Source organism: Jannaschia marina (assembly GCF_013404595.1).
Taxonomy (GTDB): Bacteria; Pseudomonadota; Alphaproteobacteria; order Rhodobacterales; family Rhodobacteraceae; genus Jannaschia; species Jannaschia marina.
Genome location: NZ_JABVAX010000018.1, coordinates 1 through 56357, shown reverse-complemented (window position 1 = coordinate 56357; position 56357 = coordinate 1). Strand labels below are relative to the sequence as shown.

Below are 56357 nucleotides of genomic sequence, written 5' to 3'. Positions count from 1 at the left end.
ATTGAGCCCCATCGTAACGCCGCCAAGCAGGCCCCGGATCAGGTGCTTGCCCGGTGCCTTCGGGCGCAGGTCGGCCATCGGGCCGGTCAACACGGCCCAGAGGAGAAGCGGCGGGATCGACAGGAGCGCGCGCAGGAAGACGACCTGCGCCGTGTCCGCCGTCTTTGCCGCGGCATGGACGCAGAACCCGAGGAGCGTGGCGAAGAGCGCGGCGGCGAGGCGCAGGGCAATCGCGCTCGGAAGCCGATCCGGGCGCGAAGGTGTCGGTACAATCATTTCGTGGACTTTGCGCCGCCTCCCCGCTTACGACAAGCGGTGCAACCGCGCTGTTTTCGGAAACCCGCCCATGCACCCCAACCCGTCCTTCCGTCAGGCGCCCGAGGCCCGGAGCCTCGATTTCGCCCGTTCGCGCGGCTTCGGCACGCTTTTGGTCAACGGTCCGGAGGGGCCGCTTCTGGCGCATGTGCCGTTCCTGCTGTCGGGGAACGGGCGGACGGCCGATCTGCATCTCGTCCGGTCGAACCCCATCCTGCGGGCGGAGACGGACGCCGCCGTGATCGCCGTGACCGGCCCCGATAGTTACATCTCGCCCGACTGGTACGGCGTGCCCGATCAGGTGCCGACGTGGAACTACGTCGCCGTCCACCTGCGTGGGCGGCTGATCCGGCTCGATGCGGGAGCGATGCGGGACATGGTGGATCGCCAGTCGGCTGCGGCCGAAGCGCCGCTCGCGCCGAAGCCGATCTGGCAGACGGGAAAGATGACACCCGAGGTGCGGGAGAGGATGATGCGGCAGATTGTGCCCTGCCGGCTCGAGATCACCCGCGCCGACGCGACCTGGAAGGTCAGCCAGAACAAGCCCGACGAGGTGCGCCTGAGGGCCGCCGACGGTGTCGAGGCGGCGGGGCTGGCACCCGATGCGGCGGACCTTGCCCACCTCATGCGCAACCCGCCCGGTTGAAACCGCGCCGCGCCGAGCCAACCTCTGCGACCATGAAACGACTGGCTTTGCTCCTTTGTCTTGCGTTCGCCTCGGCGGCCGCTGCCCAAACCGAAGACTTGCCCCCGAACCCCGAGGTCGGCGGCGGCTTCATGGCGGTGGAGGACGACATCCTGACGAACCTGCGCACGTCGGCGGAGCACACGACCTTCGTGAAGCTCGCCGAGGCAGCGGGCCTGGAGGCGACGCTGGCGACGGACGGGCCGTTCACGCTCTTCGCGCCCGACGACAAGGCCTTCGCGGACCTGCCGGGCGAGACCGTGGCGCGGCTCCTCTCACCGGAAGCGCGGGCCGAGCTGACGCGGATCTTGACCTGCCATGTCGTGCCGGATGCGCTTTCGGCCGAGGCGCTGGCCGACCAGATCGCGGCGGGGCAGGGGCGCGCGGTGCTCGATACGCTGGGCGGATGCACCCTGATCGCGAGCGGCGCGGCGGAGGGCCTGACCCTGCGCAGCGCGGCCGGAGGCGAGGCGGCGGTGCAAATCGCGGACATCCGCAGCACGAACGGGCTGTTTCACGTGATCGACAAGGCGTTTCTCTCGGCGGCGGTGTCGCCGCGGGCGGGTGTTCTCGGCGGCAATCCGACGATCGGCGGCGCGGTCATGCGACCCTCGGCCTCGATCATGGAAAACCTGATCCGCTCGCCCGAGCATACAATCCTCGTGCAGGCGATCCAGACGGCGGGTCTCGTCGACATCCTCCAGAGCGGCAGCGAGGTCACGCTCTTCGCGCCGCCCGACAGCGCCTTCGAGGCCCTGCCGGAGGAGACGCGCGCCGCACTTCTCGACGGATCGGACACCGAGGCGCTCGGTGCCTTCCTGCGCGGGCATATGGTCGAGGGCAGGCTGACGCAGGACGATCTGCTCTCGGGACTGCAGGGCAGCGACTTCAACGATCTGCGCACGCTGTCGGGCGATGCGCTCGCGGTGCAGCGGTCGCCGTCGGGGGATGGCTATGTGTTCGACGAGCGTGGCATCGCCCACCTCATGACGACGCCCGACGTGGTGCAGCGCAACGGCGTGCTGCATGTGATCGAGGGGCTGCTGCGCGCCCGCTGAGGCCGCTGGTGTCGGCCTCGCCGGTCTGGTTACCTGCGTTCGGACAACCGGAGACATCCCATGCAGCTGCTCAGTTCCCCTGCCTCGCCCTTCGTGCGCAAATGTCGCGTCGTCCTGATCGAGACAGGTCAGGACGATGTGGAGGTCCGCGACGTGACCGCAAGCCCCATGGGCGGCGATGCGGCGCTGAACGCGGCGAACCCCTCCGGCAAGATCCCCGTCCTCCTGCGCGAGGACGGGCCGGCGCTCTACGACAGCCGGGTCATCACCCGCTTCCTCGACGACCGTGCGGGCACGCGCCTCTATCCCGCGGACCGGCTCTGGGACGTCCTGTCGCTCGAAGCCAACGCGGACGCGATCATGGAGGCGGCCGTCGCCATCACCTACGAGAAGCGCCTGCGCCCCGAGGCGCTGTGGTGGTCCGACTGGTTCGAGGCGCAATGGACCAAGATCGCGCGGTCTCTCGATGCGCTCGAAGCGCGGTCGATGCCGCTTCTGGAGGGGCCGCTCAACGCCGGGCAGATCGCGGTCGGCTGCGCGCTCGGCTATCTCGATCTGCGGCACGACGACCGCGGCTGGCGCGACGGCCGCGACACGCTTGCCGCCTGGGAGGCGCGCTTCGCCGAACGCCCCGCGATGGTCGCGACGCGTCCGTGAGCGAGGGGCTGCGAATCGACCGCGTGACCGACCTCGCCGAGGCGCTGGCGATTCGCGCGGCGGTCTTCATCGACGGTCAGGGCGTGCCCCGCGCGGAGGAGGTCGACGGCCGAGATCCCGACTGCCTGCACTGGCTGGCGACCGACGCGATCGGCCCCGTCGCCACCCTCCGGGTGCTGTCGAAGTCGCGGACGATCGCCAAGATCCAGCGTGTCGCCGTGCTGGCCCGGGCGCGCGGTACGGGGCTCGGCGCACGCCTGATGCTGCGCGTGATGGAGGAATTGCCGGACCTCGGGTTCACCCATGCGACGCTCGGCGCGCAGCTCTCGGCGCTGGGCTTCTACGAACGGCTGGGCTTCGTGGCCCGAGGCCCTATCTATCTTGACGCAGGCATCGAGCACCGGGACATGGACCGGGCGCTTTGAAAAAACCCACCCCCTGCGCGCGTTTGTCCGCTGGCGTCCGGCAGTGAGAATAGGCTAAAGAGCGCGCGAACTGTGACCGGGGGCGACTTCCGGTCTCTTTGCGCTTTTCGAAGAGGGCCCCCGCGCAGGGTCGGTAGCACTACGGGAGATGGCTTCGTGTCACACGCAGACGATCACGCGGGCACCCGCCGCGACTTCCTTTACTACGCCACCGGGGCAGCTGGTCTCGTGGTCACGGGGGCTGCCGTCTGGCCGCTCGTCAACCAGATGAACCCCTCCGCCGACGTGCAGGCGCTCGCCTCGATCGACGTGGACGTCTCGGGCGTCGAGCCCGGCACGCAGCTGACGGTCAAATGGCTGGGCAAACCGGTCTTCATCCGCCGCCGCACGCCGGAGGAGATCGAAGAGGCCCGTGGCGTCGAGCTTTCGGAGCTACCCGACCCGGGTGCCGAGAACGCGAACCTCGAGGACGGTGCCGACGCGTCGGATGCGAACCGCGCGCTGGCCCCCTTCGAGGGCGAGGAAGGGGCCGAGGGCGAATGGCTCGTCATGATCGGCGTCTGCACCCACCTCGGCTGCGTGCCGCTGGGTGACGCCGGCGACTTCGGCGGCTGGTTCTGCCCCTGCCACGGCTCCCACTACGACACCGCCGGCCGCATCCGCCGCGGTCCCGCGCCGACGAACCTGCCGGTTCCGGTCGCGCAATTCACCGATCCCACTACCATCAAACTCGGCTAAGGAGGCTCCAATATGGCTGGTATTCCCCACGACCATTACGAACCGACCACGGGGGCCGAGAAATGGGTCCACCGTCGGATTCCGATCCTGGGTCTGCTCTATGACACCCTGATGATCCCGACGCCCAAGAACCTCAACTGGATGTGGATCTGGGGCATCGTCCTGACCTTCACTCTGGTTCTGCAGATCGTGACGGGCATCGTCCTCGTCATGCACTACACCCCGCATGTCGACATGGCCTTCGGCTCCGTCGAGCACATCATGCGCAACGTCAACGGCGGATGGGCCCTGCGCTACATTCACCAGAACGGCGCGTCGCTCTTCTTCATCGCGGTCTACGCCCACATCTTCCGCAACCTGTACTACGGCTCCTACAAGGCGCCGCGGGAGATCACCTGGGTCATCGGCATCGTCATCTATCTCCTGATGATGGGCACCGCCTTCATGGGCTACGTGCTGCCCTGGGGTCAGATGTCGTTCTGGGGCGCGACGGTGATTACCGGCCTCTTCGGTGCCGTGCCGTTCGTGGGTGAAGCGATCCAGGCCTGGCTCCTCGGCGGGCCGGCGGTCGACAACGCGACGCTGAACCGCTTCTTCTCGCTGCACTATCTGATGCCGTTCCTCATTCTCGGTCTCACGATCGTGCACATCTGGTCCTTCCACTCGACCGGCAACAACAACCCCACCGGGGTCGAGGTGCGCCGTACGTCGAAGGAAGAGGCCGAGCGCGACACGCTGCCGTTCTGGCCCTACTTCGTCATCAAGGATCTCTACGCGCTCGCCGTGATCCTGCTTGTGTTCTTCGCGGTCGTCGGCTTCATGCCGAACTACCTCGGCCACCCGGACAACTACATCGAGGCAGATGCCCTCGCCACGCCGGCGCATATCGTGCCCGAATGGTACTTCCTTCCGTTCTACGCGATCCTGCGCGCCTTCACCGCCGACGTCTGGGTCGTGATCGCGGCCAACTGGATCACAGGCGGCATCGTCGACGCGAAGTTCTTCGGCGTCGTGGCGATGTTCGGGGCGATCGTGGCCATGGCGCTCGCGCCCTGGCTCGACACCTCGTCGGTCCGCTCGGGTCGCTATCGCCCCATGTTCAAGTGGTGGTTCTGGCTCCTCGTTGCAGACTTCTTCTTCCTGATGTGGCTCGGAGCCATGCCGGCGGAGGAGCCCTGGGCCTCGCTGTCGCTGATCGCCTCGACCTATTGGTTCGCCTATTTCCTCGTGATCCTGCCTCTTCTGGGCGTGATCGAGAAACCGCTGCCGCGGCCGGCGACCATCGAGGAGGCCTTCGCCAAGGAAGCCGGTGGCGACACCGGCGGCACGGGCTCCGCGCCCCAGACCTCGCCTGCCGAATAAAGGAGCGGACCACATGCTTCCCAAACTGACGACCGCCCTCGCGGCACTCGTGATCGGAACCTCGGCGGCCTTCGCCGCCGGAGACTCCGACACCCACATCATCGACTACGACTTCCCCTTCGAGGGGCCTTTCGGCACGTACGACCAGAACCAGCTGCAGCGCGGCCTGAAGGTCTACACCGAGATCTGCGCGTCCTGCCACGGACTCAAGTTCGTGCCGATCCGCACGCTCGCCGACGAGGGCGGGCCCGCGTTCTCGGAAGATCAGGTCAAGGCCTACGCCGAGACGATCGAGGTCTACAAACTCAACGAGGACATCGGCGAGTACGAGTACATGCAGGCCGAGACCACCGACCACTTCCCCGAGAACAACTCGGTCGGTGCGCCGGACCTGTCGCTCATGGCGAAAGCCCGCGCGGGCTTCCACGGCCCCGCGAACCTCGGCATCAACCAACTCGTGAAGGGCATGGGAGGGCCGGAGTACATCGCCTCCCTGCTGATGAGCTACACGGGCGAAGAGAAGGAAGAGGCCGGGACGATCCTCTACGAGAACACCGCCTTTCCCGGCGGCTGGATCTCCATGGCCCCGCAGATCGAGGATGGTTACGTCGAATTCGACGACGGTTCGCCCAACGACGCCGAGTCGATCTCGAAGGATGTCGCCGCCTTCCTGATGTGGACGGCCGAGCCGAAGCTCGCGGCGCGCAAGCAAATGGGCCTGACGGCCGTCATCATGCTCGCCGTGCTCTCGGTGCTTCTCTACCTCACCAACAAGCGCATCTGGGCTCCGGTGAAGGGCAACAAAGAGGACTGATCCGCCGGACCGGCGATCGGCAAGATTAGGACCGGCCCCTCGGGGTCGGTCTTTTTTCTTGGCCAATCGGGTGCGGTTCGTCAGACTCGCACGGGACCAGGGGGATCAGAATGACGGACTTCAAGACAACCAATCCGACCGGGCGCGGCATTGCCCTCATCTTCTCGAACGTCGGTTGGGGGATTGCCGTCGTCGGTCTTCTGCTGGCAATCGGGGGCCTCGTCTTCGGCGGTGGCGGGGACGCGCCGCTGACCGGGCGGCTCGCGGCGGCGGGTGTCGGCGTCGCGGTAATGCTCTTCGGCCTCTTCTCAGTTCTGATGGCGGCGCAGACGCGTGCGGCGCTCGACACCGCGGACATGACACGCGAGATGCTGGCCCTCACGCGGCAGCAGAGCCGCCCCGCACGCAGCGCCGCGCCAGAGGTCGCGCCGACTGTGGCTGCGCCTCGACCGGAGACGACGGCCCCTCCGGCCCGTCCGGTGGAGACGGCCGCCACCTCCGACATCGTCGACGACGTTCCGCCCATGCCGGCCGGTCTGCGCCTGCGCGCGGTGCCCGACACGTCGCCTCCGAAGGTCGACACACCCGCCGTTTCGAAACCCAAGCCGAAGTCGAAGGTGCGGTCGGAGCCGTCGGTCGGCGCGTCGCCGAAGGCCCCCGCGGTCAAACCTCACCCGATCTTCAGCGCGAAGCCGCCGGGCTGAACCGACGAAAAAGGGGCCCGCAGCGGGCCCCTTCCTGATTTCTGTGTCTGGCGACTTTCGTCAGTCCTCGAGCGTCCGCTCGACCTCGGTGCGCGTGAAGATCTCGATGACGTCGCCCTTGCGGATGTCGTCGTAGCGCTCGAAGGCCATGCCGCATTCCTGACCGGACTGGACCTCGGTCACTTCGTCCTTGAACCGCTTGAGCGTCTTCAACGTGCCTTCGTGGATCACCACGTCGTCCCGCAGCAGGCGGACGCCCGCGCTCCGCCGCGCGACGCCCTCGGTGACGAGACAGCCGGCGACGTTGCCGACACCCGTGACCTTGAAGACCTCGCGGATCTCGGCGTAGCCGATGAAGGTCTCCTTGATCTCGGCCGACAGAAGGCCCGAGGCGGCATCCTTGATGTCGTCCACCATGTCGTAGATCACGCTGTAGTAGCGTATCTCGACGCCCTTCTGGTTGGCGGCGGCACGGGCCGGCGCGTTGGCCCGCACGTTGAAGCCGATGACCGGAGCCTTGGACGCCTCGGCGAGCGTGATGTCGCTCTCGGTGATCGCCCCGACGCCCGAGTGGAGCACGCGGACGCGCACCTCCTCGTTCCCGATCTTCTCCATCGCCTGGACGATCGCTTCGGCGGAGCCCTGCACATCGGCCTTCACCAGAAGCGGCAGTTCGGAGACGTTGGCGTCTTCCTTCACCTTTGCCATCATCTGATCGAGGGTCGTGGCGGCTCCGGCAGCGGCGCGCTTGTCCTTGGCCGATTGCTGGCGGTACTCGGAGATCTCGCGCGCCTGTGCCTCGGTCTCGACGACGTTCAGCACGTCGCCGGCACCCGGCGTCCCGTTCAGGCCCAGCACCTCGACGGGCACGGACGGGCCGGCCTCGTTGACGCGCTTACCCTGGTCGTTGACCAGCGCGCGCACCTTACCCCACTGCTCGCCCACGACGAAGATATCGCCGCGCTTGAGCGTGCCGTTCTGCACGAGGACGGTCGCGACGGGGCCGCGGCCCACGTCGAGTTGCGCCTCGATCACCGCGGCCTCGGCCGAGCGGTTCGGGTTGGCCTTGAGTTCCAGGATCTCGGCCTGCAGCGCGATCGCTTCCAGAAGCTTGTCGAGGCCTGCACCCGTCTTGGCCGAAACCTCGACGTCCTGAACCTCGCCCGACATCTCCTCGACGATGACCTCGTGCTGGAGCAGGTCGGTGCGCACCTTCTGTGCGTCGGCACCGGGCGTGTCGATCTTGTTGATCGCCACGATCATCGGCACGTCGGCGGCCTTGGCGTGATTGATCGCCTCGATCGTCTGCGGCATGACCTGATCGTCCGCCGCCACGACGAGCACGACGATATCGGTCACCTGCGCGCCACGGGCGCGCATGGAGGTGAAGGCCGCGTGACCCGGCGTGTCGAGGAAGCTGAGCTTCGTGCCGTTCGTCTCGACCTGATAGGCCCCGATGTGCTGGGTGATGCCCCCGGCCTCGCCCGAGACGACCTTGGTCTTGCGGATCGCGTCGAGCAGCGAGGTCTTGCCGTGGTCGACGTGGCCCATGATCGTGATGACCGGCGCGCGCTCGACCAGATCTTCGGGCTTGTCGTCGACCGTCGTGATGACGTCCTCGACATCGGCCTCGGAGACCCGCTGCACCCGGTGGCCGAATTCCTCGATGATGAGTTCGGCGGTGTCGGCGTCGATCACCTGGTTCTGCGTCACCATCATGCCGTTCTGCATGAGCGACTTCACCACAGCGGCCACGCGCTCGGTCATCCGGTTGGCCAATTCCGAGACGACGATCGTCTCGGGCAGCTGCACCGTGCGGATGACCTTCTCCTGCGGCTGGCTCGAGCCGCCGCCCTTGCGCTGGCGCTCCTGCTTGCGGCGCATGGAGGCGAGCGAGCGTTGCCGCCCACCCTCGCCGCCGCGCAGGGCCTGGTTCACCGTCAGCTTGCCGCCACGGCGTTCGCCGCCGCCCCGGGGCTTGCCCGAGTCGTCGTCGCGCTTGCGCGGGGCATCGTTGCGGCCGCCGGGGCGCGCGTCGGGGCCGAGGTTGCGCTGCCTCTGGGGCTGCTCGGGCGCGGGCGCGGGCTCGGCCGGACGGTTGCGGGCCTCGCGGGCCTCCTCCTGCCGGCGCTTGTCCTCCTCCGCCTTCTGGCGCAGCAGCTCCTCGCGCTCCTTCTCCTCGCGTTCCTTCGCCTCGATCTGCTCGCGGCGACGCTGGCGTTCTTCCTCGCGCTCCTTCTCCTCGCGGGCGCGGCGCTCCGCGTCCTCGGCCTCGCGGGCCTTCGCGGCCTGCAGCGCCTTGAGGCGGCGGTCCATCTCCGCGTCGGTCGTGCCGGATTTCTTGCCGCCCTGCGCGTTCACCGCAGCGGCTGATTGCGCCCCCGGCTTCGGAACCGAGACCCGCTTGCGCTTGGTCTCCACCACGACGTTGTTCGTGCGTCCGCGGGCAAAGCTCTGCTTCACGGTTCCGGCACGCGCGCCGCCCGAAAGTCCAAGGGGTTTCTTGCCGTCCTGATCGCTCATGCGTTCCCAGTATCCTTCCCGGCGACCGGAGTGTCGCCGTCATTTTGTCTGATGCCTTGAAGCCTTGCGGCTTCCTCTACAATACGATGGGCCAAGGTTCCAGATGCGACCGCAGCGTGGATCACGCGGTCCCGTCCGAAGGCCTGACCCAGTTCGTCCGCCGTCAGGAAGCCGACCCACTTGCCGCCCTGCGGCGTCGAGAGTTTGCCCTTCCCGCGCTCCGATCCGTCGACGGCCTGCAGGAGCACCTGCGCCTCCTCGCGGTCGAGCATGATCTTCACCTTCTCGTAGCCGGCGATGGCCCGCCCCGCCTTCCGGGCGATGGCGATCCCGTCGATCAACCGCTTGAGAAGCGTTGCCTCGACCAGGTCCAGAAGCCCTTCGGGCACCTGCACCTGTTTCCTGACTCCTTTGGAGAAGATGCGCTTTTCGACAGCCTTTTCAAGCGTCGCCCGGTCGGCCGACACGTAGATCCCCCGCCCCGGCAGCTTGCCGGCGACGTCGGGGACGACCGTATCGTCCGGGCCAACCACGAAGCGGATCAGCCCCGCCTTGGGGCCGCTCTCTCCGGTGACGATGCAACGGCGCTCAGGGCCGTCGCTATGTTTGTCTCTGCCGCCGCGCGTCAGGGGTGAACTCCGGGGCGATCACGCCCCGGCCTCCTCTGCGTCGGTCTCTTCCTCGTCCTCGGCGGTGCCGACGACATCTTCCGGAGAGACCCAGCCCAGCATCACGCGAGCGGTCATGATCATGTCCTGCGCTTCCTCGAGCGAGACGTCGAAGGGCTCGAGCAGGCCATCGTCCTTCGTGCGCTCGCCGTTCACCACGGTCCAACCGCCGGCCAACTCCCAATCGGCGCAGGTCGCGAAGTCTTCCAGCGTCTTCACACCATCGGCGGTCAGCGCCTGCAGCATCTGCGGTGTCAGACCCTCGAAACCGGCCAGGTCGTCGGCAAGGCCCGCCTCGCGCGCGGCCTCCATCGCCTTGGCGTTCTGCGCCTCGAGGTAGTCGCGGGCGCGGGCCTGAAGCTCGGCCGCCGTCTCCTCGTCGACGCCGTCGATGACCAGAAGCTCGTCCACTTCGACGTAGGCGACCTCCTCGAGGTTGGTGAAGCCTTCGGACACCAGGAGCTGGGCGAAGAACTCGTCGAGGTCGAGCGTCTCCATGAAGAGCTTCGTGCGCTCCTCGAACTCGGCCTGGCGACGCTTCGACTCCTCTTCCTCGGTCAGGATGTCGATATCGAGCCCGGTCAGCTGCGAAGCGAGGCGCACGTTCTGACCGCGGCGACCGATGGCGAGCGAGAGCTGCTCCTCGGGTACGACGACCTCGATGCGCTCCGCGTCCTCGTCGAGGACGACCTTGGTCACCTCGGCGGGCTGCAGCGCGTTCACGAGGAAGGTCGGCGCATCCTCCGTCCAGGGGATGATGTCGATCTTCTCGCCCTGCAGCTCGTTGACGACGGCCTGCACGCGGCTGCCGCGCATACCGACGCAGGCGCCGACGGGGTCGATCGCGCTGTCGTAGGAAATGACGGCGATCTTGGCGCGGCTGCCGGGGTCGCGGGCGCAGCCCTTGATCTCGATGACGCCGTCGTAGATTTCCGGCACTTCCATGCGGAAGAGCTCGACCATGAACTCCGGCGCGGTGCGCGACAGGAAGATCTGCGGGCCCCGCTCCTCGCGGCGCACGTCCTTGATGTAGACGCGGATGCGGTCGCCCGGGCGATAGCTCTCGCGGCCTATCTTGTCGTTGCGCCGCAGGCTGGCCTCGCCCGCGCCAATGTCGACGATAACGTTGCCGTATTCCTCGCGCTTGACGGTGCCGTTGATGATCGTGCCGGCCCTGTCCTTGAACTCCTCGTACTGGCGCTCGCGCTCGGCTTCGCGGACCTTCTGGATGATGACCTGCTTCGCCGATTGCGCGGCGATGCGGCCCATGTCGACCGGCGGCACTTCCTCGGTGAAGGTGTCGCCCACCTTCGGGTCGTCGAGATACTGCTTCGCGGTCTCGACCGTCATCTCGGCCTTCTCGTTCTCGAGAAGCTCTTCCTCGACCACGGTGCGGACGCGGGTGAACGTGGCACGACCCGACTTGCGATCGATCGAGACGCGGATGTCCATCTCGGAGCCGTAGCGCGACTTCGCGGCACGGGCGAGGCTCTCTTCCATGGCCTCGACCACGAGGGCCGGGTCGATCATCTTCTCGCGCGCGACCGCATCGGCGATCTGCAGCAACTCGAGCTGGTTGGCGGATGTGATGGCCATCTATTCTTCCTCACCGTCCATGAGCGTTTCAACTTCGTCGAACTGGGTCTCGTCGATCTGACCCGTATCCTTGCGATTCTTCAGCACCTCCCGGATCAGCTCATCCGTCAGGATCAGCTTCGCATCCGAGAGCCATTCGAACTTCAGGCCGATGGTCGGCGTCTCGCCGCCCTGCTCGATCTCGATGAGGATCTCGTCCCCCTCGGTCCCGCGCAGCCAGCCCTTGAACCGGCGCTGCCCGTCGATCAGCTCTTCGGTCTCGACCCGGGCCTCGTAGTCGGCCCAGACGTCGAAATCCTTGAGACGGGTCAGGGGCCGGTCGATGCCGGGGCTCGACACTTCGAGCGTGTATTCATCGGCGATCGGGTCTTCCACGTCGAGCGTGGCCGACAGCGCCGTCGAAATCTCGGCCAGCTCATCGACCTCGATCCCGCCGTCGGGGCGATCGGCCATGACCTGCAGCGTCGCCGTCTTGCCGGACATCAGCCGAAGGCGCACGAGTTCGAACCCCATGTCCTCGATGACGGGGGTGACGATCTCGGCGAGGCGCTTGTCGAGCGCGGTCTTCGCGATCAGGTCGGACATTGATTCCCTTGCGTTCGCATTCAGGCACAAAAAAACGGGCCCGCGGCCCGTTGCTGTCTCCGGTGGGGCCCGGAGGCCGCCGCTGTTGAAAGGCGATATAGGGACAGCGGTGGAAACATGCAAGCGCCGCGACAGTTGTCTCGGCAGATCAGCCAGGAGACCCCCATGCCGACCCTCGACATCGCGCTTGCCGACATTCCCGAAGCGACACCCTTCCAGCCCGAGGGATGGGATGTCCTCCTTCTGCGATTCGGTGAGGAGGTGAGCGCGCTCGCCCCAACCTGCCCCCACTTCGGTCTGCCGCTCGCCAAGGGCGTGGTGCGGGACGGGACGCTCATCTGTCCGTTCCACCACGCCTGCTTCGACGCCCGCACCGGCGCACAGTCACAGCCTCCGGGCCATGGCGATCTGCGCCGCTTCGAGGCTGTGGTGCGCGACGGGCGCGTGCAAGTCGAAGTCACGGATGGCCCCGATCACGTCGCGACTGCCCATGCTCGCCAGGGTATCGACGCGCGCCGTTTCGTCATCGCCGGCTCCGGGGCCGCGGCCGATGCCTGTGCCCATGCATTGCGGGAGGGGGGATTCGAGGGGGCGATCGAGATGATCTCCCCCTCCGGCCCGCCCCTCGACCGGACGATGCTGTCGAAGGCCGTCCTGGCCGGAGAAAAGAGCCCCGACGATCTGGTCCTGAGCGATGCGGAGGCGCTCGCCGATCTCGATGTGACCGTCATCGACGGCACCGTCGCGGGCGTCGAGCCGGGGCACGTCACCCTGACGGAGGGCGGCCGGCACGCATGGGACGGGCTCCTGCTCGCGCCAGGCGGAGTTCCGATCCGGCCGGATTGGCCGGGTGCCGGGCTCGCGGGTGTCCACGTTCTGCGCAGCGGGGCCGAGGCCGCGGCGCTTTCGGCGGCGGCGGAGACGGCGCGGCGGGTCGTCTTCGTGGGCGGCGGGTTCATCGGGATGGAGGGGGCGCTCTCGCTCGCCAAGCGCGGACTCGACGTGACCGTCGTCTTGCGCGAGGAGGTGCCGCTTGCCCATGTCTTCGGCAAGGACATAGGCGGCGCGATCCGCACAGAACACGAGGAGGCGGGCGTTCGCTTCGTCGCCGGGGCGGAGGTGAAGGGTATCGCAGGTGACGCCCACGCGGAGGGTGTCGCCCTTGCCGACGGAAGCACGGTGCCGGCCGATCTCGTCGTTCTGGCGCTCGGGGTGCGACCTGCAACGGCGTCGATCACGGGTCTGCCGCTGGCGGAGGACGGCAGTGTCGCCACCGGGGCTGACCTGTCGGTGCCTGGGCATCCCGGTCTCTACGTGGCGGGCGATTGCGCGACGGCTCCGACGCCCTTCGGCACCGCTCGGATCGAGCATTGGCGCGTTGCATTGCAACACGGCCGTGCCGTCGCTCGCGCCTTCCTCGGCGCGGACGGCTCATCCGACATTCCCTTCTTCTGGACGGCACTCGGTCGCCAGTACCGCTATCTTGGCCATGCCGAGGACTGGGACGAGATCCGCCTCGACGGCGATCCGTCCGGAGCCTTCCTCGCGCATGTCGTGAAGGACGGCGAGATCCGCGCGGCGATCACGGCCGGCAGGGACGCGGACCTGGCCGAGCTGCACCTGCGGATGAAGGCGGCCGGAGGACCGATCCCGGCCTAGCGACCGTCGGAACATCCCGAAGACCCGGGCGCGACGGCGCGACCCGGGTTTCCGACGGGCCTCAGCCGCAACTCAGCTTGGTGATGATACCGTCGTCGTCGAGCTCAATGTTCAGCCGTTCCGGCACGTGATCCATCGTCACCGGCTGGCGCGGCCGGATGACGCGATGGTTCAACTCGGCAGGCAGGGTGACGGCGGCGATCGGCTGGCCGATGAGGCTCATGTAGCCGGCGCGGTCGCAGGTGTCTTCACCGGGGTCCGGCATGGCGGGGGTCTCCGTCGGGTCGTCGTTGTCGGCCTTGCAGGCTGCGAGCGCGGCAAGGAGGGCGAGGATCGTAATGTATTTGGTCATATCTCACTGTCCGGCGCACCTGTGGCGATTGCAATGGGGCTGATGAAGGCCCGCGACGCTCCGCCACAGAGGTTGAGACAAGAAAATCTTGCCCAGAACCGTCCCGCCCGGCCCTTGCCCCGTGCAGATGTCTGCTCCACCCTGCCGCGAAAACAGGAGGACGCCCATGCGCACCAGAGCCGCCGTCGCCATCGAGGCCGGAAAGCCACTCGAGATCATGGAGGTGAACCTCGACGGCCCGAAAGCGGGCGAAGTCCTGGTCGAGATGAAGGCAACCGGCATCTGCCACACCGACGAGTTCACGCTCTCCGGGGCCGATCCGGAGGGCCTCTTCCCGGCGATCCTGGGGCATGAGGGCGCGGGCGTCGTCGTGGAGGTGGGCGAGGGCGTCACCACGCTCAAGCCAGGTGATCACGTCATCCCGCTCTACACGCCCGAGTGCCGGGAGTGCGACTATTGCCTCAATCCCAAGACCAACCTCTGCCAGTCGATCCGCTCGACCCAGGGGCAGGGCGTCATGCCCGACGGCACGTCGCGGTTCACCACCCTCGATGGCGATCCGATCCTGCATTACATGGGCTGCTCGACCTTCGCGAACCATTCGGTCGTGCCCGAGATCGCGCTTGCCAAGGTCCGCGAGGACGCGCCCTTCGACAAGATCTGCTACATCGGCTGCGGCGTGACGACGGGTATCGGGGCCGTTATCAACACGGCCAAGGTCGAAATCGGCTCCACTGCGATCGTGTTCGGCCTGGGCGGCATCGGGCTCAACGTGATCCAGGGCCTGCGCCTCGCCGGGGCCGACCGGATCGTCGGCGTCGACCTGAACCCCGCCAAGGTGGAGATGGCAACGCGCTTCGGCATGACCGATTTCGTCAACCCGAAGGAGGTGGACGGCCCGCTCGCGTCCTATCTCGTCGACCTGACGGGCGGGGGTGGCGACTATACCTTCGACGCGACCGGCAATGTCGAGGTGATGCGCACCGCGCTCGAGTCGGCGCACAAGGGCTGGGGCGAGAGCGTCATCATCGGCGTCGCCCCCGCGGGTGCCGAGATCGCGACGCGGCCGTTCCAGCTGGTGACGGGGCGCGTCTGGCGCGGCACGGCCTTCGGCGGCGCGCGCGGGCGGACGGACGTTCCGAAGATCGTCGACTGGTACATGGACGGAAAGATCGAGATCGACCCGATGATCACCCACACCATGGGCCTCGACGACATCAACAAGGGCTTCGACCTGATGCACGCCGGAGAGTCGATCCGGTCGGTCGTCGTCTACTGATGCGTCTCGCTCTGGCTCTCTGCGTTACGGTCGTTCCGGCTACGGCGCAGAAGGAGCTTACGATGGCCGCTCCGACGGCGAGGCTCTGACGTGATGTTGCGCGACAGACGAACGCCTCGGTCATCCGTACGATCCGTGAGCCTGATACCGACCCTGCTTGGGCTACCCATGACCCTTGCCGCGCAAGAGGCTATGCCTTGCGTCGATGCGGCCGGCTGTCTCGGCGCGGTGCAGGCGGCGGAGACCTTCGTGTCGAGCACGCGGGACACAGAGAACGGCGGGACGAGCCACCTCGAGATGACCTGGACGGTGCTCGACACGGCCGCCTTGCGCGACGGGCTCGATCCGCAAATCGTGGTGGTTCTGCGGTCGCAACACTTCCTCGACGGCGTGCGGTCGGCGTCCGAGCTGACCGAGCTCGGTCGGTTCCTGTGGTTTGAAGGGTTCGAGCGTATAGAACCAGGGCGCTACGCCGTTACCGGTGCCGTCTTCGACGACAGTCTAGGCTGCCCTGCGCGTATCAGTGTCGATGTCGATGCGCGGGCGCATACCGTCGCCCTGCGGGCGGGCGAGCCGGCCCCGTCACCGTTCCTGACGGAGACACTGGGAGAGAGCTGCCTCGACGCAACCGAGTGATAGAAGACGTCGCCGCACGCAGCTCGATAGACGGCGCGCCGCCCCTTCGCTAGGCGTGGAGGAAAGAGGAGGCCACATGCCCGAACGCGACCGTCCCCTGCTGGCCGTCCTGATCGACGCGGACAACATCCCAGCGAAGTTCGCCGTCCCGATCCTCAAGGAAATCACCGGGCTCGGTGAGCCCGCCCTGCGCCGGGTCTATGGTGACTGGTCCTCGGGGGCGCTGCGCAACTGGTCGGACAAGGTGCTCGAGCTCGGCCTCGTCGCGCATCAGGAAACGGCCAACACCAAGGGCAAGAACGCAAGCGATATCGGCCTCGTGATCGACGCGATGGACATCCTGCATGCCGGGCGCTTCGACGGCTTCGTCCTCGTCTCCTCCGACAGCGATTTCACCCGCCTGGCAAGCCGCATCCGCGAGGCCGGCCTCGACGTGATCGGCATCGGCGAGGGCAAGGCCCCAGAGAGCCTGCGCAACGTCTGCAACCGGTTCATCCTGATCGAGAACATCGTGGACGAACCGGCGGAGGCCAAGCAGAGCGGCGGCTCCTCCAAGAAGAAGCCGCAGGACGCGCTCCCGCTCATCCTGCGCGCGATGGAGCAGATGGAGCAGGACGACGACTGGGTCGCGCTCGGCGCGCTGGGCTCGACGATCATGGCTGCCGTGCCCGACTTCGACACCCGCACCTACGGCAAGCGCAAGCTGAGCGAGCTGATCGCCGACATCAAGCGGCTCGAGACGCGCAAGGAAGGCAATCAGCTTATGGTCCGCCGGCGCGACTGAATCCGAACAGGGAAAACGGGACGATGGGATCGCTGCTTGGGCGTATCGTAGGATTGCTGACCGGGGCGGCCGCACTGTCCGGTCCCGCGCTGGGCGAGCCATCGGCGCGCGAGACGGTGTTGCGTTTCGCCGAGCGCTTCCTCGGGGCAGAGGCCGTCGCCCGGCTTTCTGCACCGTCGCCCGCTGCCTACGAATCTTTTGCCCTTCTGGAGGTGGACGCCGATACGACGCCGTATCCCGACGGCCTTTGGGGGAAGCTTCTGCTCGACGAGATGCTGAACCATTCGGACAAGGCCGTCTGGCTCGATTGGCGGTACAATGTCCTCACGCTGATCGATGACGACGATTGGAACGATCAGCTGGGTGCCGTCTTCGCGCAGTACGGCGTGCCCCGTCCGACCCCGGAAGAACGTGCGGAGATCCTCGCACTCGCCGCCGAGCGCCACGGCGCGCGCCCCGAGGTTATGATGTTTCCCGCGCTTCAGCCGCTCGCCGAAGTTCGAGGCCATCGCTTGATGCTGTTCGACAACGACTCCGACGGTCTGGGTCTCTTCATGCTGCCGGTCGGGGAGGCGTCGGAGTGGCACCTGACCCATCTCGGGGATGTCCTGATCATCGATGCCGCGATCGGAACGGTCGCCGATCCGCGACGCAGTGGCAGGATGTCCGTGCTGGCAAACTGACGCGGTTCAGGAGGTCCCGTCCTCTCCGAACTTCTGCCGGATCGCCCGCAGGACGGGGATGGCCGTGCGTGTCCGCTGCGCCCCGATGTCGGCGACGGCCTGCGACATGATCGGTCGGATCGCGGCCAGCGCCGCCTCCCGGGCGGCGACTCCCGCAGGGCTGATCGAGACGCGCTTGCGCCGGGCGTCGTCCCAGTCGGGGCGGACATGGACGTGCCCCGCCCACTCGAGCTTCGCCAGCGTATTCGTCATCGCGCCACGGGTGACGTGGAAGGTGCGGGCGAGTTCGGTCGGGCTGCGCTCCACCGGGGTCTGAGCGAGGTAGTTGAGCACCGTGAAATGCGACAGTTCCATTCCCTTCGGCAAGGCACGGGACAGGCGGGCACGGACGAGCTGATCGGCGGTCAGCACCTCGCTGAAGAGCGCGACGGCCAGCTTGTCGATCTCCTCGCTCATGGTCCTTCCCAGGGTTGCTCCGATGTGATGGCGGGAACGCGCGCGCGCGCAGCTTCGACCGCGGCCGGGTCGATCTCGGTGACATAGGCCCCCGTGGCGTCCCCAGCGTCAAGCAGGACCTCGCCCCAGGGTGCGACGACCATGGAATGACCGTATGTTGTGCGCGACTTGCCGGTCGATGCGGCATGTTTGCCCGATTGCGCGGGGGCGACGACGAAACAGCCGGTCTCGATCGCCCGGGCGCGCAGGAGCGGCTCCCAATGCGCCGCCCCCGTGACCGGCGAGAAAGCCGAGGGCACCGTCAGAAAGGCCGCCCCGGCCCGCGCCAGCCGCCGATAGAGCAGCGGAAAGCGCAGGTCGTAGCAGATCGTCATGCCAAGTCCGCCCCAGGGCGTTTGCGCCAGCGTCGCGCGTGTTCCGGGGCGATAGCCGGCGGACTCCCGGTAGGTCTCGGTTTCCGAAACGGCGACATCGAACATGTGGATCTTGTCATAGCGCGCAGCGATCCGTCCCTCCGGGTCGATTAGGAACGACCGGTTGGCGAAGCGCCCCGCCGGGTCGGCCGTGCGCAGCGCAAGTGACCCGATCAACACCCAGATGCCCTGCGCCTTGGCCTCGGCCCGGAGCGCGGCAAGCGTCGCATCGCGCGGCTCGGGCCGCAGGACGCCGCGCTGGTGCGCGCGGTCGGTCGACAGGCAGTTCGTGACCTCGGGCGTCGCGACGAAGTCAGCCCCCTGCGCCACCGCCTCGCGCAGGAGCGCGAGCGTCTCGGGCAGGTTCGCCTCCGGATCGTCGGAGACGCAGGTCTGCAGGAGCCCGAGCCGCATCAGCTCCGCAGCAGCGCGTCGAGCTTGCCCGAGGCATCGAGCGCGAAAAGATCGTCGCAGCCGCCGACGTGGGTCGAACCGACGAAGATCTGGGGCGTCGTGTGCCGTCCCTTCGCGCGCTGCATCATCTCGGCCCGGCGGTCCGGGCCGCGGCTCACGTCAATCTCGGTTACCTGCGCGCCTTTCTTCGCCAGAAGGCGCAGCGCCGCCGTGCAGAACCCGCAGCGCGGCTGGGTATAGATCTCGACGGCTTGCATCGGCCGGTCTCCTGTCTCGGTGTCGGCCCTGCATATACGCCCTCAACGGTCCTTCGCAACGCGGGCCAGCAGCAGAACACTGATCCGTGAGGGCTGCGCGGGGGCGAGGGCCTCGGCGCAGGCGGTCAGGGTCGCACCCGAGGTCATCACGTCGTCGACGAGCGCGACATGGCGGCCGCGGATCGCTTCGGGCCGGGCAACGGAGATCGAACCGGCGACGTTGAGGTGACGGCCGCTTGCGGAACGGCTGTCCTGGGGCGGGGTGTGGCGCGTCCGTGTCAGGGCGAGCGGATCCCAGGGGCACCCGCTCAGCCGCGCCAGTTCCTGCGCCAGGAGGGCGGATTGGTTGTACCGACGCTTCAGAAGCCGCCAGCGGTGGATCGGCACCGGAAGCAGCAGCGTCTCCGGCGTCAAAACGTCGCGTGCGCGCCGGTGCATCCAGGCCGCGGCCCCGCGTGCGAGTTCCGTCCGGTCGCCATGCTTGAGCGAGAGCACGAACCTGCGGGCCAGGCCGCCGTAGCGCAGCGCGGCCCGTCCCTCCGCCCAGGGCCGACCCTCCCGCAGGCAATCGTCGCAATGCATTGGTCCCTTGCCCTCGCCCGGCAGGTCCGTGCCGCAGAGGTCGCAGGTCGCGCCCGAAAGGAAGGGCGTTTCGCGCCAGCAGTCGGGGCAGAGGCCGCCCACCTCCTGGACGCGGGCGTCGCACATCAGGCAGGTCGGCGGGTAGAGCGCGTCTCGCAGGAGCGTGACCGTGCGTCCCCCCGCCCTTTGCAACGTCGCCTGCATGACCTAACTCCCCTGCATGTCGCATCCGACGCTGACCGACCCCCGGGCCCTGGCCCTGCACCGCGCACGCGCGGACGGCTCGGCATGGTTCCTGCACGAGATCGCGCGGGACGAGGTCGAGGAGAGACTCAAAGACGTTAACAGAACCTTTACGACCCCTGCGGTCGTCACGGCGCATCCCGAGGTCTGGGGCGACCTGTTGCGCGGGGCGCAGGTGGTCGAGGCGGCGGACACGCTCGACCTCGCGCCGGGCGCACACGATCTCGTGCTCCACGTGATGAACCTGCATTGGGCGGACGACCCGGTCGGACAACTGATCCAGTGCCGCCGGGCCCTGCGCGAGGATGGGCTCCTGCTCGTCGTGACCCTTGGCGGCGAGACGCTGACGGAATTGCGCGCCGCCCTCGCCGAAGCCGAGACGGAAGTGACGGGTGGCCTGAGCCCCCGTGTCGCCCCGATGGGCGAGATCCGCGATCTCGGGGCGCTTCTCGGCCGTGCGGGGCTGGCTCTGCCGGTTGCGGACCGCCTGCCGTTGAAGGTGCGCTATCGCGACATTCTCCACCTGGCCGCCGATCTGCGGGCCATGGGCGAGACCAACGCCCTCGCCGCGCGTCGCCGCGGCACGCCGCCGCGGGCCCTCTTCGCGCGCGCCGGCGCGATCTACCGCGCGGCCTTTCCCGACGGGGACGGGCTGCGCGCGACCTATGAGCTGGTGTTCCTGACGGGCTGGGCCCCGTCCGACACCCAACAGAAACCGCTGCGCCCCGGATCGGCGCAGGCGCGTCTGGCCGATGCGCTCGGTGTGCCCGAATTGGGCGCGGAAAAGGGATAGACATGAACGATATGGGCTTTCACCCGCTGCCCCACGCGCCGACGGACCACCCGAAGGTCCGCATGGCCAAGGTCGGCATCCTGCTCGCGAACCTCGGCACGCCCGATGGCTACGACTACTGGTCGATGCGCCGCTACCTGTCGGAGTTCCTCTCGGATCGTCGCGTGATCGACTATTCCCCCTTCCTCTGGCAGCCGCTCCTGCAGGGCGTCATCCTGACATCGCGGCCCTTCCGATCGGGCGCGGCCTACAAGTCGATCTGGAACCACGAGGCGGGCGAAAGCCCGCTCGCCACGATCACCAAGGCGCAGACGAAGGCCGTCGCGGAGCGGATGCAGAAGACCTATGGTCCGCAGGTCATGGTCGACTACTGCATGCGCTACGGAAACCCGTCGACCATCGACAAGGTCCGCGAGATGCAGGAGGCCGGCTGCGACCGGATCGTCTTCTTCCCGCTCTACCCGCATTACGCCGGCGCGACCTCGGCCACGGCGATCGACCAGTTCTACCGCGGCTTGATGAAGCTGACGTGGCAGCCGAACGCGCGCACGGTGCCGCCCTATTACGACGACGCCCGCTATATCGAGGCGCTCGCGGGGTCGATCCGCCGGGCATACGACGTGCTCGACGTGGAGCCGGACATTCTCGTCTGCTCCTATCATGGCGTGCCCAAGCGCTACCTGATGCAGGGCGACCCGTACCATTGCCAGTGCCAGAAGACGACGCGGCTCCTGGGCGAGAAGCTGGGTTGGAGCCAGGACAAGCTCGTGACGACCTTCCAGTCGAAGTTCGGACCGGAGGAATGGCTGAAGCCCTACACCGTCGAGGAGGTTGCGCGTCTGGCCGAGGAGGACGGCAAGAAGAACATCGCCGTCTGTGCTCCGGCGTTCTCGGCCGATTGCATCGAAACGCTCGAGGAGATCAACGAGGAGATCAAGGAGAGCTTCGAGGAGGCGGGCGGCGAGCGCTTTACCTACATCCCGTGCCTCAACGACGAGGCCGCCCATATCGACGCTCTCTGCGGCATCCTCGACGATAACCTGAAGGGTTGGGTCTGAGAGTTCCGACCCGCCGGGCCAGTCCAGGCAGGTGGGTCGGTGATGACGGGTCTCAGGTGCCGATGAGACGACCCTTGAACGTCTGGTCGCCGACCCGCACGCGGCAGAGCCCGTCGGTCAGCATTTCCACCAGGATCCCCTGGATCGACAGGTGATTGCCGATCGCGATCGTCTTCAACATGCCGTGTCCTCCCCAGGCTGCATGATTGCGCCATTTGTAGGGCAAAAAATGGGCATGAGAAGTTATAAATTCGTTAAATTAGGCGTTTGAGGCAAAATTGTGTCGCATCTACAGCCAATCGCGCAGGATTGGGATCAACGGGATGTCCGCCGCGGGCATCGGATAGTCCCGCAGCGCGTTCGGCCGGACCCATTTCAGGACCTGTCCTTCGCGGGCCGCAGGCTGCCCTTTCCATTTGCGACAGACGAAGAGTGGCATCAGCAGGTGAAACGTGTCGTAGCTGTGCGAGGCGAAGGTCAGCGGGGCGAGGCAGGAAGCCCAGGTGTCGATGCCGAGTTCTTCCTGCAGCTCCCGGATGAGCGCGGCCTCGGGCGTCTCGCCGGGCTCGACCTTGCCGCCCGGAAACTCCCACAGGCCGGCCATGGACTTGTCCGGCGGCCGCTGCGCGAGCAGGACGCGCCCGTCGGGATCCACCAGAGCGACGGCCGAGACGAGGACGGATTTCACGAGCGGTAGTCCGCGTTGATCTCGACGTAGCGGTAGGTCAGGTCGCAGGTCCACATCCGGTCGCTCGCGCTCCCGAGGCCGAGGTCGACCGACAGCCGGATCCGGTCGCGCGTCATGTAGGCCGCGCCCGCGTCTTCGGTGTAGTCGGGCGCGCGCTGCCCCTTCTCGGCCACGGTGATGTCACCGAACCGGATAGTCAGCCGGTCGCGGTCGGCGCGTGCGCCGGATTTGCCCACCGCCATGACGACGCGACCCCAGTTCGGATCTTCCCCGGCGATGGCCGTCTTGACGAGCGGGCTGTTGGCGATGGCCGAGGCCACGCGGCGCGCATCGAGCGCGTTGGCGGCTCCCGTCACCTCGACCTCGACGAGTTTCGTCGCCCCTTCGCCGTCCATGACGAGTTGCAGCGCGAGGTCGTGCAGAACCTCATGGAGCGCCGTGCGGAAGGCCTTGCCCGCGGCGGAGCGGGATGAGGCGATCTCCTCGTTCCCGGCCCGGCCGGTCGCCGCGACGATCAGCGTGTCAGAGGTGGAGGTGTCGCTGTCGACGGTGACGGCATTGAACGTCGATTTGGTCAGGTCCGAAACCATGGTCTGCAATGCGCGGTCGGTGATGCTGGCATCCGTGAACACATAGGCGAGCATCGTCGCCATGTCGGGCGCGATCATGCCCGACCCCTTGGCGATACCGGCGATGGTGACCGCCTTGCCGTCGAGCTCGACCGTGCGCGTCGCGCCCTTGGGGAAGGTATCGGTCGTCATGATGGCGCGGGCCGCGTCTTCCATGCCACCCGCGTCGAGCCGTGCGGCAAGCGCGTCGATGATCGCGGTGACGCGGTCGTGGGGCAGGGGCTCGCCGATGACCCCGGTGGAGGAGGTCAGCACCCGGCTTGCCGGAAGTCCGAGCGCGTGGCTGGCCGCCGCGCAGATCGCGCCGACCGAATCCTCGCCCGCGGCCCCGGTGAACGCGTTTGCATTGCCCGAGTTCACGAGGATCGCCCAGCCGCCCGAAGCCGCGCGGGCCTTGAGCTTGGCCTGCCCGTCACGCACGGCGGCCGAGCGCGTCCCGGATGTCGTGAAGACGCCCGCGATGGCGGACCCGGAGGCAATTTCGGCCAGCATGACGTCGGTGCGCCCGCCGGGCTTCGGCCCGCCCTTCACGCCGGCGTGGCCACTGGCGAAGCGCACGCCGTCGATGGCGGGCAGCGTCGGAAATTCGGGGGCAAGCGGCGACACGAGCGGGCCCTTGGGCCCCGACAGCTGCGCCTCCAGCTCCGCGATGCGGGCGAGGAGCGCCTTCTTCTTCGGGCCTTTCTTTTTGCCCTTCTTCTTGTCGCCGCCTGCCATCACGTCACTCCGACAGGAGCGCGTCGTCGCGGATGACCGACGGGTCGATCTCCACCTCGGCGCGGCTGATGTCGGCCTCGTCCGTCAGGCGCTCCAGCTCCGCCTGGGTCGCCGCGTTGCGCACCTGCGCCTCCAGTTCGGCGCGGACCTGCTCGAGGCCCGGCACCTCCTGGTCGCGGCTCTCGTTGAGCTGGATCACGTGCCAGCCGAACTGCGTCTGTACCGGCGCTGAGATCGCGCCGACCTCCATTGCGACGACTGCCTCCTCGAAGGCGGGGACCATCATGCCCTTGCCGAACCAGCCGAGCTGACCGCCGTTCGGGCCGGAGGGCCCGGTCGACTTCTCGCGCGCGACCTCGGCGAAATCGGCACCGGCCTCCAGTTCCGCGACGATGGCCTGGGCCTCTTCCTCGGTCTCCACGAGGATGTGGCTGGCGTTGTATTCCGTCTCGGCTTCGGCGTTGCCGTATTCGGCCTCGTAGGCGGCTTGCACCGCGTCCTCGTCCAGCGGCTGCTGCGCCAGACGGTCGAGTTCCTGCCCCGCCACATAGGCGCGGGTCTCGTTCTCGACGCCGAGTTCGGTGGCCTTCGACGGGGCGGCCGCGTCGGTCAGGACCTGCTGCTGGATGATCTGGTCGAGCATCCCCTGATAGAGCACGTCGTCGGGCAGCTGCTGATACTGCTGCGGCAGGCGGCTGCGCAGGGCGATGACGTGGCCGAGGGTGATCTCGGTGCCGTTGACGGTGGCGAGCACCGTGTCGATATCGACCTCCCCATGGCCGTCGGCCAGGGCCGGCCCGGCGAGCGCGAGGGCCGCGACCCCGATCAGGAAGTGTTTCATTGCGATCCTTTCCGGCCAAGCAGGCCGTTCTCTTCGTGGCGTCCCGGGGGCGTTCGTTGACACCCGTGGGGGCGGGTCTTAAGTGCGATGAGGACTTATTTTCAACGCGCCCGCTCGTGATTTTCCCCTCGTGTCTATGGGGCCATCGAACGGTCGGCAAGGGCGCGAGATGCAGGACGGATCATGCTTGGATTGGGCTCTATCGCGAAGAAGGTCTTGGGCACGCCGAACGACCGCAAGGTCAAGGCGACACTGAAGATCGTCGAGCGGATCAACGCGCTGGAACCGGAGTTCGAGGCCCTCTCGGACGACGAGATCAAGGACCGGACCGAGGCGCTCGCCACCCGCGCGCAGAAGGGCGAGAGCCTCGACGATCTCCTGCCCGAAGCCTTCGCGAACTGCCGCGAGGCCGCGAAGCGCGCCCTTGGCCTTCGGGCCTTCGACACGCAGCTTCTTGGCGGCATCTTCCTGCATCAGGGTAACATTTCGGAGATGAAGACGGGCGAGGGCAAGACCCTCGTGGCGACCTTCCCGGCCTATCTGAACGCGCTCTCGGGCAAGGGCGTGCATGTCGTCACGGTCAACGACTACCTCGCCCGCCGCGACGCGGAGTGGATGGGCAAGGTCTACGGCGCGCTCGGCCTGACGACCGGCGTCGTCGTTCCGCAGCAACCCGAGGACGAGAAGCGCGCCGCCTACAGCGCCGATGTCACTTACGCCACCAACAACGAGCTGGGCTTCGACTACCTGCGCGACAACATGCGCGCCTCGAAGGAGGAGATGGCGCAGCGCGGGCACAACTTCGCCATCGTGGACGAGGTCGACTCGATCCTGATCGACGAGGCGCGCACGCCGCTCATCATCTCGGGGCCCTCGGAGGACCGCAGCGACCTCTATACCCGCGTCGATGGCCTCATCCCCGAGATCCAGGACGAGCATTTCACCAAGGACGAGAAGCAACGCTCGGTGAACTTCACCGACGAGGGCAACGAGTGGCTGGAAGAGCGCCTGCACGCCGCCGGCATCCTGCCCGAGGAGCAATCGCTCTATGACCCGGAATCGACCACGATCGTCCACCACGTCAATCAGGGCCTGCGCGCGCACAAGCTCTTCCTCAAGGATCAGCACTACATCGTCCGCAATGACGAGGTCGTCCTGATCGACGAGTTCACCGGCCGCATGATGCCGGGCCGCCGGCTCTCGGACGGGCTGCACCAGGCGATCGAGGCCAAGGAGGGCGTGGCGATCCAGCCCGAGAACGTAACGCTCGCCTCTGTCACCTTCCAGAACTACTTCCGCCTCTACTCCAAGCTGTCGGGCATGACCGGGACGGCGGCGACCGAGGCCGAGGAATTCATGTCGATCTACGGCCTCGGCGTGGTCGAGGTGCCGACGAACCGGCCGATCGCGCGTGCCGACGAACACGATCAGGTGTACCGGACGGCGAAGGAAAAGTACGACGCCATCGTCGCCGAGATCCGGGAGGCCCACGAGAAGGGCCAGCCCGTCCTCGTCGGCACGACGTCGATCGAGAAGTCGGAGATGCTGTCGCAACTGCTGACGGCGGCGGACATCAAGCACAACGTCCTGAACGCGCGCCAGCACGAGCAGGAAGCACAGATCGTCGCCGACGCGGGCAAGCTCGGCGCGGTGACCATCGCGACGAACATGGCCGGCCGCGGGACCGACATCAAACTGGGCGGCAACGCCGAGTTCAAGATCATGGAAGCCATCGCCGCCGACCCGGAGGCCGACCCAGACGCGATCCGGGAGCGGATCGAGGCGGAGCAGGTGGATGCCGAAAAGGCGGTCAAGGATGCCGGCGGCCTCTTCGTGCTCGCCACGGAGCGGCATGAGAGCCGGCGGATCGACAATCAGCTCCGCGGCCGCTCGGGCCGTCAGGGCGACCCGGGACGGTCGGTCTTCTTCCTGTCGCTCGACGACGACCTGATGCGCATCTTCGGCTCCGAGCGGCTCGAGAAGGTCCTCAACACGCTCGGCATGAAGGACGGCGAGGCGATCGTGCACCCCTGGGTGAACAAGTCGCTCGAACGCGCGCAGGCCAAGGTCGAGGGGCGCAACTTCGACATCCGCAAGCAGCTCCTGAAGTTCGACGACGTGATGAACGACCAGCGCAAGGCCGTCTTCGAACAGCGGCTCGAGATCATGGAGGCCGAGGACATCGGCGAGATCGCGCAGGATATGCGCCACCAGGTCATCGACGACCTTGTCGACAGCTATCTGCCGCCGCGCTCCTACGCCGACCAATGGGACGCGGAGGGGCTCTATGCCGCGGCGATCGACACGCTCAACCTCGACGTGCCCGTGATGGAATGGGCCGAGGAGGATGGCGTCGACCAGGAGGTCATGCGCGAGCGCCTCTACGAGGCCTCCGATGCGCTCATGGCCGAGAAGCTCGACGCCTTCGGCGAGGAGCAGATGCGCCAGATCGAGAAGCAGTTCCTCCTGCAGACCATCGACGGCAAGTGGCGCGAACACCTTTTGACGCTGGAGCATCTGCGGTCCGTCGTGGGCTTCCGCGGCTACGCGCAGCGCGATCCCCTGAACGAATACAAGACCGAGGGTTTCCAGCTTTTCGAGACGATGCTCGACAGCCTGCGCGTCGAGGTGACGAAGAAGCTGGCCAAGGTCCGTCCGCTCTCGGAGGAAGAGCGCAAGCAGATGATGGAACAGCTCGTCGCGCAGCAACGCGCCGCGGCCGCCAAATCCGCGCCCGCGAAGGCCGCGGCACCGCAACCGGCCGCCGCGGAGCCCACCGCGCAGCCGGCGGCGGCGCAGGCCGACGGCGAGGTTCTGGAAGCGGCTCCGGGCTTCGACGTGGCCGACCCCTCGACCTGGGGTAACCCGGGCCGCAACGACCTCTGCCCCTGCGGATCGGGCAAGAAGTTCAAGCATTGCCACGGGGCCTACTGATACCGCGCGCCCGGTTTCGGACCGGGCGACAGGTAACCTGAACGCATCGAGTCGTCGCCGAATGGTGCGACGCATTCCCCAGAATTGCCCGAATTGGGCGGCATATCCGCGGAAGTGACAGGTTTCCGAGGAGCCCTCCGATGACGCAGGAAGAATTCGACGCGCTCGACGACAGCCGCCCCGGTGACGCGCTCGTGCAAACCGCCGTCGCACCGGCCGCGCAACTGCGGGCCGCGATCGCCGCCCAAAGCCCCCTGCGGCTCGGGATGGTCGGCCTCTGCGTACTGGCGCTCGTCGGGTTCGCCGGGACGCGGATACTGGCGAGCGACCCGATCACCGTCTCCGACATCAGCGCCCTTCCGGCCACGGTGCCCGCGCCGGCGGCTCTGCCCGAACTGCCGCAGGCACCCGCCGAGGTCGCCGCGCTGACCGCTTCGCCGATCCAGTCCGTCGAGGCGCTGGAGACGACACAGGCCGCGCTGCCGGTCGCCGCGCCCGTCGATTGCGCCGTCACGGTCGAGGCGATGCCGCTGGCCGGAGCCATCGTCGCCCTCGACATTTCCGCCCCCTGCGACGCCGGGGCCCCTGCGACCGTCCGTCACCACGGTCTCGACGTCGCGATCGCGCTGGACGATGCCGGCGCGGCGCAGGTCGAGATGCCGGCGCTCGCCGCCGCGGCCAGCTTCATCGTGCGCGTCGAGGGGCGCGACGGGATCGGCCGGCAGGTCGAGGTGTCGGACCTCGACCGCTTCAACCGCGTCGTACTCGCATGGACTGGCGATCTGGGGCTCGAGTTGCACGCCTTCGAGGAGGCAGCAGACTACGGGAGCGACGGTCACATCGGCCCCGATGCCCCGGCGACCATCGCGCGCGCGCTGTCGGGGCGCGGCGGCTACCTTGCCACGATGGGGGGTGCCGCGCCGTCGGAGGACGCGCCTGTCGCCCTCGTCTATACCGCTCCCGCCGAGACCGATGTTTCCGTCGCCATCGACGTTCCCGTGACGGCAGCAACCTGCGGCGCGACGGTCGAGGCGCAGGCGCGCGTGATCGAGCGGGGCGTCGCTGCCGACACGCAGCAAGTCGCGCTCTCGATGCCGGATTGCGGAAGCGAGGACGGCTACGTCCTTCTCGGTGAGGTCGCCCGGTTCAGCGCGCCGGTGGAGCTTGCCGCGAAGTGAGGGCCGCTCCGGTCCCAAACGAAAAGGGCGACCCGCGGGCCGCCCTTTGGCATGTCCGGGAGCCTGCGCTCACATCAGCTCGCGTACGTCCGTCAGTTTGCCGGTGACGGCCGCGGCGGCGGCCATCGCGGGCGACATCAGATGCGTGCGTCCGCCGCGTCCCTGCCGACCCTCGAAGTTGCGGTTCGACGTCGCCGCGCAGCGCTCGCCAGGCTTGAGTTGATCGGGGTTCATGGCGAGACACATGGAACAACCGGCCAGCCGCCACTCGAAACCCGCGTCGCGGAAGATGTCGGCCAGACCCTCCTCCTCGGCTTGCGCCCGCACGAGGCCCGACCCGGGCACGACCATGGCGCGCATACCGTCCTTGATCTTCTTGCCCTTCAGGATCGCGGCGGCGGCGCGCAGATCCTCGATCCGTCCGTTGGTGCAGGAGCCGATGAAGACCGTGTCGATCGCCACGTCAGAGAGCGGCGTGCCGGGCGTCAGGCCCATGTAGTCGAGCGAGCGCGCCGCGGCATCGACCTTGCCGCCCTCGAAGTCGGTCGGCGCAGGCACGGCTGCGGTGATCGGGAGGACATCCTCGGGCGAGGTGCCCCAGGTGACGACCGGGGCGATATCCTCGCCCGCAATGGTGACGACCATGTCCCAATGGGCATCGTCGTCGGAATAGAGCGTCTTCCACCAATCGAGCGCGGCCTCCCACTGCGCGCCCTTCGGCGCGTGGGGACGGCCTTCGCAGTATTCAAACGTCTTCTCGTCCGGCGCGATCAGGCCCGCGCGCGCGCCGCCCTCGATCGCCATGTTGCAGACCGTCATGCGGCCTTCCATGCTCAGGTCGCGGATGGCTTCGCCGCAGTACTCTATCACGTAGCCGGTGCCGCCGGCCGTGCCCGTCTTGCCGATGACCGAAAGCGTGATGTCCTTGGCCGTGACGCCGGGGCGCAGCTTGCCCGTGATCTCGACCTTCATGTTCTTCGACTTCTTCTGGATCAGCGTCTGCGTGGCCAGCACATGCTCCACCTCCGACGTGCCGATCCCGTGGGCGAGCGCGCCGAAGGCCCCGTGGGTCGCCGTGTGGCTGTCGCCGCAGACGACGGTCATGCCGGGCAGGGTCCAGCCCTGCTCGGGGCCGACGATGTGCACGATCCCCTGCCGCACGTCCGAGACGGGGTAGTAGTGGATCCCGAAGTCCCTGGCGTTCTTGTCGAGCGCGGCGACTTGGATCGCGCTGTCCTCGGTCATGTTCTTCGGATCCTCGCGCCCGGCGGTCGTGGGCACGTTGTGATCGGGCACCGCGATCGTCTGATCGGGGCGGCGCACCTTGCGGTTCGTCATCCGGAGGCCCTCGAAGGCCTGCGGGGAGGTCACCTCGTGGACGAGGTGGCGGTCGATATAGAGGAGACAGGTGCCGTCCTCGGCCTCGTGGGCCACATGGGCATCCCAGATCTTGTCGTAGAGCGTCTTGCCGGCCATCGCTTTGGCTTCCTTGGCTGGAGTGTCTTGAATCGTCGGTCGTCGGTCGGTGGAGGCCGGGCGTCAGCCGCGGGCCGTCACACCATGGGCACGCCCGAAGAACCGCCAGGGCAGGAAGGCATGGTCCGAAAGGTCGTGCACGCGTTTCATGGGGCTAGGGCATAGAGTGCCGGCGACCCCGTGGCAACGGCAGGAATGCCGCGACCCCGAGCAGACCGGCGAGCAGCACGAGGTAGGAGCCGGCGTCGACCGCACAATAGGGTGCCACCGATGCCGGCTCGGAACAGAGCGCGCCCGTCGGAGCCAGAGCCCCGTTCCCCAAGGCGATGGCAAGCCCCGTAAGCGGCGCACCCACGGCCACGACGCCTCCGCGCAGGATCCAGACGCGCAACGCGCCGTCGGGCGGTCGCCTGACGAGACGCATCGCGACGGCGGCCGCCCCGGCCACGGCACTGTAGAGGATTGCAAGATAAAGAGGCATTTCCACCAATATGCTCCACCAGAGGTAGTGACAGGTTCCCAGCGTGTCGAAGAAGAGCTGGTCGCAGAACTCGCTGCCGTGCCCTGCCCGGCTGTCCACATAGAAGACGTAGAGACCAAGAGCCGCGGCAAGCAGCGTCGCGATAGAGCCGGTGCGGGTCAATCCGGATACCTCTTGCCCTCGACGTAGAGTTGATTGTGGATCGATTCGACGCGCGCGCCGTAGTCGGTCACCGCCGTCTCGCCGGTGCTGTTGTAGAGCGTCGCGACCCGCCGGAGTGTTTCCGGCGTCGTTCGGTCCCTGAGGCGGCGCAGGAAGAACGCCCCGGCCGTGACGCTCTCCCGCATGTCTTCCATGTCGCTGCGACTGAAGAGGCGAGACCAGTATTCGACGTTGATGTTCATCGGGCGCAGCGTTGCGTTCATGCCGAATGGTTCGAACAGAACATCATAATGCCCATGGGTAATTTCCATCCAGCAGATCGCCCGGACCCAGCCGAGCGGAACGCCGAACCGCTCTGCCGCATCGACCATGGCTTCCCCGAGACCGTTCCAGTCGGTCGTGAGATTGGCGAGCACTTCACTTTCGATGAAAGGCCGCGAGGCATCGGCGGACTCGTTCTCCGCGATACGGAACTCGTAGGGAATGTCGTAGATGATCGACATCTTGCGGCTGATCTCGGCCGTGACCGTCGTCGTCATGTTGGCGCGAACGGTCACGTCGCCCTCGAACACCTCATCGAGGGGCACACTCCGGAAGTCGTGGTGATGCGGGCCGACACGGGGCACGATCCGCACCCGGCACGCGCCCGACGAGAGCGATCCGCTCGTCCAGGGACCGGCGGCCGTTTCGCCGCGGGCGAAGATCGTCCGCCCGCTGACGTGCAGGATCAACGCATCGAAGTCGATTGCCTGGCGATCGTCCGCCCGGGACACGACGTCGACCCTGATCTCCGCACAATCGCAGGTCTGGACGATCTGTCCGATTTCCAGATCGGAGAAGGAGTCGATCTCGAAGATGCCCGGCATTCGCTATCCGTTGTGTGATCGGTCGAAGCGGTCCGGTAGACCATTACATTGCAACGGAATACGGACAAGCATCATACTGCGCGGATGGAAGACGACATCCTTCAGGACATTCCACTCCGGGACGAGCTGATCCGACTGTGGAATCTGGCAATCAACTTCGGCTCCGACCTGCTGGAACCCGGGTGGAAGCTCTGGCAGCTTCTCATCATCCTGGCGCTGGTGGCCGCCGCCTGGCTTTTGCGGCGCTGGGGCGTGGAGCGGATGACCGCGTGGATGCGTTCGCAGACGGGCCGGCCGAAGTGGCAGCTACGCTGGCTCGTGATCGTGCGCAACCGGCTTGGGCTCATCGCTTTCGCCATCCTGTCGTGGACGGTCTATCTGGCGATGCTGGAGCTCTTCCGATGGCCGTCCTACAGCTACCTCGTCGGGCTCGCGGCCACGATCGGCACGGCCTGGATGGTCGTCAGCTTCATCGCCCGCCTCGTGCGCAATCCCTTCCTGCGCAAGATCGTGAACTGGGGGCTCTGGGCCTATGTGACGGTCTTCTACCTCGGCGTCCTCGACGAGACGAAGACGCTCCTAGACAACCTCGCCATCGAGGTCGGGGACTTCCGGCTCTCGGCGCTTGGCGCGATCACGGCGCTCATCGTCATCGGCATTCTCTTCACCGTCGCGCGTTTCCTGTCCCAGACGACCTCCGCCCGCATCTCCCGAAACGAGGACATCAGCCCCTCGATGCGGGTGCTCGTCGTCAAGCTCCTGCAGATCGTCCTCTACGCGGGGGCCTTCTTCCTCGGACTGAAGGCCGTGGGCTTCGACCTTACGGGCCTCGCAGTCCTCTCGGGCGCGATCGGCGTCGGCCTCGGTTTCGGTCTGCAGAAGGTCGTCTCGAACCTCGTCTCGGGCGTCATCATCCTGCTCGACAAGTCGATCAAGCCGGGCGACGTCATCACCATCGGCGACACCTTCGGCTGGATCAACGCGCTGACCGCCCGCTACGTCTCGATCACGACGCGCGACGGCAAGGAATACCTCGTTCCGAACGAGGACCTGATTACCGGCCTCGTGGTCAACTGGTCCCATTCGAACCAGCTCGTGCGGCTCGACATCTATTTCGGCACCGCCTACGGCGACGACCCGCATCTGGTGCGCAAGGTCGCGATCGAGGCCGCGGCCGGCACCACGCGCGTCCTCGCGAGCAAACCGCCCGTCTGCCACATCGTCGGCTTCGGTGATTCCTCGGTCGACTACATCCTGCGCTTCTGGATCGCCGATCCGACCGACGGGCTGACGAACATTCGCGGCAACGTCTATCTCGCGCTCTGGGACGCGTTTCAGGAGAACGGCATTTCCATCCCCTTCCCGCAGCGGGAGGTGAAGCATCTGAACGGCCAACCGCCGATGTCGCTCGAAGGACCGGACGACGCCGCGCGGCTTGGGAATGACTGACGCGGCATCGACCCTTGCCAATCTGGCCGAGGGCCGGCTCGACGCGCGCGACCTGATGGCGCGGACGCTCGACCGTATCGAAGCATCGGACCTCAACGCCGTGGTATCGCTGCGAAACCGGGACGACCTGATTACCGAAGCGGCCAACCCGCGCCCCGGCCCGCTTTCCGGGTTGCCGATGGCGGTGAAGGACCTGGTCGAGACCGCAGGCCTGCGGACGACCTATGGCCACCCGGCCTTCGCCGACCATGTGCCCGCAACAGACGGTCCGACCGCCGCCGCCCTGCGCGCGGCGGGCGCGATCCTGATCGGCAAGACCAACACGCCGGAGTTCGGCCTCGGCTCCCATACGTTCAACACGGTCCACGGCACGACGCGCAATCCCTGGGACCGGGCCCGCAGCGCGGGCGGCTCCTCGGGCGGGGCGGGGGCGGCGCTGGCGGCGCGGATCCTGCATCTCGCGGACGGGTCGGACATGATGGGGAGCCTGCGCAACCCAGCCGCCTGGAACAACGTCTTCGGTCTGCGCCCGACCGTCGGATTGCTGCCCCAGCCGGCGGCGGGCGACCCGATCCTGCATCCGCTGGCGACCGACGGGCCGATGGCGCGCACGCCGGACGACCTGGAATTGCTTCTCTCGGTGCTCGCGCCGGACTATCGGCCCGAAGGCCCGCGAGCGGCGCGCATCGGCTGGCTCGGCGACTGGGGCGGGGCCTATCCGCTCGAAGACGGCATCGCCGCGCTTTGCGAAGCGGCACTCGACGGGCGGGCCGACCCGCTCGCGCCGCCGTTCTCTGCCGAAGCCCTCTGGGAAAGCTGGACGACCCTGCGGTCCTTCGCCGTCTGGCAGAAGATGAAACCGCTCTGGTCCGATGCCTTCGCCGCGCAGTCGAAAGAGGCGCTGCGATGGGAAGTCGCGCGGGGGCAGGCCGTGACGCTCGACGATCTGACGCGGGCGAGCGCGATCCGCGCGGACTGGGCGCGCCGGTTCGCGGCGCTGCCGGTCGACGTGGTCGCGCTGCCGGCGGCGCAGTGTTTCCCCTTCCCGGCGGAGTGGGTGCATCCGAAGGAGATCGCCGGGCAGGCGATGGACAGCTACCACCGCTGGATGGAGATCGTCGTGCCTGCCTCGCTCATCGGCGTCCCGGCGGTCTGCGTCCCCGTGGGGTTCCGGGACGGCCTGCCGATGGGCGTGCAGCTGATCGGCAAGCGCGGACGCGACAGCGACCTTCTGCACCTCGCGCGGACGCTGCACGAGACGACCCGCTGGGCCGATCGTGCGCCGCCGGAGGTGTAGCGGGGCGGGGCGGGCGGAAAGCATAGCGCCGAGATACAACCCGCTGGCACGGGGCCCTCATTTCGCGGACCGCATCCACCCATCTGCGAAGGTCACCTGCGACACCCCGGCGAGGCGGGCCGTCCGCACGAGCGCGGTCTCCAGCCGGGCGCGCCGGCCGGTGCCGAAGCGCACGCCCGTCTCGGGCCAGAGCGCGGTGACGTGCAGGCGGTCGCGGTCGCGCTCGGCCTTCATGTCGATGCGCCCGACGAGGCGGTCGCCCTCGAGGATGGGGAAGACGTAGTAGCCGTAGGTCCGACGCGCCTCGCGCACGAAGATCTCGATCCGGTAGCGGAAGCCGAAGAGCCGCTCGGCCCGGTTCCGGTCGCGCAGGGCCGGGTCGAAGGGCGAGAGGATGCGCATCCGCCCCGTCACCTCGGGCACCGGCTCTTCCAGCGTTCGCGGTCGCATCAGCACCTTGCGCCACCGGCCGTCGACCTGCTCGACCTCCGCCTCGATCAGTCGCCCGTCGCGCAGGCCGGCCAGCGCCCAGCCTTTCGCCTCCTCGGGCGTGACGAGATCCCAGAACGCGGCCAGTTCCCCGCTCGTGGCGAAGCCCAGCCGGTCGAGCGCCGCCGCGCAGGCCCAGTCGATCGTCTCCACCTCGGTCGGGCGGGCGTTGAGATACTCGGGCGGGATCACGTTCTCGGTCAGGTCGTAGACCTTGCGGAAGCCGTCGCGCCGGGTGACCGACAGCTCCCCGACGCGCCAGAGGTATTCGAGCGCCGCCTTCGAGGGGTTCCAGTCCCACCAGCCGCCGGACGACCGCGGCTCCTCCACGCCCACCTCGGCGGTCGAGCAGGGGCCGTGGTCTGCGATGTGGCGCAGCACATCCTCCGTCTTCGACGCGAAATCGCGGCCCCATTTCGTCCATTTCGCCGCCAGCGTGTCGCGGTTGCGGGCGAAGCGCAGTCGCCAGTGCGGGAAATGCGCCATGTCGATCATGCTGGCGTCATGCGTCCAGTGTTCGAAGACGCCCCGGTCGCGGTCATGCAGAAGATGCAGGTTCCGCGCACGATACGCAGGCCGGCGGGCGTGCAGGATCATGTGATGGGCGCGCACGACAGTGTTGATCGAGTCGAGTTGCACGAATCCGAGATCTCCGATTACCCCTTGCAGATCCGCGCCCCTGCCGGGCCCCGAGGGGGTCACGGCAAGGCCGTGACGGTCGAGGAAAAGCGCACGGGCGCGGGCGTTGTCGAGACGGGGCAGGGCGATCATGGATCCGGCCTAGCAGAGCGCGCGGGCGCGATCACGCCGGAACCTGCGATCGGGTGACCCGGCCCCCGGGCGGGGACCGGGCCATGTCATTCGGCGGCGACGGGCACGGGCGCGGCCAGGAGGCCCTCGGCCGCGGCCGCCCGCTCCGGGTCGTCCCGGTGCTGCAGGAGCCAGCCCTGCAGCTCGGCCGGGCTGAACCGTGCCGCCCCGAGCGCCGTTGCGAAGCGGCCCGCTAGGCCCGGTCGATCCGGGTGAAACCGCGCGAAGAGCCGCCCGGCCGTCGGTCCGCCGACGAGACCCAGCTCGACATGAACGTCCGCCCGGCCGGGCCGGATCAGCGCGGGGTCCAGCCGCTCGGGGTGGTTCGTCGTCATCACCAGGGCCCGGCCCTCCTGCGCGCCGACGCCGTCGATCGCGTTCAGAAGGCCCGAGAAGCTGACGCCCGACCGACGCTCCCCGCCCTGCCGGGCGGTGAAGACCGCGTCGATGTCCTCCATCGCGATGAGCGCGCCGCGCGGCGCGGTGCCCATCGCCTCCTGAAGGGCATCATCGGTCAGCGTCGCCCGACCGAGATCGAGCGTCGCGATATCGAGGTCCAGCTCCGAGGCGAGGGCACGGATGAGGCTCGACTTCCCCGTCCCCGGCGGCCCGTGCAGCAGGTAGCCCCGCCGCCAGGGCACCCCGCGCTCGGCGTACCAGTCCCGGCTCCGGTAGAAGCGTCGCATGTCCCGCGCGACCTCGTCGACCCGGCCGTCCGTCGTGACGACGGTATCGAGACCGCGCCGCGCGACATCCGCCCGCTTGTCCCACCAGTCGACGTTCAGCACCCAGAGGCCGGGGCCGAACCGATCTTGCGCGCGGGCAATCGCGGCACCCCGCGCGATCCAGTCGGTCACCGTCTCGACCCGGCCCAGAAGGACCGTGACGACGAGCGTTTCCATCGGCCGCTGGGCATGGCCTGGGCCGACCCGCGCCTTGGTGTCGAGCTGCCGGTCGAGGCAGCAGAGATGCCCGCCATGGGTGAACCAGTGCCGACCGGGTCCGGGGGCGAAGCCGCTGGTGCCCCGTGCCCATTCGCCGTCGGTCATGCGGACCTGCCGGACATGGGCGAGCACGCCCGACTCCTCCAGCCAGAGGCAAAAGTGACGATAGGCGGGGCTCCGGTTATCGAGCGTCACGCTGACCCGGATGCGTCGGGCTACGAGACCGGTGAGAAGCCGAACCCAGCCCCGGAGCGTCGCCGCAGCAAGGCCAAGCGCGCCGAGGGCCAGGCCGCCGGCGAAGAAATCGCTGGCGGTCGCGGTGGCGACGTAGCTTTGAAGAAGCTCGAACATGGCGATGGCTCCTGCCGCGCGGGGCGGCCTGGCGAAGAGAAACGACGAGACGGACGGCGCATGTGCGCCGGTCGCGCTTCGGTTGGAACGGAGGGAGGCCGCGTCGAAGCGGCCGGTCAGGCGATGGCGCGGAGCGCGATCAGTCCCGGGTCAGCCCGGAGAGGGCGGTGCGATTGCGGATCATGCGTCGGCCCTTTCCTGGCTCGAGTGGTTGTGCGGCGCGGGAGCCGTCTGGGCTGATAGATCGGCGGCCCGATTCGGGACAACAGTGTGGTTCTGTGCAGCAACAGAATGCGGCAAATCCGCCACATCACCCCCGCCGCGCCGCGATCGCCTGGCCCGCCGCCCAACCCGAGGACCAGGCCCACTGGAAGTTGTAGCCGCCGAGCCAACCGGTCACGTCCACCGCCTCGCCGATGGCATAGAGGCCCGGTACTGCCCGCGCCTCCATCGTCTTCGACGACAGGGCCGCGGTGTCGATCCCGCCCGCGGTCACCTCGGCCTTGGCGTAGCCCTCGGTCCCGGTGGGGTGGAACGTCAGCGCCTCGAGTTGCCTTGCCACCCCGTCGAGCGCGGCGTCCGAGGCATTGCCGAGTTCCGTCGGCAGGGTGATGCGTTCGGCCAGAACCTCCACGAGCCGTTTCGGGAGATGCTCCGCCAGCGCCGCCTTGAGCCGCGCGCGAGGCATCCGCGCACGCGCCGCCCGCAGCTTCTCCGCGGCACCCTGAAGGACGTTGATCTCCACTGCCTGGCCGGATGACCAATAGGAGGAGACCTGAAGCATCGACGGCCCCGACAGGCCGCGATGGGTGAAGAGGGCGGCCTCCGCGAAGGCGGCGTCGCCCACCCGCGCGACGGCTGGCACCGCGACACCCGAGATCGCCTTGAAGGCGGCATCGTCCTCGCCCAGCGTGAACGGCACCAGCGCCGGGCGCGGTGTGACGACTCGCAGCCCGAACTGCCGCGCGAGGTCGTAGGCCACGCCCGTCGCCCCCATCTTGGGGATCGACGGTCCCCCGGTCGCGATCACCAGCGCCCGCGCCGTCTCCCCGGCGGCATGGTAGAGACCGTCCGCGTGCCGCACCCCGCCGATCTCGGTCGAGAGCCGGACCTCGACACCACCCTTTTCGCATTCCGCCAGCAGCATCGCCACGATCTGCCGCGCGCTCTCGTCGCAGAAGAGCTGCCCCAGCGTCTTCTCGTGCCAGGCGATGCCATGCGCCTGCACGAGGCCGAGGAAATCCCACTGCGTGTAACGGCTGAGCGCGGACTTGGCGAAATGCGGGTTCTCCGACAGGAAGTTCGCGGCCTCCGTTCCGGTGTTGGTAAAGTTGCAGCGCCCGCCGCCCGAGATCAGGATCTTCTTGCCGGCCTTCGGGGCGTGATCGACCACGAGCACCCGCGCCCCCGCCTGCCCGGCGACGGCTGCGCACATCAGGCCCGCGCCGCCCGCGCCGAGGATGATCGCGTCATATTCCACCGCGCCCCCTTAGGCGCTCGGGTCCCGCATCGCAACGCGGGCGGTTTCCGCGCCGCGCGCCCGTCCTAGGTTCCGGCACATGTGGAAGATGCTGACCATAGCGCTGGCCCTCGCCGGCCCGGCACAGGCGGAGTACGGAATGACCCTCACCCCCGATTGGGAGTTCGTGGCCGACACGGTGATGGGCGGCGTGTCGACCGGCACGGTCACGCAGCAGGATGTGGCGGGTCGCCCGGCGGTGCGCCTCACGGGCGACGTCTCGACGGCGAACGACGGTGGCTTCATTCAGATGGCCGCGGATGTCGGCCCCCCACCCAATGGCGCGCGGGGCATCGCCTTCGACGTCCTCGGCAACGGCGAAACCTACGAGTTGCGCCTGCGTACGACCGCGCTCACCCGCCCGTGGCAGAGCTTTCGCGCACCCTTCGTCGCCCCGTCCGTATGGACGGAGGTGCGCCTGGATTTCTCGGAGCTTGAGCCACACAAGACAGAGGCGGAGTTCGATCCGACCGAGCTTCGACGCATCGGGCTCGTCGCCGTCGGACGCGACTTCCGCGCCGATCTTGCCGTGGCGAACCTGCGTTTCATCGAATGACGGACAACACGCCCCGTCCCGTCCCCGCCGGGCGTTTGAACCGGCTTGCCCGGATGGGCGGCCTCGGGGCCGGGGTGACCGGGCGCGTCGCGCTCGGCGGGGCCCGCGCCCTGGGTCAGGGGAAGCGGCCCGCCCTGCGCGACCTGCTGCTTACACCGCAGAACGTGACCCGCGTGACCGAGCAACTCGCCCGGATGCGGGGCGCGGCGATGAAGATCGGTCAGCTCGTCTCGATGGACGCGGGCGAGGTGCTGCCGCCGGAACTGGCGCAGATCATGGCGCGGCTGCGCGAGGACGCGCACCGGATGCCGCCTGCCCAACTCAAGCGCGTGCTGTCGGAGGAATGGCCCAGGGGCTGGCTCGGGGCCTTCGAGCGGTTCGACGTCCACCCGATCGCCGCGGCGTCCATCGGACAGGTCCACCGCGCCCGCACCCGCGATAGCCGCGATCTCGCGATCAAGGTGCAATACCCCGGTGTGGTCGAGAGCATCGACAGCGACGTCGCCAACGTCGGCGCGCTCCTGCGGCTTTCTGGCCTCTTGCCGCGGGGTTTCGCGCTCGCCCCCTACCTCGAACAGGCCCGGCGGCAGTTGCACGAGGAGGCGGACTATGCGCGGGAGGCCCGTCAACTCGCGCGCTTCGCGGAACTGCTGACGGACGACGCCGGTTTCGTGGTGCCCCGGTTCGACCCCGATTGGTCCACCGGGCGCATCCTCGCCATGAGTTTCGAGGCCGGCACCCCGATCGAGACCGCCGCCGACGCCCCGCAGGAGGTGCGCGATGCCCTCGCCACGCGGCTGCTGGCGCTGACGCTGCGGGAGATCTTCGACTGGCATCTGATCCAGAGCGATCCGAACTTCGCCAACTACCGCTGGCGGCCGGAGACGGGGCAGATCGTGCTGCTCGATTTCGGAGCGGCGCGGGTCGTGCCCAAGCGGTTGGCCCTGCAATACCGCGCGCTTCTTGCCGCAGGGCTGTCCGGGGATGAAGGCGGCGTCGCACGGACGCTGGCCGAGATCGGCCTGCTCGACGATGCCGTGGCCGGCGATCACCGCGCGCAGATCCTCGCGATCGTGGAGATGGTCTTCGCCGCCCTGCGTGCGCCTGGGCCCTTCGACTTCGCCGAGACCGACCTGCCGCGCCGGATGCAGACGGCGGGCGAGGCGCTCGCGCGGTCCGGGTTCGCGCCGCCGCCGGTGCCGATGGATGTGCTCTATCTGCAGCGAAAATTCGGCGGCATGTTCCTGCTGGCGGCCCGCCTGCGCGCGCGGGTCGACCTCCACGCGCTCTTCGCGGCGCACCTCTGACTTGCCAGCCCGCCGCGCGCACGGCATGAGTGCGAGGTGCGACGGGCCCATAGCTCGGCTGGATAGAGCAGCCGACTTCTAATTCAAGAATATGGGCTTGCTGACGGTCGCTGACGCGGTAATTACATAATAAAGTCAGCGTCTTCGGTTGATCGTCCCCGCTGCTGGATGCCATGCAATTGCATAGTTGATTGCATGGAGGCCCATCATGGCAACGCAGGAAATGAGTTTCACCAAAGGCGCGCTCGACAAGGCAGCGCACAAGGGAGGCGCAGCGACCCGCTATCGCGACGCCCGCTATCCCAACCTGTACTTGGAGGTCGGCGCGCGCTCCAAAACATGGCGCTACCGAAAGTTCTTCAAGGGCAGAAACTTCACGGAGACCCTCGGGACATGGCCGCAGATGACCGTGATCGAAGCGGCGCAGACAGCAGCCGAGATAAACACTCAAGTCGAAGACGCGGGCATCATCGTGAAAGACAAGCGCCCTCGCGGCGCGGACGAGGTTACACTGCGGGAGGCGCTTGAGCAGCACGTCACTCAGGCGCTCGACCCGCGCCAGCGCAAAACCTCGGACGAGACAGCCGCCGGGTATGCGCCTCACTTGCGCCTGCACGTTCCTCGCTGGCTCGACATGCCGATCTCGGAAATCACGCGGCAGATGGTCAACGAGAAGATCAAGAGCATGTCGCACATACCGACGACGGCAAGCGGTCTGCTGCGCGTGCTGTCGGCCATCTACGGAACCCAGCTTGCCTATCGGGACGACGGGTTTGAGCATGACCCGACCTATCGTGTGAAAGGGTATGAGGCCCGCACCCGCGACTTGCTGTTCGACGAGGCGAAGCGGTGGCCCGCGCTTGATGCCGTCTTGAAGGTGCCGAACGTGACGCGTCGCTCTGCTTGGCTCGCCCTGCTATTCACGGGCTTTCGGATGCGGAACATCCGCGAACTCAAATGGTCCGACATCGACTTCGACGAACGGATGGTGACACTCGGGCGCATGAAGAACGGCCAGAAGCGCACTTTCCCTTTGTCCGATATGACAATCTTATTGGACATAGAAAAGATGTTTAAGGTGGGGCGGTTTATGCACTATCTGGTAGCAGAAAGCGCCGTCATGCGATAGTCTTGTGGCATGACATACCAGCCCGCCACCATCTCAGACGACCTACAAAGCCTACCGAAACTGCCGGGATGGGTCACGTCCGGACGTGCAGAAACCCTTGAAACTGTGGCTTTTCGGTCGGGGGCGGCGCTGACGGTGCTCGATCAATTGATCGGCGAGCCGAGGTATGGCGTGCCGGTGAAACTGCTCGGCAACCGGTTGGCGCTGAAGGCGTCCACGGTCACCTCCAAACTCGAAGGACGGCTGGCGCGGGAAGCGGATATCCGCGACGCCTACCACCTGACACCGTCGGGCGAGGCGCGGGGGCCAGATGGCGACCTGCTGGCGTTCTGGCGCTACGCTGTGGGCCTCCGGGCGAGCGGGATGGGTGAGATCGCCAAGCTCGTCGGTGCCGACTTCGCGGGCGCGGTGGGTGTCTGGCTTGATGCGGGGCAAGAACGTACCCGGACCCACGGACCGCTGGCAGGCTGCCTCTCCATCCTGCGGGCGGTGCTCGACGCCGACGACCGGGCGGAGCGGACCGCCTGTCTGCTCTCGGATATCGTCCTGGCACGGGCTTTGAACTGGAAGACTGTATTGCCTGTCACGGCGCAGCGGCTGACGAAGGCGTCGCTGCGGAACCTGGCCGCTGACGATCAGCGGGCTGAACTGGCGGTCCAGGTGCGGATCCTCGAGGCGATCGAAGAGACGATCCGTTTGGCGCGAGACCTTACGCGTCGCGCCGAGGCGCTTCGCAGCATCGCCCCAAAGCTCCGCGCAAAGGGGTCCGACGCCGCGGTCGATCTGTTCCTGGGCGAAGATGCGGTCGCGCCAGCGTCAATGTTGTCGCCGTACATTCGGGAAACCGCGATCCCGATGACTGATCGTGCTGCGCGTCGGTTCTGTGACCGGCTGGTCAAGCTTGGCGTGGCACGGGAACTGACCGGGCGGCCGACCTTCCGGCTCTACGGGATCGCACCATGAATGTAGTGGCCAGAAAACGGGAACCTGCAGAGGAAGGTGGCGCAGTCTTTGACCGCGAGCTCGACGACCTGCCCCAAGAGCTGCGCTGGCGCGAATGGATGGGCCGGATTGAGGCGGTGCTGTTCGCCAGCGGATCCCCGGTCCGCCGCGAGGACCTCGCGCGCGTGGTGGGGCAGGGGGCCTCGGTGGAGATGCTGATCGAGGACATCCAGGCCGAGTTGACCGGCCGTCCTTTCGAACTGGCTCAAGTCTCCGGCGGCTGGATGTTCCGAACCAAAACCCAGTTCGCCGATGCCATCAAAGCCGCCGCCGACCTGGGCGAGCAGTCGCTGGCCTTCACCGAGATGGAGATGGGGGTGCTCTGCGCCATCGCCTATCATCAGCCGATCGACCGGGCGGGCCTCGCGGACATCTTCGGCAAGGAGGTCAGCCGCGATCTTTTGACCCGGCTGCGCTACAAGGACCTGATCGCCTCTGGTCCGCGGTCACCCCGGCCGGGCGCACCCCATACGTTTGTGACGACGGAGACGTTTCTGTTGACCTTCGATCTGCAGAGCCTGCGGGACCTGCCGGAGCTTGAATTCGGTGATGCGGAAGACCCGATTACGTATTGAGAGACGCACCTTTGCCGGAATCTGCCAGCGGTTCGTCTGTGCCGCATACCGAAGCAACACGGGCAGCGCGCCGCTGTACAGATGCAATTCTCATGCTGATCGGCTTGGTCGCACGGGGCCTAGCTCCTCTTCCTGACCTCGTAGTACCTGGCGAAGTCCTCCTCCGTCATCGGATCGAGACTGAAGGCGTTGCGAAGACCGTTCCACGCCGTTCTGAGGAACTCCGTCTGGACCTCGGCGGGCCATGTGCGTTTGGTTCTGTCATAGAGCAGGTCGGGCTTGCGTGACTGCGCCGGAATGTACCCATCCTGTGCTGGCCAGAATGCGCCTTCCAGTCCTTCGACGCCGACGATCACGCGTCGACGACTCGACGCGCCAAGGGCGTCCAGGCAGGCCATTGCGTTCTCCAATCCCCGCGCCCAGTTGGTCAGCAGATGCGCGTAGGATATCCAGTTACGGTCCTTTCGATGATCGAAGGCGACGCCATCAGACATCCAGACCTCGCCCGTTTCCTCCAGGAACGAGGCCAAGTTGTGGGCCTGCCGTGTGCCGTCATCTTCTTCGCCCGATATCCAGTAAGACACGAAGCCAAATCCGCTTGATCCAGAATCGCCTCCGTTCCCAAGCCCCTCTCGGTGCCCAAAGGCGTGCGTTCCCGGAAAGTTGCTCAACGGCTGAGATCGGAGGAACGCCGTCGCGAAAACCTGCTGGGATCACCCTGAGCCAGGCTCGGGACACCGAGACGGGACTTACCTTTTGCGTCGCGCCGAAAGGTCCCACATGCTGGATTGGCCAGTCTGCATTCCAGAGGCCGTCCGACCCCGAGTCACTGGCCGCTCCCACGATCTCATCCGAAGCGGACCGTTCGTCACGAACTTGGGAGATATTGACGGCGATGGCGTCTGCGAGCTTCGAAGTGAGTGCATCACGTTGTGCTCTCCGATCCGCTTTCGTCGCATCTTCGGCGAGCGCGTATGTCAGAATCCTCCGGTGCCGAATGTCGAATGGTAGTGTTTCGACGCGGTCCCCGTTCGCGGTGTTCAAGACAGCGATAATGCGGTCGAACCTAATCGCGTTCATCGCGAAGCCTAGCTCGACCATTACGTTCGGATTGGGCAACGCCTTGCCGGCTTCCGTCCGAACGATTGGGGTGACGTCCGCGACCATGACCGCGCATCCAGTGATCTTCTCCAGAATGGTCCGACTGATGTCCGCCATTCCGGGCGTGCCCTTCGTGTCGTGGTCGAGATCCACACGCTCCATCTCGTCGACGTCGAGTGCGTTGCTCACACGGTCGACTGCCGCCACTAAGCAGTCTCGGATGAATGAACGGTTCGATTTCGAGGGAAGGTCGTCCTGCCATGACCAGAACACGGTGTCGCTCATTGCCAAACCCTCAAGAGGTCTTCGGCGAGTGCGCCGCGGCGTTCCGACGGTAGCTTGTCGAGGTTCGAGAGCTTCCAGCGGATGGCGGGCAATTCCGCCATGTCGTCGAGACCGACAGATGACCAGTGCAGATCGCCTTTCTCTACCCCGACGAGGAAGTCCCGGTGCGTGTGCGGCATCTCTGCGACGATCGTGGCGATCAGTCTCTCACGTGTATCAACAAGTTCTTCGAGTGAGACCGGATTGACCGACATGCCGACGAAGTTGTCTTCAAAATCCTTGGTAAGATCGCGACGGTTGGGCGCGAGTATCTCCGCCGCGGGTCTGTTGTGGCTTACGACGTAGACGAGAAATGCACGGCGAAGGCTGTCGGAAATACCCTCGTTGGCAAGAAGGCCTCTCACGTCGAACAGATCCCTTGGATGTTGGCGATCGAGCGCGGCAACGATCTTGCCCGCGTACAGATCCTCGAAGGAAACGACCGGCGTCTCCGCATAGCCAAACTGGTCTTCGACTGCTGGCGCGACCGGCATCGTAACAGGCTCGAAGACACAACCGCGGGTCACCGGCGTCACCTCGATCTTGATCTGTGTGTCAGGCGTTCTGACGACCAGCCGATTCGACGTACCCTCTTTGTGCAAACGGCTCTCGTACACCTTTGCCTCGGGGATAGCGCTTGCGATCGATGTCGATACCCGACGGAGCGCTTGCTCGATCTCAGAAAGCGAGTCCGCCCGCGGCCGGATCGGCAAATAGGTCAGGTCGATGTCGACGGAAAGTCTCGGCAGGTTGCGGACGAACAGGTTGATGGCCGTGCCGCCCTTCAAGGCGAAAACTTCTTCGGGTGACACGGACGGCAGGACGCGCACAAGCAGGTCGACCTGTTGACGGTAGCGTTCTTCAATCGCCATGCATGCCCTCCGGCACCGTGATCTGGTACTTTGCATCCAGCCGCCCGCTTTTGGCGATCACCCGTTTGCCCCGACCCGTGTCTATCGAGGCAAGGTCCAGGCGTCCAAACCAAGCGTGTGCGTCCCGCTCGGCGAACCACAGGAACAGTCTCTTGACCTTGACGCTGTCACAGGTCTCAAGAAGCTTCTGCACACGGCGAGGACTGAGGTTCGCCAGACCGGTGAAAAGGTCGGCTGTATGCTCGAAGGAATGCTTTGTCGGAACATCGTCCAGAAATTCAAGTGTCGCCCGCTCGGGCGTGGACACGATCATTGGCCAAGCACGGTCGCCCCAGACATGCAGACGCAACCCACCGTCCAGAGGCTTCGCTTGTGTCTCGTCATGTTCGGACGGAATCTTGGGCAAGGTTTCGATCGCTCTCGTGACGGTGTCAGTCTTAAAGAGGCGGTGCGCGTTGTGAGTCTGGAACTGTATCGACGGACTGACCTCATCGAGCCACTTCGGAAGGCGGGCCTCCGCGTAGAGAGCGACTCGCTTTCGGTTCCCGAGCGGGACGTAGTGACCGTAGCCCTGCATTTCCAAGGCGGTGAGTCCTCCGACTGACACCGGTAGACGCATGATTGACTGGAGCGAGACGACCATATGTTGCCACTGTGTCTCCGCTCCGGGGCGCTTGTAGATCCCGCGCGCCGGCTGTTGGAGCCAACCGTTCGACACATATTTGCTCCGCAGTGCGCTCGAGTACCCAGCATCCTTCAGCCACTGCGTGCTTGCGACCAAACCTTCCGGCAAGAGCCGTTGGAGTGCGTTTAGCTTCTGCCCCCGTTGCGTACTCATGGTTTGCTTATCTTGCAAATTGTAAACCGGCGTTCAGTTTGATCTTGGTCTGATTGTGTAACTCATGGTAAGTAAAAAGCCAATTAGTTAAACTTGGGCTGCTTCACGAATGATCGTCGCCGACAATGAGACCTCGGTCGACCTGCTCTACTACGAGGCGGTCGCGAAGACGGTTGTACGCATCGTATCCGAAAAATCGGACGAGCCACTCAGCGTTGGCGTGCATGGCGATTGGGGAGCGGGTAAATCGAGCGTTCTCATGATGGTCGAGGAAGCCTGCGAGAACGATGACAGAACCCTGTGCATCCGTTTCAACGGGTGGTTGTTTCAAGGGTTCGATGACGCCAAGACCGTCCTGATCGAGACCATCGTCGAAGAGCTGGTCAAGAGCAGGTCCGGGTCACAGAAGGTCAAAGATCAGGCCAAGAAACTCTGGCGGCGCATCGACTGGATGAAGGCAGCCCGCAAGGCGGGATCTTATGGCGTCACACTCGCGACGGGCATCCCGACGCCGGAAACGCTTTCCGATATTCGCGACGCGGCCGCAACCATCATGGCGAAAGGGGCCGAGGCGCTGACACCTGACAACGCAAAGGCCTTGGTCGCGAGCGCCGGATCATTTTTGAAAGAGGCGGAACAGGAGAGCACACCCGAACAGATGCACGCGTTTCGCCAAGAGTTTGAAGAGCTGCTCGAGGTCGCCGACATCGATCGCCTGATCGTTCTGGTCGACGACCTGGACCGGTGCCTGCCGCAGACCGCGATCGGTACGTTGGAAGCCATACGCCTCTTCCTGTTCGTCCCGCGCGCAGCCTTCGTCATCGCCGCCGACGAGGGCATGATCGAGTACAGCGTCCGACAGCACTTCCCAGACCTTCCGACCTCCACAGGTCCCGCCACCTACGCCCGCAACTACCTGGAGAAGCTCATCCAGGTACCGTTCCGTCTTCCGGCGCTCGGCTACGCTGAAACGCGCATCTATGTGGCGATGTTGTTGGTGCTGAACGAATGCGGCGAAGCATCACGAGAGTTCGAGACCTTGGTGCCGATCGCCCGGGAGGCTCTGCAGAGACCCTGGACCGGCCCTGGCTTGGACCGACCCACTTTGACCAAAGCATTCGGGACGATTCCGGACTCCGTCGAACGGGCGCTCGACATCGCCTACCGGATCGCTCCGATCCTCACCGACGGCTCACGAGGCAACCCGCGCCAGATCAAGCGCTTCATCAACACGATGGCGATGCGCCTCGCGATCGCCGAGGAGCGTGGCTTTGCCGACGAATTGAACCTGGGCGTGCTCGCGAAGATCATGCTGGCCGAGCGGTTCGCGCCCGAAGTCTTCGACACACTCGCGCGCGGTGCGGCAGAGACGGGACATTCTGCAGAACTCGACGCGCTGGAAGCGAATGCGTCCGCCGCCAAACCGAACAACGCGGCAGCGAGTGCCGGGAAACGGGCAACGGGCGACAAGAAGCCGGCCTCGATACCCGATCTTCCCGAGTGGCCGAATGTAGAGTGGGCCAAGCGGTGGGCCGCGATCTCTCCGTCGCTCTCCGAGGTCGATCTCAGACCCTACGTCTTCGTCAGCCGTGACCGGCGAGGAGGCTATGGCGCACAGGCGCAGTTGGGAGAACTGGACGAGCTCCTCGGTAAACTGATGGGACCGCCGCTTCAGGTTAGACAGGTGTCGGCCGAGATAAAGCGGCTGACTTCGGTCGAAGCCGAACAGCTCTTCGACGCGCTGCGGACCAAGGTGGCCGACGTCGAGGATCTGAGAGAGGAGCCACCTGGCATCCATGGTCTGGCAGCAATCTGTCAGGAGCATACTTTCTTGCAGGCGTCCCTGGTTAAGTTCTTCAAAGATCTGCCAGCAAAGAAACTCGGGCCCTGGGTGGTGACGGGTTGGGGCGGGGCGTTCACCGAGGCAGAGCCCGCGGCAGATTATGGAGCGCTATTGGCCGACTGGTCCAACCGTGACGACAATTCCAGCCTAAGTGCGGCCGCCAAGGCTGTCGGAAAAGTTGCGTCATTTGGGAAACGGGGGAGGCGCTGATGGGAACCTCGGGAAGTTTCGGCGGCGGCAGACCGATGGTCCCCTCCTGGGTCGGTGAACCGGCACCTGAACCAGCGGCCCCTCCCCCCTCTCCTCCTCCCGACGGAACGGACGGTGCCCCGGACGATGGACAGGCACCGACGCCTCCGGTTCCATATCCGCCGATCGTGCCACCGGCTCCCGGACAGAGCTTTCGCGGGGCCAAGACCGACATGTCTTCCGGCACACGGTCCGGAAGCAGAGACCGGATCCGACGCGGGGCGGGAAAGTTCGTGTCCACCGGCGGTGGAGGTCGCGCCACGGCTCGGCAGATGGGAAGCTCTCGGGCCGTGGCGGGCGGGATAGCCGGGCTCGCTTCCGCCATATCCCAGTCGGGACCGACGGAGGCCCTGCGGCGTTTCAACCTTGAAGGCCTCGCCGGAGCGCCCGCCGAAGAGGTCTTCGTCGCGCTCACCGACGCACTTTGTCCGCCCGGCGGTACGATCGACGAGGCTCTCGCACGTCATGCGCTCCTGGAGACGATCGCCGCATTGGCCGCCGAAGGCCTCGGCAACTTCGACGAACTGAGCCAGGACGATCTACAGGAGGTCTTCATCGGCGTGGTGGCACGCTCGATCGAGGGTAAGATTTTGAACGAGGTCGGAACAAACGCGATCAAACTCGCCGAAGACACCGCCGCGGTCGAACGCGCGCAACGCATGCTGCACACCTTCGTGGTCGGCTGCGTCCGGGACCGGTTCCAGGCTGCGGGCGATACACTGTCCACTCTAGATACAAGTCAGATCGACCAGTACGTGACCGACCTCTATGCAGCCTCTCTAGAATTGATGCAGACCTTGGGAGAGGCGGAATGAGACGGTTCAGTCTGGTCGCCCGTCTCGGCGACAAGGACAAGGCGAAGGTCGCAATCGTGCAGGGCGATTCTGCTGCCCACGAGTTGGACTTCCTCGACGGGGACGGCCGCCTGGCCTTCGGACTTGGACAGGCCTTGGAACAGCTTTCTGGCCTAGGCCTTCGGACGCCGGAGGCTGCGATCGATCTGGCCCTGCTGGCGGCCCTAGTAAATGCGTCCGACACCCGCATCTCCAGGGCCGTCAACGGGCAGGGCGGCTGGACGCGTGAGATCGATCTCTACCTCCCGGTTCACGATAGAGATCAGTGGTCTGAAATCACCGAGCACGTGGGACGCATGTTGCGTTTCCTGACAGGCGATCGTTGGCGCCTGTTCGTGAGGCACCGACCTGCAAGTCACAAGACCCTCGCCACTGACACCGACAAGTTGCCGTTGCACGGACTGCAAGGTGTGTCGCTCTTCTCGGGCGGCCTCGACAGTCTGATCGCCGCCATCGACACGTTGGCCTCAGGCGGCCGACCGCTCTTCGTCAGCCACTATTGGGACGCTGAGACTGCCAAGGCGCAGTCTTATCTGCTCGAACGGCTTGAGACGAAATTCGGCGACGACGCTTTCAAGTCGCTCCGCGTGAGGCTCGGCTTCGATCGCAATGCTCTCGACACCGGCCAGGTCGAGGACACACAGCGTGGCCGCTCGTTCCTGTTCTACGCGCTCGCGACGCTGGCAGCGGCATCGTTCGGTATGCGGACGACGGTGAGCGTTCCGGAGAACGGGCTCATCGCCCTGAACGTTCCGCTGGATCCGCTCCGCCTCGGAGCGCTTAGCACCCGGACGGCTCATCCGCATTTCATGGCAAGCGTCCAACGGTTGATTGACAGCCTCGAGCTCGATGTGACCATCGAGAACCCCTATCGGCACCAGACGAAAGGAGAGATGGTTGGGGACTGTGCCGACCTGCCCTACCTACGTCGGATCGTGGGATCGTCCATGTCATGCTCCTCTCCCGCAAAGGCTCGATACAAGGGCCTGTCCCCTCGCCACTGCGGGTATTGCGTGCCGTGCATGATCAGACGCGCCTCGTTGCACGCCGGACTTGGAACGAACGACCCTACAACCTACACCGTTGAAGATCTGTCTGCCCAGACACTTAGAAGTGATCGTGCCGAAGGGGAGCATGTTCGCTCGTTTCAGCTTATGGTCGAAAGGCTGCGTGCTGATCCCGGGCTGGCGCGGATACTAGTCCACAAACCGGGGCCGTTGATCGACGTGCCAGCCGAGATACCCTCCTACGCTGACGTCTTTCGCCGGGGCGTGTTTGAGGTTGCCGACATACTTGACGGCGTGGTCGCCGAGCCGGGGTGAGTGTCTTGAAACCGCGTCGCGTCGATTTCCACGCACATCTCGACCTCTACCCCGACCTGGCGGAGGCGATCCGTCGATGCGACGCGGAGGAGGTCGCGACCCTCGCCGTGACCACCACGCCGCGTGCCTTTCCCAGAAACCTCGAACTCACCAAGGGCAGCGCCTTCGTTCGTGTCGCAATCGGTCTGCACCCTCAGCTTGTTTCCGAAAGGGGGTCTGAGATATCGATTTTCGAGGACCTTCTACCCGAGACACGTTACGTCGGCGAGGTGGGGCTCGATGCCAGCCCGCGACACTATCGCTCCTTCGATCAGCAGAAAATGATCTTCGAGCGCGTACTGCGGCGGTGCGCGCGCGCAGGAGATAAGATCGTGAGCGTACACAGTGTCCGTGCCGCGAAGCATGTCCTGGACATGGTGGAAAAGTTCCTCCCTCCTGAGAGGGGCAGGATTGTGCTCCATTGGTTCAGCGGGAGCGTGTCCGAGGCGCGCCGTGCGGTCGACTTGGGCTGCTTCTTCTCCGTGAACGAACGCATGTTCGCGAACCCGAAAGGTCAGGCTCTCATCCGAGCGATCCCGGAAAACACGCTTCTCACGGAGACTGACGGCCCATTCGTGGAGCGCGACGGGACGCCTGTCAGCCCGGGAGACGTAGGGCCCGTTCTCGAGGCTCTAGGGAAGGTGCTGTCAAAGACACCGGAGGAAGTCTCGCGCCTCGTCAACGGCAACCTCTCACGTATCGTTTCCTAGCGCGATAGTGACACGTCGGGTGTTCTACGGAACACAGTCAAAACAGCGAAGCGGATCTTCGGCGTGTTCGAACGCCACGACGTTGCGAAGTGGAAGTGCGCACCTGTTGTGTCGACTGCATGAGTTAGCATGGCGATCTTTCAGCTCGCGTCGTCAGAAATTGGAGCCGATGCTAGGATCGGCCAAGGTTTCTCGGACGTTATGTCGGGATGGCGAGGCTCAGATTCTGGAGCACCGTACTCGTCTCGGAGCTTGTCTATTAGTTTGAGACAACGGGCGGCGGGATCGTCTCTGCCGCCGCTTTCCGTCATCGCCAGCAGCTTTCGTCGTAGTTCGGTCGCCGCGACGGGCGCTATATTGTAGGCGTTTTCCCAGTCTTCGGCGGGAACGCGTTCAGACACGACACTTTCGATGGACAGGCGACCCACGAATGAGCGTCCGGTTCTTTTCTCAAAATCAATCAGCATCAATACCCCGTCCGTACCTGGGTCTTCGGCAGTTGCGCCAGCAAGCGAGGCAAGCTGCTTGGTTGTTGGCCCATCCTTCAATAGGTCGTAGACATAGGTGCGGACCTCGGAGAACTCCGAAATCAAGCCTCCCAATTCGCGTTGCCAATGCCAACTGTCGTGTGACTTTGCGTCGAGCGCGCCGCGAACGGTCAAGTCAACTAAGCGGTGCGCTGCTGACACGGTGCCAATGCTCAGCACGGTCGCGCGCCACGCATGGTTTTGGTAGAGACGCGGGTCATCTTCGGCGAGCGCGAAAGTCGCGTCTTCTGCGTCGGCCGAAGACGAACTGCCAAGTCCGCGGATCATCTCTTCGAGCATTCGTGGATTGCGCTGTGCCTCCGGCATGCTGCGCACGATGACGGGCAGGTCGGAGACAGGCGTGGCGAACGGCAAAAGGCGCAACCAATCGCGAAGCTGATACGCGTCGCTCTGTGTCAGGATCCAAGTCTCCTTCTCGGCCGCCTCGAAGGTCTCAGCTATGCCGTTGGCCACGAGCTTTATTTCGATGTCCTCGCCAGAGAGAACCAGCGACAACAATAAGGCTGCGCGCGCCTGCCGCGGCGCGAGAGCAATTAGCTTACGGATCATCGCGTCACGTTGGCCGTGAGGGAGCCGTGCTCCCACAATGCCGAGCGCAACTGCCAGCTTCACTTGCGCATCTGACGAACCATCGACAATCAAGGTCTCGATTGCGCCGAATATAGTCTCCGCTTCGATAGATGTCGCGGCGGGATCGGCGGCGCGGGCCTCCCGGCGCGTTTCGACGCGCGAGAAATCTACGCCGATCAGGAACTTCTTGTCGTCTTTGGGTTCATTTGCCTGAGACCACTGGGCAGCCAGCACACGCGCCGCGAGCTCGCCAAAATGCTCATCCGTCAGGTATTCACACATCAGCGCCGCAGTCTCCGGCACATTGATCGCCAAGAACGCTCGTTGGTACTCATGCATGTGTGGATGCTGCGCTTCGTGCACAGCGGCGCGATCCTTCCAGCCGCTCGCGGTCGCTTTTTCGCGGAAAGCCCGATAGCGATGTAAATTGTCGTCAAGCATTCTCTTCAAGAGTGGAAGATGCTCGACGGACGGTGCGCGGCTCATCATCGTTGCAATGGTAGCTACGCGCCAGCGCTTCTCACCCCCATCGGCGAGCATGAGCTCAGCCCATTCGCACGCCAGCTTGCCGATTCCAGCCAAGGCTTCTTCGCCAAAGGGTCGCGCCCGCTCTTCGTCGCCGTAGGTCTCACGGGAAAACAGCTCGGCTAACTGGACGATTTCTTCAATATCGGCATCTGCCGCCCGCGCCTCAATCGCGGCCACCAGACTTGCGCCCGGCGTGTGGCCGATGCGGTCGCGCAGACCGTGATAGCGATCACCTGCAGCCTGATTGTATTTTCCGCTGGCATCGCGCAAGACCTTTCCAGCAGCAAGATACGCATCGATCAGCCGACCAACAGCGGTTGGTCCAAGCACTGAGGCGGCAGCTTCGGCGCGGTCGTCGTGGCGGTTTGTCTCTTCGAGGGCAATTTCGAACAGTTCGTCGTCCTCAAGGGCAAAGCCGGCGGCGGCAAGAACATTATCCGCGCCGTAGAAGAGCTCGCGGCGTTCGCGCAGGCGACGCAGCAACCCATTAGCGAGAGCCTGCGGATAGCGTTCTCGTACTTCGTACAATAGATGCCTATCGCTATCGCGCTTGCGGTCGATCTCCATTTCCGCAACCAACTCAGCAATGTCGGCATCGCATTCATCTCCGCGTGGCGAGTAGATGAGCGTACGCAGGCGCTCAATGTGCGATATTCCGGCAGCAGTGCGCCGTTCGCGCGCGCGCTCGAGTTCCTGCTGGACAGCGTCGACTGCAATCTCGTCGAGGTGACCCTTTCGGACAAGGATGTCGTAGGTCGTGTCGCCTGCATCCTCTAGTAAGTCAGCGACGTGACGGTCCGCCCGTCGAAATGACAGCGCATCGACAACCGTCGCTTTCACTTCCGGCTCGCGGTCACTCTTCGCTATTGCGGTCGCAAGATCGAGGCCGTCAATTCCGCTATTCGATGCGATTTCATGCAGTACATGCTTGCGGATTTCCGATGGCAGTGAAGCAATCCGCGTAGGCGCGTCACTCCCAAGTACGGAGGGACGAAACTGTTTCGCCGCCCGGAGCGCGTGCAGGTGCACCTGATCGTCCGCGTGCTTGACAAGTGGCCAAACAAGATCGCTGAATTCCGGCCTGCCGGACGCAATCATGAAACGCACCGCGCGATCGACCTTGCCTGGTGTGTGCCACCGCTCGGCAAGGTTCCGCATATCGGTGCCGATCGGGATCCATACCTCTTCGGACGCGCGGAAGATCATCTCGCCCGCAAGGACAGGATCGACTTCAGAAGCTGCAACGATGGTGGCGCTGCATGCGGCCTTATGTACGGCGTCGCCGCGCGCGGTCCGTTCGACAGCGAACAGGACTGCCTCTTCCCACGGACGCTGATCGAGCACGTCGGCCTTCAGTTTTTCGCGCGCTGCCGGATCGCTGACGGCCTGTAGCATCAGTCGTTCGACGTAGTGCGAGGCGTACCATTCCTGAAATTGCTGGTGCTGGAACGAATAGCCCGGCGTGTCGCCGGAGCGCGTCAGAACGTGATTGCTGACAAGCGTGTCGAGCAACGTGTCGGGCTGTGTGGTGATGGTTATCTGCCCATCGGCCATCAGGACCCGTGCGGTCTCGGCAACTGCTTTGCGCGCGTTTCTGTCCGTGATCGCCGTGTTGGCCGTTGTCGTGGCGAATACGGCAAGATTGTCCAAATAGTTCTGCTGGAAGCCGAGGATCACGGCATGTAGCGCCGCCGCACGGCGGGCTTCCTGCTCGTGCGCAGCAACGAAGCGCCGTAGCACTTCTTCCTTTGTGGTCGGAAAAGGCGCGCCCTCTGGCAGCGAAAGAAGTGCCGTTAGATAGAGAGGGATGGTGACGAGTTCGCGGACGCCCGCTGTCCGCCAAGCCTGATCGACGAGCTGTGCGCCAGTCTCGCCGCGCATCGCGTGCGCAATCTCCATTTGCTGCCCGTCGTCAAGCGGCAGCAAATCGACTCGCGTCCCGCCGAAAGGAATGTCGAGGGCCTGCCTGCGCGTGGAAATGACAAGGCCGAGTTCCGGCAATTCAGTCTTGAGGGCCGTGATTTGCACGCGCGCGCGTTCGCGTGCGGCGGCATCCAGTTCGTTCCAACCGTCAAGAAGTAGCACGACGCCGGGCTTCGTCGCGACGGCGCGGAAATCCTGCTCTGAAACTCCGTTGAACGCGGGGCGTTTCAGGATGGATACGAGCAGCGCGTCGGCTTCGGTGGCCCAATCTCCCAGCGGCACGATAAGCGGCGTGCCATTGCCGTTCTCCAAAACGCCGTCGGCGATTTGAAAGAGGGTTGTCGTCTTTCCCATTCCGGGTGCGGCGACAAGGATAAGGTCATCCAGCGTGGTCACCGCGTTGGCGAGCGTGCGCGTACTAAGCGCCTCGTCCACGTGCTTCACCTTTAACGTCAGCGTGAGCGCCACGTTCGTGCCCGGCCATTTGGGTGTTCGACGGAACACGGCCAGGTCGGCTGAGGCCGCTGCTCGCAGGCGGCGGCCCAGTTCGTCCGGCGTAGAAGCTTGCATGCCGGGCCCGTATGGCACGTTGTGCATCACGCTGCGCCACGAATCTTCGTTGGTCTGTCGCTTCCAACTGCGCAATTCCTCGACGGTGAATTTCGAATCCTTGGCGTCGACGGCACGTCCGTGCACGTCGCAGAGCCAGATGCCGTTGTCAGCTGCCGCGCGCTCTTCAGACGTCATCTGCGCGTCGTAGCGGGGACCGCCAGGCGCGGCAGCGCAGATGTGCGAGGCTTGGCCGATATTGATTTCACCTGCGCCATCGGATGTGGCGGCGTGGGTCAAACGGCGGCATGCCGGGTTGGAGCAGTGGCCGCGCGCTTGCCGCTCAATGGCCCGTTTGGTTGCGGGCGAAAACTCGTCTCTGTTCTTACTCTTGGCCATCGTCGGCTTGCTCGGGTGAGGTCGTTTGGAGTTGCTCGGACGGTTGCCCTTCGGCTGGAATACTGTCGATCTCTGCAGATAACAAAAGCAGAAACACATACCCCGCTGCCTCGGCGATTTTGCTTGAAGTTCCGCCAATCGCAGCCTGCGCTTCTGCGGCGAAATCAACGTCCCCAGTTCGCAGATGCTCGATCAATTCGGACACATCCGATTGCAGGGCTTGGTCAAAAGCATTGAGCCGTCGGGTCAACTCCTCGTACTTTCTTTCGAAGGCAGCCTCCAAACTCCGACGGGCAGCAATCTCTTCTTCGGGACGAGTCTCATTGCCGAGCCGTTTTTGATCCATTGCTCCAAGTTCGCTGGCAAGGCTCAGCACCTCCCCAAACATGCTTGCCATAACAGATGGGGCTTGTGGCAATCCGAGTTGTTTGAGGTGCTCCCCGATCCTTGGACAGGATCTGGCGTTTTCTAAGCTACTCTCTGGGCCTCCTGGTCGGGTTGCATGATCGTCGTGCCGGCGCGGTAGACCACGTCCGGTGGTTGTCCGTC

Annotated in this window: 54 protein-coding genes (1 of these 54 running past the window's edge); 28 read left to right on the top strand and 26 right to left on the bottom strand. The window is 66.0% G+C overall.

Going from position 1 to position 56357, the window contains the following annotated elements:
* Positions 1-276: the 5' portion of a DMT family transporter gene (locus HSX43_RS18025; RefSeq protein WP_179381533.1), read on the bottom strand. 642 nt of this gene lie to the left of the window's left edge; only the first 276 of its 918 coding nucleotides appear in the window; its start codon is at positions 274-276; its stop codon lies beyond the left edge, outside the window.
* 70 nt (positions 277-346) lie between these two features.
* On the opposite strand from HSX43_RS18025, the gene HSX43_RS18020 reads away from it, so the two are divergent.
* From HSX43_RS18020 to HSX43_RS17985, 8 genes are all read left to right on the top strand, one after another.
* On the top strand, positions 347-961 hold the full coding sequence (locus HSX43_RS18020; protein WP_179381532.1) for an FMN-binding negative transcriptional regulator: 615 nt from the start codon (positions 347-349) through the stop codon (positions 959-961).
* 32 nt (positions 962-993) lie between these two features.
* Positions 994-2058: a fasciclin domain-containing protein gene (locus HSX43_RS18015; protein WP_179381531.1), complete on the top strand. Its 1065-nt coding sequence runs from the start codon at positions 994-996 to the stop codon at positions 2056-2058.
* Positions 2059-2118: 60 nt separating this feature from the next.
* On the top strand, positions 2119-2715 hold the full coding sequence (locus HSX43_RS18010) for a glutathione S-transferase (RefSeq protein ID WP_179381530.1): 597 nt from the start codon (positions 2119-2121) through the stop codon (positions 2713-2715).
* Positions 2712-3140 carry a GNAT family N-acetyltransferase gene (locus HSX43_RS18005; protein ID WP_328795505.1) on the top strand — a complete coding sequence of 143 codons (429 nt, stop codon included), beginning with the start codon at positions 2712-2714 and terminating at the stop codon, positions 3138-3140. The genes HSX43_RS18010 and HSX43_RS18005 overlap by 4 nt, the downstream gene beginning before the upstream one ends.
* A 156-nt stretch (positions 3141-3296) precedes the next feature.
* Complete coding sequence (gene petA / locus HSX43_RS18000) at positions 3297-3878, top strand: ubiquinol-cytochrome c reductase iron-sulfur subunit (protein ID WP_179381529.1); 582 nt, start codon at positions 3297-3299, stop codon at positions 3876-3878.
* Positions 3879-3890: 12 nt separating this feature from the next.
* Positions 3891-5240 (top strand): cytochrome b, encoded by a 1350-nt coding sequence (locus HSX43_RS17995; protein WP_179381528.1) that lies wholly within the window; start codon positions 3891-3893, stop codon positions 5238-5240.
* Positions 5241-5253: 13 nt separating this feature from the next.
* Positions 5254-6054, top strand: a complete 801-nt coding sequence (locus HSX43_RS17990; RefSeq protein WP_179381527.1) for a cytochrome c1 — start codon at positions 5254-5256, stop codon at positions 6052-6054.
* Positions 6055-6164: 110 nt separating this feature from the next.
* Complete coding sequence (locus HSX43_RS17985) at positions 6165-6758, top strand: hypothetical protein (RefSeq protein WP_179381526.1); 594 nt, start codon at positions 6165-6167, stop codon at positions 6756-6758.
* Between the two features lie 60 nt (positions 6759-6818).
* Here HSX43_RS17985 and infB read toward each other — a convergent pair whose 3' ends face one another.
* From infB to rimP, 4 genes are read right to left on the bottom strand one after another with little or no spacing between them, the layout of a single operon-like run.
* Complete coding sequence (gene infB / locus HSX43_RS17980; protein ID WP_179381525.1) at positions 6819-9281, bottom strand: translation initiation factor IF-2; 2463 nt, start codon at positions 9279-9281, stop codon at positions 6819-6821.
* A complete protein-coding gene (locus HSX43_RS17975) occupies positions 9278-9910 on the bottom strand; it encodes an RNA-binding protein (protein ID WP_179381538.1) in 633 nt (210 codons plus the stop codon). The genes infB and HSX43_RS17975 overlap by 4 nt, the downstream gene beginning before the upstream one ends.
* An 18-nt stretch (positions 9911-9928) precedes the next feature.
* Entirely contained in the window at positions 9929-11545 is a 1617-nt protein-coding gene (gene nusA, locus HSX43_RS17970) for a transcription termination factor NusA (RefSeq protein WP_179381524.1), read from the bottom strand.
* Positions 11546-12130 (bottom strand): ribosome maturation factor RimP, encoded by a 585-nt coding sequence (rimP, locus tag HSX43_RS17965; protein ID WP_179381523.1) that lies wholly within the window; start codon positions 12128-12130, stop codon positions 11546-11548.
* 165 nt (positions 12131-12295) lie between these two features.
* On the opposite strand from rimP, the gene HSX43_RS17960 reads away from it, so the two are divergent.
* The gene (locus tag HSX43_RS17960) at positions 12296-13789 is read left to right on the top strand and encodes an FAD-dependent oxidoreductase (RefSeq protein WP_179381522.1); all 1494 of its coding nucleotides are present in this window, start codon (positions 12296-12298) and stop codon (positions 13787-13789) included.
* 61 nt (positions 13790-13850) lie between these two features.
* Here the strand turns inward: HSX43_RS17960 and HSX43_RS17955 are convergent, their stop codons facing one another.
* Positions 13851-14141, bottom strand: coding sequence for an I78 family peptidase inhibitor (locus tag HSX43_RS17955; protein WP_179381521.1), 291 nt, complete (start codon positions 14139-14141; stop codon positions 13851-13853).
* Positions 14142-14307: 166 nt separating this feature from the next.
* Here HSX43_RS17955 and HSX43_RS17950 point away from each other — a divergent pair, with 166 nt between their 5' ends.
* The 4 genes from HSX43_RS17950 (at position 14308) to HSX43_RS17935 (ending at position 17523) form a co-directional block, all read left to right on the top strand.
* Complete coding sequence (locus tag HSX43_RS17950; protein ID WP_179381520.1) at positions 14308-15420, top strand: S-(hydroxymethyl)glutathione dehydrogenase/class III alcohol dehydrogenase; 1113 nt, start codon at positions 14308-14310, stop codon at positions 15418-15420.
* Positions 15421-15612: 192 nt separating this feature from the next.
* Positions 15613-16056 (top strand): hypothetical protein, encoded by a 444-nt coding sequence (locus HSX43_RS17945; protein WP_179381519.1) that lies wholly within the window; start codon positions 15613-15615, stop codon positions 16054-16056.
* A 76-nt stretch (positions 16057-16132) separates the two neighbouring features.
* Positions 16133-16840 carry an NYN domain-containing protein gene (locus HSX43_RS17940; RefSeq protein ID WP_179381518.1) on the top strand — a complete coding sequence of 236 codons (708 nt, stop codon included), beginning with the start codon at positions 16133-16135 and terminating at the stop codon, positions 16838-16840.
* A 23-nt stretch (positions 16841-16863) separates the two neighbouring features.
* Complete coding sequence (locus HSX43_RS17935; protein WP_179381517.1) at positions 16864-17523, top strand: hypothetical protein; 660 nt, start codon at positions 16864-16866, stop codon at positions 17521-17523.
* 6 nt (positions 17524-17529) lie between these two features.
* Here HSX43_RS17935 and HSX43_RS17930 read toward each other — a convergent pair whose 3' ends face one another.
* From HSX43_RS17930 to HSX43_RS17915, 4 genes are read right to left on the bottom strand one after another with little or no spacing between them, the layout of a single operon-like run.
* Positions 17530-17979 carry a MarR family winged helix-turn-helix transcriptional regulator gene (locus HSX43_RS17930; RefSeq protein WP_179381516.1) on the bottom strand — a complete coding sequence of 150 codons (450 nt, stop codon included), beginning with the start codon at positions 17977-17979 and terminating at the stop codon, positions 17530-17532.
* Complete coding sequence (locus tag HSX43_RS17925) at positions 17976-18806, bottom strand: carbon-nitrogen hydrolase family protein (protein WP_179381515.1); 831 nt, start codon at positions 18804-18806, stop codon at positions 17976-17978. Before HSX43_RS17925 ends, HSX43_RS17930 begins: the two co-directional genes overlap by 4 nt.
* On the bottom strand, positions 18806-19063 hold the full coding sequence (gene grxC, locus HSX43_RS17920) for a glutaredoxin 3 (protein ID WP_179381514.1): 258 nt from the start codon (positions 19061-19063) through the stop codon (positions 18806-18808). The genes HSX43_RS17925 and grxC overlap by 1 nt, the downstream gene beginning before the upstream one ends.
* Before the next feature lie 42 nt (positions 19064-19105).
* On the bottom strand, positions 19106-19849 hold the full coding sequence (locus HSX43_RS17915; protein ID WP_179381513.1) for a ComF family protein: 744 nt from the start codon (positions 19847-19849) through the stop codon (positions 19106-19108).
* 16 nt (positions 19850-19865) lie between these two features.
* On the opposite strand from HSX43_RS17915, the gene HSX43_RS17910 reads away from it, so the two are divergent.
* Positions 19866-20681: a methyltransferase domain-containing protein gene (locus tag HSX43_RS17910; RefSeq protein WP_179381512.1), complete on the top strand. Its 816-nt coding sequence runs from the start codon at positions 19866-19868 to the stop codon at positions 20679-20681.
* A 2-nt stretch (positions 20682-20683) separates the two neighbouring features.
* Positions 20684-21739 carry a ferrochelatase gene (gene hemH / locus HSX43_RS17905; RefSeq protein ID WP_179381511.1) on the top strand — a complete coding sequence of 352 codons (1056 nt, stop codon included), beginning with the start codon at positions 20684-20686 and terminating at the stop codon, positions 21737-21739.
* A 52-nt stretch (positions 21740-21791) separates the two neighbouring features.
* Here the strand turns inward: hemH and HSX43_RS19870 are convergent, their stop codons facing one another.
* The 4 genes from HSX43_RS19870 to HSX43_RS17890 all read right to left on the bottom strand — a co-directional run bounded on the left by HSX43_RS19870 (position 21792) and on the right by HSX43_RS17890 (position 24614).
* The gene (locus HSX43_RS19870; protein WP_268884091.1) at positions 21792-21920 is read right to left on the bottom strand and encodes a hypothetical protein; all 129 of its coding nucleotides are present in this window, start codon (positions 21918-21920) and stop codon (positions 21792-21794) included.
* A gap of 108 nt (positions 21921-22028) precedes the next feature.
* Positions 22029-22427 (bottom strand): 8-oxo-dGTP diphosphatase MutT, encoded by a 399-nt coding sequence (gene mutT, locus HSX43_RS17900; RefSeq protein ID WP_179381510.1) that lies wholly within the window; start codon positions 22425-22427, stop codon positions 22029-22031.
* Complete coding sequence (gene argJ / locus HSX43_RS17895; RefSeq protein ID WP_179381509.1) at positions 22424-23773, bottom strand: bifunctional glutamate N-acetyltransferase/amino-acid acetyltransferase ArgJ; 1350 nt, start codon at positions 23771-23773, stop codon at positions 22424-22426. Before argJ ends, mutT begins: the two co-directional genes overlap by 4 nt.
* A gap of 4 nt (positions 23774-23777) precedes the next feature.
* Positions 23778-24614 carry a peptidylprolyl isomerase gene (locus tag HSX43_RS17890; protein ID WP_179381508.1) on the bottom strand — a complete coding sequence of 279 codons (837 nt, stop codon included), beginning with the start codon at positions 24612-24614 and terminating at the stop codon, positions 23778-23780.
* A 183-nt stretch (positions 24615-24797) separates the two neighbouring features.
* Here HSX43_RS17890 and secA point away from each other — a divergent pair, with 183 nt between their 5' ends.
* Both secA and HSX43_RS17880 read left to right on the top strand, forming a co-directional pair.
* Entirely contained in the window at positions 24798-27548 is a 2751-nt protein-coding gene (secA, locus tag HSX43_RS17885; RefSeq protein ID WP_179381507.1) for a preprotein translocase subunit SecA, read from the top strand.
* Between the two features lie 140 nt (positions 27549-27688).
* The gene (locus HSX43_RS17880; RefSeq protein WP_179381506.1) at positions 27689-28726 is read left to right on the top strand and encodes a hypothetical protein; all 1038 of its coding nucleotides are present in this window, start codon (positions 27689-27691) and stop codon (positions 28724-28726) included.
* A 69-nt stretch (positions 28727-28795) separates the two neighbouring features.
* Here HSX43_RS17880 and leuC read toward each other — a convergent pair whose 3' ends face one another.
* From leuC to HSX43_RS17865, 3 genes are all read right to left on the bottom strand, one after another.
* Positions 28796-30202: a 3-isopropylmalate dehydratase large subunit gene (gene leuC, locus HSX43_RS17875; RefSeq protein WP_179381505.1), complete on the bottom strand. Its 1407-nt coding sequence runs from the start codon at positions 30200-30202 to the stop codon at positions 28796-28798.
* A gap of 154 nt (positions 30203-30356) precedes the next feature.
* Complete coding sequence (locus HSX43_RS17870; RefSeq protein WP_179381504.1) at positions 30357-30845, bottom strand: hypothetical protein; 489 nt, start codon at positions 30843-30845, stop codon at positions 30357-30359.
* Positions 30842-31711: a hypothetical protein gene (locus HSX43_RS17865; protein WP_179381503.1), complete on the bottom strand. Its 870-nt coding sequence runs from the start codon at positions 31709-31711 to the stop codon at positions 30842-30844. The genes HSX43_RS17870 and HSX43_RS17865 overlap by 4 nt, the downstream gene beginning before the upstream one ends.
* Before the next feature lie 84 nt (positions 31712-31795).
* On the opposite strand from HSX43_RS17865, the gene HSX43_RS17860 reads away from it, so the two are divergent.
* Both HSX43_RS17860 and HSX43_RS17855 read left to right on the top strand, forming a co-directional pair.
* Positions 31796-33160: a mechanosensitive ion channel family protein gene (locus HSX43_RS17860; RefSeq protein WP_179381502.1), complete on the top strand. Its 1365-nt coding sequence runs from the start codon at positions 31796-31798 to the stop codon at positions 33158-33160.
* Positions 33153-34457: an amidase gene (locus tag HSX43_RS17855; protein WP_179381501.1), complete on the top strand. Its 1305-nt coding sequence runs from the start codon at positions 33153-33155 to the stop codon at positions 34455-34457. The genes HSX43_RS17860 and HSX43_RS17855 overlap by 8 nt, the downstream gene beginning before the upstream one ends.
* A gap of 57 nt (positions 34458-34514) precedes the next feature.
* On the opposite strand, the gene HSX43_RS17850 is transcribed toward HSX43_RS17855, so the two are convergent.
* From HSX43_RS17850 to HSX43_RS17840, 3 genes are all read right to left on the bottom strand, one after another.
* The gene (locus HSX43_RS17850; RefSeq protein WP_179381537.1) at positions 34515-35714 is read right to left on the bottom strand and encodes a winged helix-turn-helix domain-containing protein; all 1200 of its coding nucleotides are present in this window, start codon (positions 35712-35714) and stop codon (positions 34515-34517) included.
* A gap of 89 nt (positions 35715-35803) precedes the next feature.
* Complete coding sequence (locus HSX43_RS17845) at positions 35804-37051, bottom strand: AAA family ATPase (protein WP_179381500.1); 1248 nt, start codon at positions 37049-37051, stop codon at positions 35804-35806.
* A gap of 310 nt (positions 37052-37361) precedes the next feature.
* On the bottom strand, positions 37362-38531 hold the full coding sequence (locus HSX43_RS17840) for a BaiN/RdsA family NAD(P)/FAD-dependent oxidoreductase (protein ID WP_179381499.1): 1170 nt from the start codon (positions 38529-38531) through the stop codon (positions 37362-37364).
* Positions 38532-38610: 79 nt separating this feature from the next.
* Here HSX43_RS17840 and HSX43_RS17835 point away from each other — a divergent pair, with 79 nt between their 5' ends.
* The 5 genes from HSX43_RS17835 (at position 38611) to scpB (ending at position 43139) form a co-directional block, all read left to right on the top strand.
* On the top strand, positions 38611-39126 hold the full coding sequence (locus HSX43_RS17835) for a CIA30 family protein (RefSeq protein WP_235962734.1): 516 nt from the start codon (positions 38611-38613) through the stop codon (positions 39124-39126).
* On the top strand, positions 39123-40433 hold the full coding sequence (locus tag HSX43_RS17830) for an ABC1 kinase family protein (RefSeq protein ID WP_179381498.1): 1311 nt from the start codon (positions 39123-39125) through the stop codon (positions 40431-40433). Before HSX43_RS17835 ends, HSX43_RS17830 begins: the two co-directional genes overlap by 4 nt.
* A gap of 208 nt (positions 40434-40641) precedes the next feature.
* The gene (locus HSX43_RS17825; RefSeq protein WP_179381497.1) at positions 40642-41562 is read left to right on the top strand and encodes a tyrosine-type recombinase/integrase; all 921 of its coding nucleotides are present in this window, start codon (positions 40642-40644) and stop codon (positions 41560-41562) included.
* Positions 41563-41571: 9 nt separating this feature from the next.
* Positions 41572-42525 carry a DUF1403 family protein gene (locus HSX43_RS17820; protein ID WP_179381496.1) on the top strand — a complete coding sequence of 318 codons (954 nt, stop codon included), beginning with the start codon at positions 41572-41574 and terminating at the stop codon, positions 42523-42525.
* Positions 42522-43139, top strand: coding sequence for an SMC-Scp complex subunit ScpB (scpB, locus tag HSX43_RS17815; protein ID WP_179381495.1), 618 nt, complete (start codon positions 42522-42524; stop codon positions 43137-43139). Before HSX43_RS17820 ends, scpB begins: the two co-directional genes overlap by 4 nt.
* Positions 43140-43258: 119 nt before the next feature.
* On the opposite strand, the gene HSX43_RS17810 is transcribed toward scpB, so the two are convergent.
* Genes HSX43_RS17810 through HSX43_RS17795 form a run of 4 tightly spaced genes read right to left on the bottom strand, consistent with a single transcriptional unit; the run spans position 43259 to position 46274 of the window.
* The gene (locus tag HSX43_RS17810) at positions 43259-43723 is read right to left on the bottom strand and encodes a hypothetical protein (RefSeq protein ID WP_179381494.1); all 465 of its coding nucleotides are present in this window, start codon (positions 43721-43723) and stop codon (positions 43259-43261) included.
* Positions 43692-44525 (bottom strand): hypothetical protein, encoded by an 834-nt coding sequence (locus HSX43_RS17805; protein WP_179381493.1) that lies wholly within the window; start codon positions 44523-44525, stop codon positions 43692-43694. The genes HSX43_RS17810 and HSX43_RS17805 overlap by 32 nt, the downstream gene beginning before the upstream one ends.
* Positions 44522-45436: a nucleotidyl transferase AbiEii/AbiGii toxin family protein gene (locus HSX43_RS17800; protein WP_179381492.1), complete on the bottom strand. Its 915-nt coding sequence runs from the start codon at positions 45434-45436 to the stop codon at positions 44522-44524. The genes HSX43_RS17805 and HSX43_RS17800 overlap by 4 nt, the downstream gene beginning before the upstream one ends.
* Positions 45426-46274: a type IV toxin-antitoxin system AbiEi family antitoxin domain-containing protein gene (locus HSX43_RS17795; protein ID WP_179381491.1), complete on the bottom strand. Its 849-nt coding sequence runs from the start codon at positions 46272-46274 to the stop codon at positions 45426-45428. The genes HSX43_RS17800 and HSX43_RS17795 overlap by 11 nt, the downstream gene beginning before the upstream one ends.
* 109 nt (positions 46275-46383) lie before the next feature.
* Here HSX43_RS17795 and qatA point away from each other — a divergent pair, with 109 nt between their 5' ends.
* From qatA to qatD, 4 genes are all read left to right on the top strand, one after another.
* A complete protein-coding gene (gene qatA / locus HSX43_RS17790; RefSeq protein ID WP_179381490.1) occupies positions 46384-48327 on the top strand; it encodes a Qat anti-phage system ATPase QatA in 1944 nt (647 codons plus the stop codon).
* A gap of 272 nt (positions 48328-48599) precedes the next feature.
* Positions 48600-49181, top strand: coding sequence for a Qat anti-phage system associated protein QatB (qatB, locus tag HSX43_RS17785; RefSeq protein WP_179381489.1), 582 nt, complete (start codon positions 48600-48602; stop codon positions 49179-49181).
* Positions 49178-50542, top strand: a complete 1365-nt coding sequence (qatC, locus tag HSX43_RS17780) for a Qat anti-phage system QueC-like protein QatC (RefSeq protein ID WP_179381488.1) — start codon at positions 49178-49180, stop codon at positions 50540-50542. The genes qatB and qatC overlap by 4 nt, the downstream gene beginning before the upstream one ends.
* Positions 50543-50547: 5 nt before the next feature.
* Complete coding sequence (gene qatD, locus HSX43_RS17775; RefSeq protein WP_179381487.1) at positions 50548-51291, top strand: Qat anti-phage system TatD family nuclease QatD; 744 nt, start codon at positions 50548-50550, stop codon at positions 51289-51291.
* 140 nt (positions 51292-51431) lie between these two features.
* Here qatD and HSX43_RS17770 read toward each other — a convergent pair whose 3' ends face one another.
* Together HSX43_RS17770 and HSX43_RS17765 are read right to left on the bottom strand one after the other, a co-directional pair.
* Positions 51432-55808 (bottom strand): NACHT domain-containing protein, encoded by a 4377-nt coding sequence (locus HSX43_RS17770; protein WP_179381486.1) that lies wholly within the window; start codon positions 55806-55808, stop codon positions 51432-51434.
* Complete coding sequence (locus HSX43_RS17765) at positions 55795-56205, bottom strand: hypothetical protein (RefSeq protein ID WP_208454662.1); 411 nt, start codon at positions 56203-56205, stop codon at positions 55795-55797. The genes HSX43_RS17770 and HSX43_RS17765 overlap by 14 nt, the downstream gene beginning before the upstream one ends.
* Between the last annotated feature and the right edge of the window lie 152 nt (positions 56206-56357).

Coding starts and splice junctions, on each gene's coding strand:
- HSX43_RS17800 (WP_179381492.1), bottom strand. CDS start 45,436: ATGGCGATTGAAGAACGCTACCGTCAACAGGTCGACCTGCTTGTGCGC.
- HSX43_RS17990 (WP_179381527.1), top strand. CDS start 5,254: ATGCTTCCCAAACTGACGACCGCCCTCGCGGCACTCGTGATCGGAACC.
- HSX43_RS17995 (WP_179381528.1), top strand. CDS start 3,891: ATGGCTGGTATTCCCCACGACCATTACGAACCGACCACGGGGGCCGAG.
- HSX43_RS17825 (WP_179381497.1), top strand. CDS start 40,642: ATGGCAACGCAGGAAATGAGTTTCACCAAAGGCGCGCTCGACAAGGCA.
- infB (WP_179381525.1), bottom strand. CDS start 9,281: ATGAGCGATCAGGACGGCAAGAAACCCCTTGGACTTTCGGGCGGCGCG.
- HSX43_RS19870 (WP_268884091.1), bottom strand. CDS start 21,920: ATGTTGAAGACGATCGCGATCGGCAATCACCTGTCGATCCAGGGGATC.
- grxC (WP_179381514.1), bottom strand. CDS start 19,063: ATGCAAGCCGTCGAGATCTATACCCAGCCGCGCTGCGGGTTCTGCACG.
- HSX43_RS17930 (WP_179381516.1), bottom strand. CDS start 17,979: ATGAGCGAGGAGATCGACAAGCTGGCCGTCGCGCTCTTCAGCGAGGTG.
- hemH (WP_179381511.1), top strand. CDS start 20,684: ATGAACGATATGGGCTTTCACCCGCTGCCCCACGCGCCGACGGACCAC.
- HSX43_RS17950 (WP_179381520.1), top strand. CDS start 14,308: ATGCGCACCAGAGCCGCCGTCGCCATCGAGGCCGGAAAGCCACTCGAG.
- HSX43_RS17985 (WP_179381526.1), top strand. CDS start 6,165: ATGACGGACTTCAAGACAACCAATCCGACCGGGCGCGGCATTGCCCTC.
- argJ (WP_179381509.1), bottom strand. CDS start 23,773: ATGGCAGGCGGCGACAAGAAGAAGGGCAAAAAGAAAGGCCCGAAGAAG.
- nusA (WP_179381524.1), bottom strand. CDS start 11,545: ATGGCCATCACATCCGCCAACCAGCTCGAGTTGCTGCAGATCGCCGAT.
- HSX43_RS17880 (WP_179381506.1), top strand. CDS start 27,689: ATGACGCAGGAAGAATTCGACGCGCTCGACGACAGCCGCCCCGGTGAC.
- HSX43_RS17765 (WP_208454662.1), bottom strand. CDS start 56,205: ATGGCAAGCATGTTTGGGGAGGTGCTGAGCCTTGCCAGCGAACTTGGA.
- HSX43_RS17945 (WP_179381519.1), top strand. CDS start 15,613: ATGCCTTGCGTCGATGCGGCCGGCTGTCTCGGCGCGGTGCAGGCGGCG.
- HSX43_RS17890 (WP_179381508.1), bottom strand. CDS start 24,614: ATGAAACACTTCCTGATCGGGGTCGCGGCCCTCGCGCTCGCCGGGCCG.
- rimP (WP_179381523.1), bottom strand. CDS start 12,130: ATGTCCGACCTGATCGCGAAGACCGCGCTCGACAAGCGCCTCGCCGAG.
- HSX43_RS18015 (WP_179381531.1), top strand. CDS start 994: ATGAAACGACTGGCTTTGCTCCTTTGTCTTGCGTTCGCCTCGGCGGCC.
- HSX43_RS17940 (WP_179381518.1), top strand. CDS start 16,133: ATGCCCGAACGCGACCGTCCCCTGCTGGCCGTCCTGATCGACGCGGAC.
- qatA (WP_179381490.1), top strand. CDS start 46,384: ATGATCGTCGCCGACAATGAGACCTCGGTCGACCTGCTCTACTACGAG.
- HSX43_RS17830 (WP_179381498.1), top strand. CDS start 39,123: ATGACGGACAACACGCCCCGTCCCGTCCCCGCCGGGCGTTTGAACCGG.
- HSX43_RS17935 (WP_179381517.1), top strand. CDS start 16,864: ATGGGATCGCTGCTTGGGCGTATCGTAGGATTGCTGACCGGGGCGGCC.
- HSX43_RS17915 (WP_179381513.1), bottom strand. CDS start 19,849: ATGCAGGCGACGTTGCAAAGGGCGGGGGGACGCACGGTCACGCTCCTG.
- qatC (WP_179381488.1), top strand. CDS start 49,178: ATGAGACGGTTCAGTCTGGTCGCCCGTCTCGGCGACAAGGACAAGGCG.
- HSX43_RS17845 (WP_179381500.1), bottom strand. CDS start 37,051: ATGTTCGAGCTTCTTCAAAGCTACGTCGCCACCGCGACCGCCAGCGAT.
- scpB (WP_179381495.1), top strand. CDS start 42,522: ATGAATGTAGTGGCCAGAAAACGGGAACCTGCAGAGGAAGGTGGCGCA.
- HSX43_RS18010 (WP_179381530.1), top strand. CDS start 2,119: ATGCAGCTGCTCAGTTCCCCTGCCTCGCCCTTCGTGCGCAAATGTCGC.
- HSX43_RS17795 (WP_179381491.1), bottom strand. CDS start 46,274: ATGAGTACGCAACGGGGGCAGAAGCTAAACGCACTCCAACGGCTCTTG.
- leuC (WP_179381505.1), bottom strand. CDS start 30,202: ATGGCCGGCAAGACGCTCTACGACAAGATCTGGGATGCCCATGTGGCC.
- HSX43_RS17910 (WP_179381512.1), top strand. CDS start 19,866: ATGTCGCATCCGACGCTGACCGACCCCCGGGCCCTGGCCCTGCACCGC.
- HSX43_RS17835 (WP_235962734.1), top strand. CDS start 38,611: ATGTGGAAGATGCTGACCATAGCGCTGGCCCTCGCCGGCCCGGCACAG.
- HSX43_RS17805 (WP_179381493.1), bottom strand. CDS start 44,525: ATGAGCGACACCGTGTTCTGGTCATGGCAGGACGACCTTCCCTCGAAA.
- HSX43_RS17860 (WP_179381502.1), top strand. CDS start 31,796: ATGGAAGACGACATCCTTCAGGACATTCCACTCCGGGACGAGCTGATC.
- HSX43_RS18020 (WP_179381532.1), top strand. CDS start 347: ATGCACCCCAACCCGTCCTTCCGTCAGGCGCCCGAGGCCCGGAGCCTC.
- HSX43_RS17820 (WP_179381496.1), top strand. CDS start 41,572: ATGACATACCAGCCCGCCACCATCTCAGACGACCTACAAAGCCTACCG.
- secA (WP_179381507.1), top strand. CDS start 24,798: ATGCTTGGATTGGGCTCTATCGCGAAGAAGGTCTTGGGCACGCCGAAC.
- HSX43_RS17855 (WP_179381501.1), top strand. CDS start 33,153: ATGACTGACGCGGCATCGACCCTTGCCAATCTGGCCGAGGGCCGGCTC.
- HSX43_RS17925 (WP_179381515.1), bottom strand. CDS start 18,806: ATGCGGCTCGGGCTCCTGCAGACCTGCGTCTCCGACGATCCGGAGGCG.
- HSX43_RS17960 (WP_179381522.1), top strand. CDS start 12,296: ATGCCGACCCTCGACATCGCGCTTGCCGACATTCCCGAAGCGACACCC.
- HSX43_RS17770 (WP_179381486.1), bottom strand. CDS start 55,808: ATGGCCAAGAGTAAGAACAGAGACGAGTTTTCGCCCGCAACCAAACGG.
- HSX43_RS17865 (WP_179381503.1), bottom strand. CDS start 31,711: ATGCCGGGCATCTTCGAGATCGACTCCTTCTCCGATCTGGAAATCGGA.
- HSX43_RS17955 (WP_179381521.1), bottom strand. CDS start 14,141: ATGACCAAATACATTACGATCCTCGCCCTCCTTGCCGCGCTCGCAGCC.